At 73.3% G+C, this 55,987-nt stretch carries 50 protein-coding genes, 1 other RNA gene and 1 pseudogene (2 of these 52 only partly in view); 27 read left to right on the top strand and 25 right to left on the bottom strand.

Annotation, left to right across the window (positions count from 1 at the left end):
* The 3 genes from ABZ861_RS25535 to ABZ861_RS25525 all read left to right on the top strand — a co-directional run.
* Positions 1-820 carry the 3' portion of an MFS transporter gene (locus ABZ861_RS25535; RefSeq protein ID WP_361634284.1) on the top strand. It extends 404 nt beyond the left edge of the window, so the window shows 820 of its 1,224 coding nt (coding positions 405-1,224); its start codon lies off the left edge, out of view; its stop codon occupies positions 818-820.
* Positions 821-1,298: 478 nt separating this feature from the next.
* Positions 1,299-2,324 carry an ATP-binding cassette domain-containing protein gene (locus tag ABZ861_RS25530; protein ID WP_361634281.1) on the top strand — a complete coding sequence of 342 codons (1,026 nt, stop codon included), beginning with the start codon at positions 1,299-1,301 and terminating at the stop codon, positions 2,322-2,324.
* A complete protein-coding gene (locus tag ABZ861_RS25525) occupies positions 2,321-3,148 on the top strand; it encodes an ABC transporter permease (RefSeq protein WP_361634278.1) in 828 nt (275 codons plus the stop codon). Before ABZ861_RS25530 ends, ABZ861_RS25525 begins: the two co-directional genes overlap by 4 nt.
* A 147-nt stretch (positions 3,149-3,295) precedes the next feature.
* Here ABZ861_RS25525 and ABZ861_RS25520 read toward each other — a convergent pair whose 3' ends face one another.
* Positions 3,296-4,180, bottom strand: a complete 885-nt coding sequence (locus tag ABZ861_RS25520; RefSeq protein ID WP_361634275.1) for a LysR family transcriptional regulator — start codon at positions 4,178-4,180, stop codon at positions 3,296-3,298.
* A gap of 60 nt (positions 4,181-4,240) precedes the next feature.
* Complete coding sequence (locus tag ABZ861_RS25515) at positions 4,241-7,798, bottom strand: BTAD domain-containing putative transcriptional regulator (RefSeq protein WP_361634272.1); 3,558 nt, start codon at positions 7,796-7,798, stop codon at positions 4,241-4,243.
* A gap of 603 nt (positions 7,799-8,401) precedes the next feature.
* Between ABZ861_RS25515 and ABZ861_RS25510 the strand changes: the two genes are divergently transcribed.
* The gene (locus tag ABZ861_RS25510) at positions 8,402-9,202 is read left to right on the top strand and encodes a site-2 protease family protein (RefSeq protein WP_361634269.1); all 801 of its coding nucleotides are present in this window, start codon (positions 8,402-8,404) and stop codon (positions 9,200-9,202) included.
* Here ABZ861_RS25510 and ABZ861_RS25505 read toward each other — a convergent pair.
* From ABZ861_RS25505 to ABZ861_RS25495, 3 genes are all read right to left on the bottom strand, one after another.
* Entirely contained in the window at positions 9,192-9,452 is a 261-nt protein-coding gene (locus ABZ861_RS25505) for a hypothetical protein (protein ID WP_361634267.1), read from the bottom strand. The genes ABZ861_RS25510 and ABZ861_RS25505 overlap by 11 nt on opposite strands.
* A gap of 4 nt (positions 9,453-9,456) precedes the next feature.
* The gene (gene npdG / locus ABZ861_RS25500) at positions 9,457-10,161 is read right to left on the bottom strand and encodes an NADPH-dependent F420 reductase (protein ID WP_361634264.1); all 705 of its coding nucleotides are present in this window, start codon (positions 10,159-10,161) and stop codon (positions 9,457-9,459) included.
* Positions 10,162-10,722: 561 nt separating this feature from the next.
* Positions 10,723-10,959 carry a hypothetical protein gene (locus ABZ861_RS25495; protein WP_361634262.1) on the bottom strand — a complete coding sequence of 79 codons (237 nt, stop codon included), beginning with the start codon at positions 10,957-10,959 and terminating at the stop codon, positions 10,723-10,725.
* 58 nt (positions 10,960-11,017) lie between these two features.
* Between ABZ861_RS25495 and map the strand changes: the two genes are divergently transcribed.
* Together map and ABZ861_RS25485 are read left to right on the top strand one after the other, a co-directional pair.
* Positions 11,018-11,875 carry a type I methionyl aminopeptidase gene (map, locus tag ABZ861_RS25490; RefSeq protein ID WP_361634259.1) on the top strand — a complete coding sequence of 286 codons (858 nt, stop codon included), beginning with the start codon at positions 11,018-11,020 and terminating at the stop codon, positions 11,873-11,875.
* A gap of 197 nt (positions 11,876-12,072) precedes the next feature.
* Positions 12,073-12,720 (top strand): biliverdin-producing heme oxygenase, encoded by a 648-nt coding sequence (locus ABZ861_RS25485; RefSeq protein WP_361634256.1) that lies wholly within the window; start codon positions 12,073-12,075, stop codon positions 12,718-12,720.
* A gap of 83 nt (positions 12,721-12,803) precedes the next feature.
* Here ABZ861_RS25485 and ABZ861_RS25480 read toward each other — a convergent pair whose 3' ends face one another.
* Positions 12,804-13,448 (bottom strand): PhzF family phenazine biosynthesis protein, encoded by a 645-nt coding sequence (locus ABZ861_RS25480; protein ID WP_361634253.1) that lies wholly within the window; start codon positions 13,446-13,448, stop codon positions 12,804-12,806.
* Between the two features lie 241 nt (positions 13,449-13,689).
* On the opposite strand from ABZ861_RS25480, the gene efeO reads away from it, so the two are divergent.
* From efeO to ABZ861_RS25460, 4 genes are read left to right on the top strand one after another with little or no spacing between them, the layout of a single operon-like run.
* Positions 13,690-14,832, top strand: a complete 1,143-nt coding sequence (gene efeO, locus ABZ861_RS25475; protein WP_361634250.1) for an iron uptake system protein EfeO — start codon at positions 13,690-13,692, stop codon at positions 14,830-14,832.
* A 57-nt stretch (positions 14,833-14,889) separates the two neighbouring features.
* Entirely contained in the window at positions 14,890-16,140 is a 1,251-nt protein-coding gene (gene efeB / locus ABZ861_RS25470) for an iron uptake transporter deferrochelatase/peroxidase subunit (RefSeq protein ID WP_361634247.1), read from the top strand.
* A 4-nt stretch (positions 16,141-16,144) separates the two neighbouring features.
* Positions 16,145-17,017: an iron uptake transporter permease EfeU gene (gene efeU / locus ABZ861_RS25465; protein WP_361634245.1), complete on the top strand. Its 873-nt coding sequence runs from the start codon at positions 16,145-16,147 to the stop codon at positions 17,015-17,017.
* Positions 17,018-17,042: 25 nt separating this feature from the next.
* The gene (locus ABZ861_RS25460) at positions 17,043-17,978 is read left to right on the top strand and encodes a hypothetical protein (RefSeq protein WP_361634340.1); all 936 of its coding nucleotides are present in this window, start codon (positions 17,043-17,045) and stop codon (positions 17,976-17,978) included.
* A 280-nt stretch (positions 17,979-18,258) separates the two neighbouring features.
* Here the strand turns inward: ABZ861_RS25460 and ABZ861_RS25455 are convergent, their stop codons facing one another.
* The 6 genes and pseudogenes from ABZ861_RS25455 to ABZ861_RS25430 all read right to left on the bottom strand — a co-directional run bounded on the left by ABZ861_RS25455 (position 18,259) and on the right by ABZ861_RS25430 (position 25,734).
* Positions 18,259-18,999, bottom strand: coding sequence for a bifunctional DNA primase/polymerase (locus ABZ861_RS25455; protein ID WP_361634337.1), 741 nt, complete (start codon positions 18,997-18,999; stop codon positions 18,259-18,261).
* Between the two features lie 175 nt (positions 19,000-19,174).
* Entirely contained in the window at positions 19,175-19,789 is a 615-nt protein-coding gene (locus ABZ861_RS25450; RefSeq protein WP_361634334.1) for a TetR/AcrR family transcriptional regulator, read from the bottom strand.
* 123 nt (positions 19,790-19,912) lie between these two features.
* Complete coding sequence (locus ABZ861_RS25445; RefSeq protein WP_361634242.1) at positions 19,913-20,968, bottom strand: small ribosomal subunit Rsm22 family protein; 1,056 nt, start codon at positions 20,966-20,968, stop codon at positions 19,913-19,915.
* A gap of 151 nt (positions 20,969-21,119) precedes the next feature.
* Positions 21,120-22,301, bottom strand: coding sequence for a serine hydrolase domain-containing protein (locus tag ABZ861_RS25440; protein ID WP_361634240.1), 1,182 nt, complete (start codon positions 22,299-22,301; stop codon positions 21,120-21,122).
* Positions 22,250-23,455, bottom strand: a pseudogene (locus ABZ861_RS25435) (multidrug effflux MFS transporter); the annotation flags it as partial. The pseudogene ABZ861_RS25435 and the gene ABZ861_RS25440, both read right to left, overlap by 52 nt.
* Positions 23,456-24,519: 1,064 nt before the next feature.
* On the bottom strand, positions 24,520-25,734 hold the full coding sequence (locus tag ABZ861_RS25430) for a D-alanyl-D-alanine carboxypeptidase (RefSeq protein ID WP_361634237.1): 1,215 nt from the start codon (positions 25,732-25,734) through the stop codon (positions 24,520-24,522).
* Between the two features lie 403 nt (positions 25,735-26,137).
* Between ABZ861_RS25430 and ABZ861_RS25425 the strand changes: the two genes are divergently transcribed.
* Positions 26,138-26,683 (top strand): DoxX family membrane protein, encoded by a 546-nt coding sequence (locus ABZ861_RS25425; RefSeq protein WP_361634234.1) that lies wholly within the window; start codon positions 26,138-26,140, stop codon positions 26,681-26,683.
* Positions 26,684-27,068: 385 nt separating this feature from the next.
* On the opposite strand, the gene ABZ861_RS25420 is transcribed toward ABZ861_RS25425, so the two are convergent.
* A complete protein-coding gene (locus ABZ861_RS25420) occupies positions 27,069-27,239 on the bottom strand; it encodes a hydrophobic protein (protein ID WP_361634231.1) in 171 nt (56 codons plus the stop codon).
* A gap of 491 nt (positions 27,240-27,730) precedes the next feature.
* Here ABZ861_RS25420 and ABZ861_RS25415 point away from each other — a divergent pair, with 491 nt between their 5' ends.
* The 4 genes from ABZ861_RS25415 (at position 27,731) to ABZ861_RS25400 (ending at position 32,262) form a co-directional block, all read left to right on the top strand.
* Positions 27,731-28,525, top strand: coding sequence for a maleylpyruvate isomerase family mycothiol-dependent enzyme (locus ABZ861_RS25415; protein ID WP_361634331.1), 795 nt, complete (start codon positions 27,731-27,733; stop codon positions 28,523-28,525).
* A 436-nt stretch (positions 28,526-28,961) separates the two neighbouring features.
* Positions 28,962-29,369 carry an STAS domain-containing protein gene (locus tag ABZ861_RS25410; RefSeq protein WP_361634228.1) on the top strand — a complete coding sequence of 136 codons (408 nt, stop codon included), beginning with the start codon at positions 28,962-28,964 and terminating at the stop codon, positions 29,367-29,369.
* A complete protein-coding gene (locus ABZ861_RS25405; protein WP_361634225.1) occupies positions 29,366-31,579 on the top strand; it encodes a GAF domain-containing SpoIIE family protein phosphatase in 2,214 nt (737 codons plus the stop codon). Before ABZ861_RS25410 ends, ABZ861_RS25405 begins: the two co-directional genes overlap by 4 nt.
* A 107-nt stretch (positions 31,580-31,686) precedes the next feature.
* Positions 31,687-32,262, top strand: a complete 576-nt coding sequence (locus ABZ861_RS25400) for a 1,4-alpha-glucan branching protein (protein ID WP_361634222.1) — start codon at positions 31,687-31,689, stop codon at positions 32,260-32,262.
* A 198-nt stretch (positions 32,263-32,460) separates the two neighbouring features.
* On the opposite strand, the gene ABZ861_RS25395 is transcribed toward ABZ861_RS25400, so the two are convergent.
* The 6 genes from ABZ861_RS25395 to ABZ861_RS25370 all read right to left on the bottom strand — a co-directional run bounded on the left by ABZ861_RS25395 (position 32,461) and on the right by ABZ861_RS25370 (position 38,009).
* A complete protein-coding gene (locus ABZ861_RS25395; protein WP_361634219.1) occupies positions 32,461-32,769 on the bottom strand; it encodes a hypothetical protein in 309 nt (102 codons plus the stop codon).
* 73 nt (positions 32,770-32,842) lie between these two features.
* Entirely contained in the window at positions 32,843-34,240 is a 1,398-nt protein-coding gene (locus ABZ861_RS25390; protein WP_361634216.1) for a DUF4331 domain-containing protein, read from the bottom strand.
* A 73-nt stretch (positions 34,241-34,313) separates the two neighbouring features.
* Positions 34,314-34,637, bottom strand: coding sequence for a hypothetical protein (locus tag ABZ861_RS25385; protein WP_361634213.1), 324 nt, complete (start codon positions 34,635-34,637; stop codon positions 34,314-34,316).
* 905 nt (positions 34,638-35,542) lie between these two features.
* The gene (locus ABZ861_RS25380) at positions 35,543-36,220 is read right to left on the bottom strand and encodes a class F sortase (protein ID WP_361634210.1); all 678 of its coding nucleotides are present in this window, start codon (positions 36,218-36,220) and stop codon (positions 35,543-35,545) included.
* A 9-nt stretch (positions 36,221-36,229) separates the two neighbouring features.
* Positions 36,230-37,030, bottom strand: coding sequence for a hypothetical protein (locus ABZ861_RS25375; protein ID WP_361634207.1), 801 nt, complete (start codon positions 37,028-37,030; stop codon positions 36,230-36,232).
* A gap of 481 nt (positions 37,031-37,511) precedes the next feature.
* Positions 37,512-38,009 carry an ATP-binding protein gene (locus ABZ861_RS25370; RefSeq protein WP_361634205.1) on the bottom strand — a complete coding sequence of 166 codons (498 nt, stop codon included), beginning with the start codon at positions 38,007-38,009 and terminating at the stop codon, positions 37,512-37,514.
* A 289-nt stretch (positions 38,010-38,298) separates the two neighbouring features.
* Between ABZ861_RS25370 and ABZ861_RS25365 the strand changes: the two genes are divergently transcribed.
* Entirely contained in the window at positions 38,299-39,108 is an 810-nt protein-coding gene (locus ABZ861_RS25365) for an SDR family oxidoreductase (protein ID WP_361634202.1), read from the top strand.
* A 9-nt stretch (positions 39,109-39,117) separates the two neighbouring features.
* Here the strand turns inward: ABZ861_RS25365 and ABZ861_RS25360 are convergent, their stop codons facing one another.
* Positions 39,118-40,503, bottom strand: coding sequence for a hypothetical protein (locus ABZ861_RS25360; protein WP_361634199.1), 1,386 nt, complete (start codon positions 40,501-40,503; stop codon positions 39,118-39,120).
* A 211-nt stretch (positions 40,504-40,714) separates the two neighbouring features.
* Here ABZ861_RS25360 and ABZ861_RS25355 point away from each other — a divergent pair, with 211 nt between their 5' ends.
* The 7 genes from ABZ861_RS25355 to ABZ861_RS25325 all read left to right on the top strand — a co-directional run bounded on the left by ABZ861_RS25355 (position 40,715) and on the right by ABZ861_RS25325 (position 46,448).
* Positions 40,715-42,235 (top strand): radical SAM protein, encoded by a 1,521-nt coding sequence (locus ABZ861_RS25355; protein ID WP_361634196.1) that lies wholly within the window; start codon positions 40,715-40,717, stop codon positions 42,233-42,235.
* Between the two features lie 16 nt (positions 42,236-42,251).
* The gene (locus ABZ861_RS25350) at positions 42,252-42,929 is read left to right on the top strand and encodes a hypothetical protein (protein WP_361634193.1); all 678 of its coding nucleotides are present in this window, start codon (positions 42,252-42,254) and stop codon (positions 42,927-42,929) included.
* The gene (locus ABZ861_RS25345; protein WP_361634190.1) at positions 42,926-43,750 is read left to right on the top strand and encodes a hypothetical protein; all 825 of its coding nucleotides are present in this window, start codon (positions 42,926-42,928) and stop codon (positions 43,748-43,750) included. The genes ABZ861_RS25350 and ABZ861_RS25345 overlap by 4 nt, the downstream gene beginning before the upstream one ends.
* 17 nt (positions 43,751-43,767) lie before the next feature.
* Entirely contained in the window at positions 43,768-44,586 is an 819-nt protein-coding gene (locus ABZ861_RS25340; protein WP_361634187.1) for a PfkB family carbohydrate kinase, read from the top strand.
* Positions 44,587-44,611: 25 nt separating this feature from the next.
* Positions 44,612-45,565: a nucleoside 2-deoxyribosyltransferase gene (locus ABZ861_RS25335; protein ID WP_361634184.1), complete on the top strand. Its 954-nt coding sequence runs from the start codon at positions 44,612-44,614 to the stop codon at positions 45,563-45,565.
* On the top strand, positions 45,562-46,062 hold the full coding sequence (locus ABZ861_RS25330) for a hypothetical protein (RefSeq protein WP_361634181.1): 501 nt from the start codon (positions 45,562-45,564) through the stop codon (positions 46,060-46,062). Before ABZ861_RS25335 ends, ABZ861_RS25330 begins: the two co-directional genes overlap by 4 nt.
* A gap of 80 nt (positions 46,063-46,142) precedes the next feature.
* A complete protein-coding gene (locus ABZ861_RS25325; protein WP_361634178.1) occupies positions 46,143-46,448 on the top strand; it encodes a MazG-like family protein in 306 nt (101 codons plus the stop codon).
* A gap of 110 nt (positions 46,449-46,558) precedes the next feature.
* On the opposite strand, the gene ABZ861_RS25320 is transcribed toward ABZ861_RS25325, so the two are convergent.
* Together ABZ861_RS25320 and rnpB are read right to left on the bottom strand one after the other, a co-directional pair.
* Positions 46,559-46,852, bottom strand: a complete 294-nt coding sequence (locus ABZ861_RS25320) for a hypothetical protein (protein WP_361634328.1) — start codon at positions 46,850-46,852, stop codon at positions 46,559-46,561.
* A gap of 427 nt (positions 46,853-47,279) precedes the next feature.
* Positions 47,280-47,687: RNase P RNA component class A (gene rnpB / locus ABZ861_RS25315), an RNA gene on the bottom strand.
* Positions 47,688-48,005: 318 nt separating this feature from the next.
* Here rnpB and ABZ861_RS25310 point away from each other — a divergent pair.
* The 3 genes from ABZ861_RS25310 to eda all read left to right on the top strand — a co-directional run bounded on the left by ABZ861_RS25310 (position 48,006) and on the right by eda (position 50,904).
* On the top strand, positions 48,006-48,968 hold the full coding sequence (locus tag ABZ861_RS25310; protein ID WP_361634175.1) for an alpha/beta hydrolase: 963 nt from the start codon (positions 48,006-48,008) through the stop codon (positions 48,966-48,968).
* Between the two features lie 254 nt (positions 48,969-49,222).
* A complete protein-coding gene (yaaA, locus tag ABZ861_RS25305; protein ID WP_361634172.1) occupies positions 49,223-50,020 on the top strand; it encodes a peroxide stress protein YaaA in 798 nt (265 codons plus the stop codon).
* Positions 50,021-50,253: 233 nt separating this feature from the next.
* Complete coding sequence (eda, locus tag ABZ861_RS25300) at positions 50,254-50,904, top strand: bifunctional 4-hydroxy-2-oxoglutarate aldolase/2-dehydro-3-deoxy-phosphogluconate aldolase (RefSeq protein ID WP_361634169.1); 651 nt, start codon at positions 50,254-50,256, stop codon at positions 50,902-50,904.
* Here the strand turns inward: eda and ABZ861_RS25295 are convergent.
* From ABZ861_RS25295 to ABZ861_RS25285, 3 genes are read right to left on the bottom strand one after another with little or no spacing between them, the layout of a single operon-like run.
* On the bottom strand, positions 50,879-52,417 hold the full coding sequence (locus ABZ861_RS25295; protein WP_361634166.1) for a bifunctional RNase H/acid phosphatase: 1,539 nt from the start codon (positions 52,415-52,417) through the stop codon (positions 50,879-50,881). The genes eda and ABZ861_RS25295 overlap by 26 nt on opposite strands.
* A gap of 9 nt (positions 52,418-52,426) precedes the next feature.
* Positions 52,427-53,170, bottom strand: coding sequence for a C4-type zinc ribbon domain-containing protein (locus ABZ861_RS25290; RefSeq protein ID WP_361634325.1), 744 nt, complete (start codon positions 53,168-53,170; stop codon positions 52,427-52,429).
* Positions 53,171-53,190: 20 nt separating this feature from the next.
* The gene (locus ABZ861_RS25285; protein ID WP_361634163.1) at positions 53,191-54,090 is read right to left on the bottom strand and encodes a Nif3-like dinuclear metal center hexameric protein; all 900 of its coding nucleotides are present in this window, start codon (positions 54,088-54,090) and stop codon (positions 53,191-53,193) included.
* A gap of 418 nt (positions 54,091-54,508) precedes the next feature.
* Between ABZ861_RS25285 and ABZ861_RS25280 the strand changes: the two genes are divergently transcribed.
* A protein-coding gene (locus tag ABZ861_RS25280; protein WP_361634160.1) for a hypothetical protein crosses the window boundary here: on the top strand, positions 54,509-55,987 show its 5' portion. It continues 219 nt past the right edge of the window; 1,479 of the gene's 1,698 nt are visible here — the first part of the coding sequence; its start codon is at positions 54,509-54,511; its stop codon lies off the right edge, out of view.

Here is a 55,987-nt window from a genome sequence, read left to right as displayed (position 1 = left end):
GCTGACCGTGGCCAACGTCGCCGGGGTCCCGGTCGCCACGCTCGTGGGCCAGCACCTGGGCTGGCGGGCGGCCTTCCTCGGGGTGAGCGCGATCGGCGCGGCCGCCGTCGCCTCCCTCGCGCTGCTCGTCCCCCACGACCGCGCGCACGGCCACGCGGCCGCGACGGGACTGCGCGGCGAACTGGCCGCCCTGCGCCCGCTGCCGGTCTGGCTGGCCCTGCTGACGACGGTGGCGGGCTTCGGCGCCGTGTTCGCGGCCTACAGCTACGTCACCCCGATGCTCACCGGCGCGGCCGGGTACGCCGAGTCCAGCGTGACGCTGCTGCTGGCGCTGTTCGGCGTGGGCGCCACGGCCGGCAACCTGCTCGGCGGCCGGCTGGCCGACTGGTCGCTGCGCGGCACGCTGTTCGGCGGGCTCGCCTCGCTGGCCGCGGTGCTGCTGCTGTTCCCGCTGCTGATGCGGGCCGAGTGGAGCGCGGCCGTGGCGGTGGCGCTGCTCGGCACGGCCGCGTTCGTCACCGGCTCGCCGCTCCAGCTCATGGTCATGGAGAAGGCGTCGGCGGCGCCGTCCCTGGCGTCCTCGGCCAACCAGGCGGCGTTCAACCTGGCCAACGCGGGCGGCGCCTGGATCGGCGGCGCCTCGCTGGCCGCGGGCCTCGGCGTCACGTCCCCGGCCCTGGCGGGCGCCGCCCTGGCCGTCCTCGGCCTGGGCGTCGCCACCGCGGCCTACCTGACGGACCGCCGCCGCACCGGCGCGCCGCTCGCGGGCCGGGTCGTCGCCGCCCACGTCCCGGAGCCGACGGAGGCGCTGCACGGCTGAGCGCCGCCCGCCCTCCTCGCGCACACGTCCGCGCGCCCCCCTCGCGCACGAGTCCGCGCGCCTCGCTTGCGCAGAAGTCCGCCCGCCCCGGCCCCGCTCTGACACCGCGTCGCCGGGGCGGCGGCGTGTGAGGCCGCGGGTAGGCCGGGGCGGGGCGGGCTGCGGTCGGGGCGGACCGTGTCGGGGGCCCGTCGTGCCAGGCCCGCCGGACGTGGCGGGCGGCCCGCCGTGTCCGGGGCGTCGGACGTGCCGGGCGAGGCGGGCGAGGCCGCGGGCTGTCGGTCGCACGGCCGGGCGAGGCGGCGGACTCTCCGTCGCGCGGCCGGTCCCGTCGGCCCGCTGTCGGTCGTAGCGGTCGATCCTGTCGGCCCGCTGTCGGCCGTATCGGCCGGTTCTGTCGGTCGGCTGTCGGTCGTGCGGCCGGTTCTGTCGGCGGGCTGTCGGCGGTTTGTCGGTGGGGGGTGGGAAGGTCGTCGGCATGACGCGAATCGATGAGAACCCCCGGCGCACGGGCGACGCCGTGACCGTGCGGGGACTGGTCAAGCACTACGGCGAGACCAAAGCACTGGACGGCGTCGACCTGGACGTGCGCGAGGGCACCGTGATGGGCGTGCTCGGGCCGAACGGCGCCGGGAAGACCACCCTGGTACGGATCCTGTCCACCCTGATCGCCCCCACCGCGGGCCACGCCGTCGTCGCCGGGTACGACGTCGTACGCCAGCCCCGGCAGTTGCGCCGGGTCATCGGCCTCACCGGGCAATACGCCTCGGTGGACGAGAAGCTCCCCGGCTGGGAGAACCTGTACCTGATCGGGCGGCTGCTCGACCTGCCCCGCAAGGAAGCCCGCACCCGCGCCGACGAGCTGCTGGAGCGGTTCTCGCTCACCGAGGCCGCGCGGCGCCCGGCGTCCACGTACTCGGGCGGCATGCGGCGCCGGCTCGACCTGGCCGCCTCCATGATCGGTCGGCCCGCCGTGCTCTACCTCGACGAGCCGACCACCGGCCTGGACCCGCGCACCCGCAACGAGGTGTGGGCCGAGGTCAAGGCCATGGTCGGCGACGGCGTGACCGTCCTGCTGACCACCCAGTACATGGAGGAGGCCGAGCAACTCGCCTCCGAGCTGACCGTGGTGGACCGCGGCAAGGTCATCGCGGGCGGCCGGATCGAGGAGCTGAAGGCGCGAGTCGGCGGCCGCACCCTGCGGGTCAAGCCGGCCGACGCCGCCGAACTGCGTCCGCTCGCCGCGGTGATCGACGAGCTGGGGATCACCGGCCTGGCCGCGACGACCGTCGACGCCGAGACGAACTCCCTGCTCGTGCCGATCCTGAGCGACGAGCAGCTCACCTCCGTGATCGGCGCGGTGACCGCGCGCGGCATCACCCTCAGCTCCGTGGTCACCGAACTGCCCAGCCTGGACGAAGTCTTCCTGTCCCTCACCGGCCACCGCGCCAGCGCCCCGCAGGACGCCGTGCCCGCCGACGACCGCGAGGAGGTCGCCGTATGAGCGCCGTCACCGCCGCTCCCGCCGCTCCCGCCCTTCAGGGCGACGCCAGGATCCCGCTGCGCGGGCATCTGCGCCACACCGGCGCGCTGATCCGCCGCAACCTGCTGTGGATCCGCCAGGACCCGGAGTCGATGTTCGACGCGATCCTGTTCCCGGTGATCTTCACGCTGCTGTTCGTGTACGTCTTCGGCGGCTCGATCGGCCAGTCGCTCGGCGGCGGCCAGCAGCAGTACGTGCAGTACATCGTGCCCGGCCTGATGGCCATGATGGGCATGAACCTGGCCCAGAGCGTGGGCACCGGGTTCAACCAGGACTTCAACTCCGGTGTGATGGACCGCTTCCGGTCCCTGCCGATCGGCCGCGGCTCGGTGCTCTTCGCCAAGATCTCGGTGGAACTGCTGCGCATGCTGTTCGCGACGATGATCCTGATGGTCGTCGGCGTCCTGGTGGGCTTCGACATCCAGAACTGGCCCGGACTGTTCGCCGCCGTGGGGCTGTCCGCGGTGTTCGGCTCGGCGCTGATGTGGGTGTTCATCACCCTCGGTGTGATCATGAAGAGCGCCCAGTCGGTGCAGGCGATGGGCTTCCTGGTGCTGATGCCGCTCCAGTTCGGCTCGTCGATCTTCGCGCCGACCGGCACGATGCCCGGCTGGCTGCGGGACTTCACCGAGTACAACCCGCTGTCCTCCCTCGCCGACACCGCGCGCGCCCTCATGACGAGCGGCTCGGTCGGGCACTCCCTGTGGGTGACGCTCGGCTGGTCGGTGGGCATCACCGCGGTGATGGCGCCGATCGCGATCCACAAGTTCCGCACCAAGAGCTGACCGTGCGCCGCGCCGGGCGGGCGCCAGGCGGTGTCAGACACGACTCAGGCCGTGTCTGACACCGCCTGGCGCCCCATGCCGGTGACTTCGCCTGCGCCGACCTCTGGGGGTGAGGACGGACGAGGCTCAACGCCCCGGACGGGACGGTCAGTCGGGCAGTTCGGCGGCTCGCTGGCGCAGGGCGCGTGCCAGCGCCTTCGTGGGCGCCCCGACGGGGCCCGGCATGCGCACCAGGCTGACGCGTCGCACCTCCTCCGCGACGCCTTCGACCGGCACGAGGCGTACGCCTGGCGGGACGGCGGGCAGCAGCGCCGGCGTGGCCGTGGTGACGCCGGCGCCGGCCGCGACCAGGTGGAGCTTGGCCAGCCAGTCGCGGGCGGTGTGGCGGACCGTGGGCCGCCCCGGCAGACCGGGCCAGACGCCGAGCAGCGGCTCGTCCGCGGTGCCGGGACTGGCGATCCACGGTTCGCGCGCGATCTCCTCGGCGCTGACGCTGCCCCGTTCGGCGAACGGACTGCCTGCCGGCACCACCACCGCTAGGCGCGTCTCCAGCAGCGGCTCGACGCTCAGAGGCGGAGCGTCCGTGTCGGGCGAGCGGTGCGGCGGCCTGGAGGAGAGGAGCGCGAGATCCAGGGCGCCGGCGCGCAGCGCGCGCACCAGCGAGGGGGTGCTCCCCTCACGCGTCGTCACCTGGATGTGCGGGTGCTCCTGGCGCAGCGTCGCCAGGGCGCGGGGCACGATCACCGCTCCGGCGGTGGGGAAGAAGCCGAGCCGGACGAGGCCCCTCTCGACCCCCGCCGCTCCGCGGAGTTCGCGGTCGGCCGCTTCCAGGGCGTCCAGGGCGACGACGGCGTGCCGCAGCAGGGCACGGCCCGAGCCGGTCAGCCGGACGCCGCCGGGGCAGCGGTCGAAGAGCCGGGCGCCGGCGGCCTGTTCCAGGGCGGCGATCTGCCGGGAGACGGCCGACTGCGTGTATCCGAGCGCGTCCGCCGCGGCCGTGAAGGTGCCCCGCTCCGCCACCTCGCGCAGCACCCGCAGCCCGACCAGCGCATGACGGTCTAGAGGGCGGTCCGGAGAGCGTCGTCACACGCCCTAGACCAGGGCGGCGGCCTCCTGCGGGGTGAGGGCGCCGCCCTCCGCGTACGCCGCCTCGTACGCCTGCTCGTCCAGCACCGCCCGGATCGCCTGCTCCACCTGGTCGCGGACGTGCCGCTCCAGGGACGAGGCGATGTGGCCGGGCGGCAGCATCGCGTCCGCGGCGCCGAGGACGCGGGCGGCGTTGCGGGCCCGCTCGGCGCCGCCGGCGCCGCCTGCGCCGACGACGGCGCGGGCCGCGATGGTCAGGTACGTCGAGCGCATGTGCGGCGCGATGGCCCGGGACAGCGGGTCCTCGGCGCGTTCCAGGGCCTGGCGGGCCTTGTCGAGCGCGTCCTCGTGGCAGCCCTCGACGGCGTCCAGCCACGCCTCGGCGCCCAGGATGAACCCGTCGAAGACGACGAACCGCGAACCGCCGAACTCCTCGCGCAGCAGCCGCAGTTGCTCCCGCCCCTCGGCGACCCGCCCGCTCATGCCGAGCCAGCCCGCCAGGAACAGCCGGGCGGCCGGCATCGCCTCGCCCGCGGGGACGTCCTCCCGGGCGATCACCTCGCGCAGGATGCGCTCCCCCCGCTCCCGCTCCCCGGCCTCCAGCAGCGCGCTGCCCAGCCGGGCGTTCAGGACGGCGACCTGGGCGCGCGCGTCGAGGCGTTCGGCGTGCGCCACGGCCGCCTCGAAGTCGGCGGCGGCCTCGCGGTAACGGCCGCTGCGCTCCAGCGCCTCGCCGCGCGCGGAGAGCGCCTCGGCCACGCCCCAGGCGTCCCCGAGGCGGCGGTGGATCTCCAGCGCCTCGTCGGCGTCGCGCGCCGCGTCGCCCGCCCAGTCGGTGCGGTTGGCCAGCAGGTTGGCGCGCATCTGGAGGGCGTTGGCGAGTTCCCACTCGAACCCGGGGGCGCCGCGGCAGGTGTCCACGGCGGCGTCGACGATGACGCGGATCCGGCCGACGTCGCCGATCATCAGCACGGCGAAGAACCAGACCATGCCGGGGGTGCGGCAGATCTGCGGCATGCCGGGCTCGTAGGTCTCGGCGATGGCCCTGAGCTTCCGTTTCGCCGCCGGGCTCTCCCACGCCTCCAGCTCGGTGTCCATGCAGGCGAGGTGGGCGAGGTGGACGCCGCGCCGGGCCTCGGCCAGCACCTCGCCGGTCATCGGCGGCGGGGCCTCGGTGCACCACTGCCACACCGGGGCGGCGCGGCGGACGGGTTCGGCGAACGGGTCGGGGCCCAGCGCCATCACCTCGGCGCACCAGTTGCGCGCCTCGATGCGCAGGTCCCGCATCTGCCAGTAGGCGACCAGGGAGAGGATCAGGCAGATGCCCTCCTGCTCGTCGCGCGCGGCGACGGCGCGGCGCAGCGCGGTGCGCAGGTTCTCGTACTCCAGCTCGAAGCGGGCGATGGCCTCGCGCTGTCGCGGACCGCGCAGCAACGGGTCGCTGGTGCGCGCGAGTTCACGGTAGTGCGTCAGGTGGGCGCGCTCGGCCCGGTCGCGGTCGCCGGTCTCGTCGAGCCGTTCGCCCGCGTACTCGGCGACGGTCTCCAGCAGCCGGTAGCGCATCTCGCCGTCCGGGCCGGGGGCGGCCACCACGAGCGACTTGTCGACGAGGGAGCCCAGGGAGCCGAGGGCGTCGGCGGCGGCGGGCCCGCACACCGCCTCGGCGGCGGCGAGGTCGCAGCCGCCTGCGAAGACGGACAGCCGGCTCAGCACGGTGCGCTCGTCCGCCTCCAGCAGTTCCCAGGACCAGTCGACGACGGCCCGCAGGGTCTGCTGGCGGGGCAGCACGGTGCGGCTGCCGGAGGTGAGCAGCCGGAACCGGTCGTCGAGCCGGTCCGCGATCCGGCGCGGGGTGAGCAGCCGCAGCCGGGCCGCGGCCAGTTCGATGGCCAGCGGCAGGCCGTCCAGGCGGCGGCAGATCTCGGCGCTGGCGGCCGCCGTGTCCTCGTCCGCGTCGATCCGGAAGCCGGGCCGTACGGCGGCCCCCCGGTCGGCGAACAGCCGCAGCGCGACCGGCTCGGGCAGCGGCTCCACCGGCCGCAGCAGCTCGCCGGGCACGCCCAGCGGCTCGCGGCTGGTGGCCAGGACGGTGAGGTGCGGGCAGCGGGCGAGCAGCTCCTCGGCGAGGCGGGCGGCGGCCTCCACGACGTGCTCGCAGTTGTCGAGCAGAAGCAGCATGCGGCGCCGCGCGCAGCGCTCGACGAGCCGTTCCACGGGGTCGTCCCGGTCGGCGACGGCGGCCCGCATCTCCTCGGCGCCGGCGCCGTAGAGCACGGTCTCGCGGGCGCCGAGCGCGGTGAGCACGGCCTCGGGCACGTCGTCCGGGTCGTCGACGGGCGCGAGTTCGGCCAGCCACACCCCGTCCCGCAGCGCCGGCCGCACCGCCTCGGCGGCCTCCTGGGACAGCCGGGTCTTGCCGGCGCCGCCGGGCCCGAGCAGCGTGACCAGGCGGGCGTCCGCCAGGTCGGCTCGAAGCGCCTCGATGTCGGCCTCGCGCCCGACGAAGGAGGTGAGCCGGGCGCGCAGGTTGCTGGGCGGGCCCGGCGCGGGGGCCGCGAGGGACGCGGGGGGCGGCGCGCTGTCGGCGGCGGGTGAGGGGGCGTGCGGCCCGGGGTGGGCGGGGCGACCGTCGGCGGATGCGCCGGGGCTGCCGGAGCCGCCGGGGTAGGCGAAGTCGGCAGAGTCGGCAGAGTCGGCGGTCCCGCCAGGCCCGCGAGAGCTACTGGGGCCGCCGTGACGGCCGGTACTGCTGCCGGGACCGCCGGGGCCGGTGGAGCCGCCGGGACCGGTGGCGGCGGGGCCGGTGGCGGCGCCGGGGCCGGGTTCGTCCGTCGTCGCGGCGGTCAGCAACCGCGCGTGCAGGGCGCGCAGTTCCGGGCCGGGGTCGGAGCCGAGGCGGTCGGCGAGCAGCCGCCGTACGTCCTCGTAGGCGGCCAGCGCCTCAGCCGTGCGGCCCGCCTCGCGCAGGGCGCGCAGCCGCAGCGCCTGGAGCGACTCGTCGAGGGGGTGGGCGTCGCACAGGGCGGACAGCTCGGGCAGGGCCCGCTCGCCCTGGCCGAGGGCGAGGGCGGCGGCCAGGCGGGCGCGACGCGCTTCCAGGCGGCGGGACTCCCAGCGGGCCGCCTGGGCGGTCCGGTCGGGCAGGTCGGCGAGGGCGGGGCCGCGCCACAGGGCGAGGGCGTCGTCGAGGACCGCGGCCGCCTTCGCGGGGTCGCCGTCGTCCAGCGCGCGCCGGCCCTCGTCGGCCAGCCGCTCGAAACGGTGCAGGTCGACGTCGTCGGTCTGGGCGGTGAGCCGGTAGCCGCCGTCCGCGGAGGCGACGGCGTCGGCGCCGAGCGCCCGGCGCAGCCGCCCGACCAGTGCCTGGAGCGCGCCGGGGGCGTCGGCGGGCGGGTCGCCGTCCCACACCTCGTCGACCAGGACGGGGACCGGGACCGCGCGGCCGGGGCGCAGGGCGAGCACGGTCAGCAGGGCACGCAGCCTCGCTCCGCCCACGGGGACGGCCGTGCCGTCGGGGCGGAGTGCCTGGGTGGTGCCGAGAATGCGGTAGCGCACGGGGTCCATTGTCCCCGGGGACGCGAGCGGCCCGCCCCGGGGTTTCCCCGAGGCGGGAACGGGACCGGCGCGCGGGCCGTTTCCACGGTGTCCCAGCGGTACGTGTCCCGGCGACCGGGCGGTGCGTATTCCCGTGTCTGGCCGCACGTGTCCCAGTCCCCCGGCCGCACTGCCCCCGTGTCCCGGCGGCAGGCCCCCGGTGTACCAGCGGTACGTGTCCCAGCGCCCTGGGCGGCATGTGCCCGGCATCCCGACCACCGGTCCCGGCGCCCCAGCCGCACGTGTCCCAGTGTCCTGACGGCGTCCCCGGCGCCCCGAGACGGCGTCCCCGGCGTCCTCGGCGCCCCAGCCGCACGTATCCCAGTGTCCCGACGGCGTCCCCACCGCCCCAGCAGCAGACGCCCTCGGCAGCAGGCGCCCCGGCGTCTCGGCCGCAGACGCCCCCAGCGGCAGGCGCCCCGGCGTCCAGCCGCAGGTCCCCGGCGCCCCGGCGGCACGTTCCCCCGTGGCGCCGTTACGTTCCCCCGCTGTCCGCGCGGTACGTTCGCCTGGTGTCACCGGTACGGTCGTCTCTCCGCACCGCCCGCCTCGCGCCCCCAGGAGCCTTCGCCCATGACCACCGTCACCACCCGTCGCAGCGACCGGAGGGTCAGTCCCGTCTTCGTCGGGATCCTGGCCGTCACCGCGGTCACGGGCTGGGCCACCTGGACCGGATTCGCCGCGCAGCCGGGCGTCGCGGTGTTCCTGTTCGTGACGGCGGCCTGGATCGTCTCGCTGTGCCTGCACGAGTACGCGCACGCGCGCACCGCCCTGCACAGCGGGGACGTCACGGTCGGCGCGAAGGGCTACCTGACGCTGAACCCGCTGAAGTACACCCACGCCCTGCTGAGCGTCGTGCTCCCGGTGATCTTCGTGATCATGGGCGGGATCGGTCTGCCGGGCGGCGCGGTGTTCATCGAGCGCGGCCGGATCAGCGGCCGCTGGCGGCACAGCCTGGTCTCGGCCGCCGGACCGCTGACGAACGTGCTGTTCGCGGCGGTGTGCACGGCCCCGTTCTGGCTGGGCGCGCTGGACGGCGTGCCCGCCGACTTCCGCTTCGCCCTGGCCTTCCTGGCGCTGCTCCAGGTCACGGCGGCGATCCTGAACTTCCTGCCGGTCCCGGGCCTGGACGGGTACGGGGTCGTCGAGCCGTGGCTGTCGCCCCGGGTGAAGCAGCAGGTGGAGCCGTTCGCCCCGTTCGGCCTGCTGTTCGTGTTCGCGCTGCTGTGGGTGCCCGCGGTGAACAACGTGTTCTTCGACGCGATCGACGCGATCCTGCGGGTGCTGGGGATCGGCGACTTCGACACCTACTGCGGTCAGTCGCTGTACCGGTTCTGGGAGGGCGCCGACCAGATCTGCTCGGTCAGCCCGTGACCGAGCGGTTCCGGGCGTCCCGGCCCCGCCGGACGTAGTACCAGGTCATGTTGGACGACAAGCCCGCGAGCAGGATCCATACGATCCCCAGCCAGCTTCCCTGGACGAAGGAGACGACGGCCGCGGCGACCGCGAGGACGCAGACGGCGAGGGCGTAGCGGGCGAGGCGGGGCATGGCGCGGGGCTCCTGTCGGGGGGACACTGCTCGGACGTCTTCTCGTGCACTGCTGCTGCGACCAGTGTCCCCCATGGGGTCATACGTCTGTGATGCGGAGCCCCGCGTGCGCCTTGTAGCGGCGGTTGACCGAGATCAGGTTGGCGACCAGCGACTCCACCTGGTGGGCGCCCCGGAGCCGGCCCGCGAAGACGCCGCGCATCCCGGGGATGCGGCCGGCCAGCGCCTGCACGACGTCGGTGTCGGCGCGGGCGTCGCCGAGGACCATGACGTCGGTGTCGATCCGCTCGGTCTCCGGGTCCTGGAGCAGCACCGCGGACAGGTGGTGGAAGGCCGCGGTCACCCGCGAGTCCGGCAGCAGGGCGGCGGCCTGCTCGGCGGCGCTGCCCTCCTCGGGCGTCAGGGCGTAGGCGCCCTTCTTGTCGAAGCCGAGCGGGTTGACGCAGTCCACGACGAGCTTGCCCGCCAGTTCCTCGCGCAGCGCGGCGAGCGTCGCGCCGTGCCCCTCCCAGGGCACGGCGACGATCACCACGTCGCTGCGGCGGGCGGTCTCGGCGTTGTCCGCGCCCTCGACGCCGTGCCCGGTCTCCTCCGCCGCCGCGCGGGCGCGCTCGGCGGCCCGGGACCCGATGATCACCTTCTGCCCGGCGCGGGCGAGGCGGTAGGCGAGGCCCTTGCCCTGCGGCCCCGTCCCGCCGAGCACGCCGACGACCAGGCCGGAGACGTCGGGCAGGTCCCAGGGGTCCTTGGCGGGGGCCTTCTGTGCACTGTCGCTAGAGGTCATGAGCCGACTCTACGTCCGTGATCTCCCCCGCACCCGCCCAGGTGAGCCGCGTCACCGCCGCCCGGCGACGGCCCAGGCCCCCGCTCCCCGGCACGGGGGCCTTCGCACTGAACTCCGCGCGCAGGACTGCCCCTTGGGGCGGCACGGCCGCCGGACAGCCGGCGCCAGGACGCCCAGCTCGTGACCGCGCCACGACCGGTGCCGGCCAGAGTCGCCGCCCCCGCGCGGGCAGCACGCACAACGCACGCGGCGACGCGCACGCGGCGGGACTGGGCGGGGGCGGGGGCGACCGCCGCTGAGCGCGGCACGGCTGGCGCCGAGCGGAGCCGGGACCCCAGCACCCCGCGCACCCCGCGCGCCCCACGCCGTACGACACGCGGCGACGCGCACCCCGCAGGACCGGGCGGGGGCGGGTGCGACCGCCGCTGAGCGCGGCACGGCTGGCGCCGAGCGGAGCCGGGACCCCCAGCACCCCGCGCGCCCCACGCCGTACGACACGCGGCGACGCGCACCCCCCGCAGGACCGGGCGGGGGCGGGTGCGGCCGCCGCACCCGCCCCGCCTACTCCTCCTCGCCCGCGCCGCCGCCCGCCGGGGCGTCGTGCCAGCGGGGGTCGTTCTCCCACTGGAGGTTGCGCTCGCGGGCGGTGTCCATCGCGTGCTGGGCCTCCTGACGGGAGGCGTACGGGCCGAATCTGTCCTTGCCGGGGCAGTCGGGTCCCTCCTCCACCTTCTGGTGCTCCAGGCAGTAGAACCACTCGCCCGGCTTTCCCGCGGTCCGCTTCTTGAACAGGGCCATGACCAGCTCCTTTCGCCACCGTCATGTTCCCCCATCGCCCCCGGATAGACTCGCGGGCATGACCGGCCAGTCTCTGCTCGCCCCCGGGGAGCTGTCCCCGCCCCGTTCCGTGCCCGGAAACATCCGCCGCCCCGAGTACGTCGGCAAGCCCGCGCCGAAGCCGTACACCGGGCCCGAAGTGCAGACTCCCGAGACCGTCGAGGCGATGCGGATCGCCGGGCGGATCGCCGCGCAGGCGATGGAGGAGGCGGCCCGGCACATCGCTCCGGGCGTGACCACGGACGAACTGGACCGGGTGGCGCACGCGTTCATGTGCGACCACGGCGCCTACCCCTCCACGCTCGGCTACCGCGGGTTCCCGAAGTCGCTGTGCACCTCGGTCAACGAGGTGATCTGCCACGGCATCCCGGACTCGACGGTGCTGCGGGACGGCGACATCGTCAACCTGGACGTGACGGCGTACATCGGCGGGGTGCACGGCGACAACAACGCCACCTATCTCGTCGGCGACGTGGACGAGGAGAGCCGGCTGCTGGTCGAGCGCACCCGGGAGGCGCTGCACCGGGCGATCAAGGCGGTCCGCCCGGGACGGCAGATCAACGTCATCGGCCGGGTCATCGAGTCCTACGCCAAGCGCTTCGGCTACGGCGTGGTCCGCGACTTCACCGGCCACGGCATCAGCACGGCCTTCCACTCCGGCCTGGTCGTCCCGCACTACGACAGCCCGCACGCCACGACCGTGATCCGCCCCGGCATGACCTTCACCATCGAGCCGATGCTGACGCTGGGCGGCCACGACTACGACGTCTGGGACGACGGCTGGACGGTGGTCACCAAGGACCGCCTGCGGACCGCGCAGTTCGAGCACACCCTGGTGGCGACGGAGACGGGCGCGGAGATCCTCACGCTGCCCTGACCCGCCGCGCCCGCGCGACCCGCACGACCTGAAGGGCCCGTTCCGGCACGCCGGGGACGGGCCCTCGCGCGTCGCGGCAGCGTGACGCCCCGCCCGCTTGCCGACGCCGCGTCGGAGACGCCGCCGATCCGACGACCGCACGCCCTTGACTCAGGCGAACATTGACTTAGGCTCACCTAACCTTGAATGATCCGATCATGGACTCCTTCTCGACCCTCCTCCGCACCGCCTCGCACGCGCAGCACTCGGAGGCGGAGAACGCGACGTTCATGAGCGACCTGCTCGGTGGCCGCCTGGCCGTGGAGGCGTACGCGCGCTACACCGAGCAGCTCTGGTTCGTCTACGAGGCGCTGGAGACCGGCGCCGAGGACCTGGCCGCCGATCCGGTGGCCGGTCCCTTCGTCCGCCCGGAGCTGTTCCGGCTGCCCGCGCTGGCGCGCGACCTGGCGTACCTGCGGGGCCCCGCCTGGCGCGCGTCGCTGAGCGCGCTGCCCGCGACGCGGGAGTACGCGGACCGGGTGCGCGAGTGCCGCGCGCGGTGGCCGGCCGGCTACGTCGCCCACCACTACACCCGTTACCTGGGCGACCTGTCCGGCGGCCAGATCGTCCGCGACCGGGCCGAGCGGACCTGGGGCTTCGCCCGGCGGGGCGACGGCGTCCGCTTCTACGTCTTCGAGGAGATCGCCAACCCGGCCGCGTTCAAGCGCGAGTACCGCGCGCTGCTGGACGCGGCGCCGGCCGAGGACGCGGAGAAGCGGCGGATCGCGGCCGAGTGCCGGCGGGCCTTCGCCCTGAACACGGCGGTGCTCAGGGCGCTGGGCGAGGAGTTCTCGCTGACCGTGTGAGGCGGGCGGCCGCTCAGCGCTCCGGGACCACGCGGCCGCCTCTCATGATCAGCGCTCCAGGACCACGCGCCCGCCGCACGCGGTCAGCGCTCCAGGACCACGCGCCCGCCGACCTCCACCCAGCCCTCCGGCTGCGGGGCCGTGAGGATCTGCGACCCGGCGCCCTGCACGATGTTGAGGGCGCGGCCGAGCCGGGCGGTCAGCAGCAGGGCCGCGGCGCCGGTCGCCTCGTCCTCGTCGACGCCGTCGCCGCGTCCGGGGAAGCCGCGGGCGCGCACCCGGCCGGCCGCCTCGTCCTCCCAGGCCCAGGCGTAGATCCACGCGCCGGGCGGGGGCGGCGCGAGGTCGTCGACCTCGGCCGGGGCGGCGTACTGGCGCAGGGTGCGCGGCGGGGCCCACTCGGGGCGGGCCTCGATCCAGGTGAACTCGCCGTCCAGACGGGCCCCGACCCGCCCGGCCGGGGTGATCAGCTCGGGCACGTCGAGCAGCCAGGCGGCGCCGACGCAGGGGTGCCCGGCGAAGGGCAGGCGCACGGTGGGCGTGTAGATGTCGACGGCGCCCCGCTCGGGGTCGTCGACGAACACCGTCTCGCTGAAGCCGAGTTTCGCGGCCAGCTCCTGGCGCTCGCCGGGGCGGGGCAGCAGCGAGCCGTCGCGGACGACGCCGAGTTCGTTGCCGTAGCCGCCGTTCGCCGCGCAGAACACGCGCAGCACGTCGTAGTCGGTCACCAGGGCATTCAAACACCCGATCCGGAGACGATCACCCTTGACTTTCTCGCGGCTTTCCTTTTACCTCTCTTTGATTCTTTCGCGATCTTCACGCGATCGACCCGCCGCTCGGGCCGCCCGTGAGAGCTGAATCACTGCACCCTCCTGCACCAAGCAGGCGAGGGTCGGCTAAGTTAGGCAAGCCTCACCAATCATTGTGAGGGCCGTCACGCCGTCTCCAGCCATCTCGGGAGCCCTTGTCATGCGAGCCGTCCGACTCTCCGTCGTCACCGCCGCCGCCGCTGCGGCCGCCCTGACCTCCGTGACGGCCTGCACCGCCAAGAGCGACGCCAAGGACAGCGACGCGATCAAGGTGACCGCCGCCGACTCCACGTGCGACACCTCCGCGAAGGCCGTCCCGGCCGGTCAGGTCACGCTGAAGATCGCGAACAAGGGCTCGCGGGCGACCGAGGTGGAGATCCTCTTCCCGGACGACCGGATCGTCTCCGAGAAGGAGAACATCGGTCCGGGCACTCAGTACACGCTGACCGCCGAGGTCAAGGCCGGCGCCTACGAGATCGCCTGCCGTCCCGGCATGAAGGGCCACGGCGTCCGGCAGAAGCTCACCGTGACCGGCGCGGGCGCCTCCGCCCAGCACGACCCCGAGCTGGACAAGGCGGTCGCCGCGTACCGCCAGTACGCTCAGGACCAGGCCGACCAGACCGTGCCGCTGGCCGAGACCTTCGCCGAGGCGATCAAGGCGGGCGACCTGGAGGCCGCGAAGAAGGCGTACGCGCCCTCCCGCGTCGGCTGGGAGCGCACCGAGCCGGTCGCCGAGTCCTTCGGCGACATCGACCCGAAGACCGACACCCGCGCCGACGGCCTGGAGCAGGGCCAGAAGTGGACCGGCTGGCACCGCCTGGAGAAGGCGCTCTGGCAGGACAAGAAGATCGGCGCCGACGAGAAGACCCTCGCCGACCAGCTCGTGAGCGACCTGAAGAACTGGCAGCAGCGGGTCGGCAAGGCGCAGATCACCCCCACCTCCATGGCCAACGGCGCCAAGGAACTGCTCGACGAGGTCGCCACCGGCAAGGTCACCGGCGAGGAGGACCGCTACTCGCACACCGACCTGGTGGACTTCCAGGGCAACGTGGAGGGCGCGCAGAAAGCGTACGAACTCCTCAAGCCGGTCGCGCGGAAGAACGACGCCGCGCTGACCGGGAACCTGGACCGGCAGTTCGCGGCGCTGAACACCCTCCTGGCCAAGTACCGCACGGGCAGCGGGACCGCCGACTTCGTCTCCTACGACAAGGTCTCCAAGGACCAGCGCAAGGAGCTGTCGGACGCGGTGAACGCGCTCGCCGAGCCGCTGTCCAAGCTCGCCGCCGCCGTCGTGAAGAAGTAGCAGGGACAGCAGGAGCAGAGACAGCCAGGAGCAGAGACAGCAAGGGAGTCGACCGCCATGACAGAGGAGCCCCAAAGCGCCCCGCCCTCGCGCCGCGCGCTGCTCGGCTGGGGCGGTGCCGGGCTCGCGCTCGGCGCCGCCGCGGCCGGCGGCGCCGTGGCGGTGGCGCAGAACCAGAGCGACGCGGCGGGCGCGGGAGCGGCGGTGCCGTTCCACGGCGCCCACCAGGCGGGCATCGCCACGCCGGTGCAGGACCGGCTGCACTTCGCCGCGTTCGACGTGAAGACCGAGGACCGCGCCGCGTTCGTGCAGTTGCTCAAGGACTGGACGGCCGCCGCGCGCCGGATGACCGCCGGGAAGACGGTCGGCGACGGCGCGTACGGCGGGCTGGCCGAGGCGCCGCCGGACGACACCGGCGAGGCGCTGGGGCTCCAGCCGTCCCGGCTGACCCTCACCCTCGGCTTCGGCCCCTCCCTGTTCGACAAGTTCGGCCTGGCGGACCGGCGCCCCGCGGCCCTGGTGGACCTGCCCTCGTTCCCCGGCGACGACATGGACTCCTCCCGCACCGGCGGCGACCTGTGCGTCCAGGCGTGCGCGGACGACCCGCAGGTCGCGGTGCACGCGATCCGCAACCTGGCCCGCATCGGCTTCGGCACGGTCGCCGTGCGCTGGTCGCAGCTCGGCTTCGGCAAGACCTCCTCGACCACCCCGGGCGCCCAGACCCCGCGCAACCTCATGGGATTCAAGGACGGCACCCGCAACATCGCGGGGGACGAGACCGGCCGGCTGGGCGAGTTCGTATGGGTCGGCGACCGCGACGGCGGGAGCAAGGACGCCTGGATGAGCGGGGGTTCGTACCTCGTCGCCCGGCGGATCCGGATGAACGTCGAGACCTGGGACCGTTCCTCGCTCCAGGAGCAGGAGGACGTCTTCGGCCGGGACAAGGGCGAGGGCGCGCCGGTGGGCAAGGCCAAGGAGCGCGACGAGCCGTTCCTGAAGGCGATGAAGCCCGACGCGCACGTCCGGCTCGCCCACCCCGACTCCAACGGCGGCATCACCATCCTGCGCCGGGGCTACTCCTTCACCGACGGCACCGACGGGCTCGGCCGCCTGGACGCGGGCCTGTTCTTCCTCGCCTACCAGCGCGATCCCCGCAAGGGCTTCATCCCGCTCCAGCGCCGGCTGTCGGCGCAGGACGCGCTCAACGAGTACATCCAGCACGTCGGTTCGGCGGTCTTCGCCATCCCGCCCGGGGTGCGCGACGCGCATGACTGGTGGGGCCGCCCCCTGCTGTCCGAGGAGGCGTAGAGCTGTGTTCTCCAACTACCTGATCGGTCTGCGCGAGGGGCTGGAGGCCAGCCTCGTCGTGTGCATCCTGATCGCCTACCTGGTCAAGACCGGCCGCCGGGACGCCCTGCGGCCGATCTGGGCCGGCGTCGCCGTCGCGGTCGTCCTGGCCATGGGCTTCGGCTGTGTCCTGGAGTTCGGCTCCCAGGAGATGACGTTCCAGGCGCAGGAAGGGCTCGGCGGCTCGCTGTCGATCGTCGCGGTGGGCCTGGTGACCTGGATGGTCTTCTGGATGCGGCGCACCGCCCGGCACTTGAAGGCCGAGCTGCACGGCAGGCTGGACGCCGCCCTGGCCATGGGCACCGGCGCTCTGGTCGCCACCGCGTTCCTGGCCGTGGGCCGGGAGGGTCTGGAGACCGCGCTGTTCGTGTGGGCGTCCGTGCACGCGGCCTCCGACGGCACGCCGCGCCCGGTGATCGGCGTCGCGCTCGGCCTGGCCACCGCCGTGCTGCTGGGCTGGCTGTTCTACCGGGGCGCGCTGCGGATCAACCTGGCCAAGTTCTTCACCTGGACCGGCGGCATGCTGGTCGTGGTCGCGGCGGGCGTGCTGGCGTACGGCTTCCACGACCTCCAGGAGGCCGGCTGGCTGCCGGGGCTGACGCATCTGGCCTTCGACGTCAGCGGCGCGATCCCGCCGGACAGTTGGTACGGGACGCTGCTGAAGGGCGTGTTCAACTTCCAGCCCGACCCGACCGTCCTCCAGGTCACGGTGTGGCTGCTCTACCTCGTCCCGGTGCTCGCCGTGTTCTTCGCCCCGGTAGGGTTCGCCTCCGGGAAGGGGAAGGTGCGGAGTGCTGAAGAGCAGGGTGCGCGGTCCTCGGAGACCTCCAAGGCGTGAACGGGGCGCGCTCAGCGCGGTCTTGCTGACCGCGCTGGCGCTGACCGCGAGCGGGTGCGTGGTGGTGCACGGCGAGCGCCAGGTGCTCCCGGCCGGCACCCGGGCCCAAGCCGCCAGGGCGCTGCGGCAGTTCACCGTCGCCTACAACAAGGCCGACAAGGCGTACGACCGTTCGCTGGACGCCGGCCGCGTCACCGGTGCGCTCGGCGCGATCGACGCCGCCCGGCTGAAGGCCGGCCACGCGGTCAGTCCGGGCGGGAACCCCGCCCACACGCCCCTGAAGCTCACCGACGCGCGGTTCACGATTCCGAAGAAGGCCGGCTGGCCGCGCTGGTTCCTCGCCGACGCCCGCGGCAACAAGGGCGGCGCCGCGCGCTGGCTGCTGGTGTTCACCCGCGCCGACCTGGACCGGCCGTGGCAGGTGGCCTACCTGACGCTGGTGGCGCCGGGCGCCGTGCCGAAGTTCGCCAAAGATGAGGCTGGTTGGGCCGAGGCGGTGCCCGCGGACTCCGCGCGGCAGGCGGTCGCGCCCGGCGACCTGAGCCGGGACTACACCGCGTACCTGAAGGACGGCGACGGCCCGTTCGCCGCGGGCGCGCACACCACCGGCTGGCGCGCGCTGCGCGCCCGGCAGGCGGTGCGGCCCGGTCTGGCCACCCAGTACATCGACGAGCCGCTGTCCGGCGGCGGCTACGCCCCGCTGGCGCTGCGCACCGCCGACGGCGGCGCGCTGGTCTTCTTCGCCACCCGCCACTACCAGAAGCAGACGGCCGCCCCGGGCGCCTCGGTGCCGGTCCCGGGCAAGGACGTCCGGGCGCTGACCGAGGGCGAGATCAGGCAGTCGCTGACGATGGAGTTCGTCTCCAACGAGGCGGCCCTCGACCCCGCGCGGGGCGCGGGGAAGCGCGAGGTGACGGTACTGGGGCGGGTACAGGGCATGACGTCGGCGCGGGGCGGCTGAGCGTTCTCCGGCGGCTGGACTCGGCGTGGCGTGCGGCTGGACTCGGCATGGCGTGCGGCTGGGCTCGGTGTGGCGTGCGGCTCGGCTCGGCTCGGCTCGGCTGAGCGTTCTAAGCGGCTCGGCAGGGCTTGTCGGCTGGGCGGGGCTTGTCGGCCAGGCGCCTTTCAGCGGCTGGGCTCGACTGAGCGGCGTGGCATGGCGTGCGGCTGGGCGCCTTGCAGGGGCTCGGCTCGGATGAACGCTCTTAGCAGCTCTGCGAGGCTTGTCGGCTGGGCGGCGTTCAGGGGCTCGGGGGCCAGGACGCGCCCACCTGTCCCGGTTCCCGGTCGACATGGCGGGCGCAGGCGTCGGTGAGGGTTTCGAGCAGGCTGAGCGGGTCGGGCAGCGGATGCTCGGGGCCGCGCAGCCAGCGCACGCCGCGGTCGCCGTCGCCGGGCAGCCGGGCGGGCGGCACCAGCACGTAGGAGCCGCGGCAGTGCCAGCGCAGCCCCGGGTGCTCGTCCATGGTCTCCGGGCGACAGTCCAGCTCGCACGGCCACCACTCGTCCTCGTCCTCGGGGGTGCCGCGGGTGAGGGCGAAGAACAGCATGCGGCCGTCGTCGCTCTCGGCGACCGGCCCGGCCTCCACGCCGGCGGCGGCCAGCCGCTCCAGCGCCTCCCGGCCGGCCTGGAGGGGCACGTCCAGCACGTCGTGCGTCATGCCGGTGGCGGTGACGAAGTTCGCCTCCGGCTGGCCCCGGGCCCAGCGCTCGATCTGCGCGCGGTCGGCGGTGGACTGCGTCTGCCAGGCGAACGACACCGGGTGCCGGGCGGGGGTGGGACAGCCCACCCGGTCGCAGGAGCAGCCGTAACCGGCCGCCGGGTGCGCGGCGAGCGCGAGGGGCAGTCCCGCCTCGGCGGCGGCGAGCAGCAGGGCCTCCCGGCCGCCGCCGTCCTCGGCGGTCTCCTTCGGGCGCCGACCGCGCAGCCACTGGAGGATTCCGCCCCGCCGGCCGTCACGGCCGCCGAACTCCGCGCTCATCTGTCGCCTCTCGTCGTCGGCTCCTCGCCCGGTCCTCGCCGGCGCCGCCGCCGGTGCGGACGACTGGACGGCTGGGTCCATGGTCCCACCATCCCGCGCCCTAAATGACCGCGCCCCGGCGCCGGGCAGCCCCGGGAGGCGCCCGCCGGGGTCCCGCGGCCGTCCCGGCGCGGGGTCAGCGCGGGGCGATCCCGTACAGGGCGTAGCCGACGAGAGTGTCGGCGTAGGCGTGGGTGAGGGGGCCGGTGCGCTGGAGCCAGCGCTGGGCGAGCGGGGAGACGAACAGCTCCAGCGCGATGCGCGGGTCGACGTCGGCGCGCACGGCGCCGCTGTCCTGGGCGGCGCGCAGCCGGCGCGCGCAGAGCCGGAGCCGCGGTTCCAGCAGCCTGGCGACGAACTCCCGGCCGACCTGCTCGTTCAGCAGTCCCTCGGCGGCCAGCGCCCGCGCCGGCGCCTCGAACGCCGGGTCGAGCAGCCTGTCGACGGCAGCGCGCAGCACGGCCCGGAGGTCGGCGGCGAGGTCGCCGGTGTCGGGGATCTCATACGGCGCCTGACCGGCCTGCCCGGCCGCCTGCGCGGAGAGGTCGAGAAACGCCTCCAGGAGCACGTCCGCCTTCGACGGCCACCACCGGTAGATCGTCTGCTTGCCCACCCCGGCGCGGGCGGCGATTCCCTCGATCGTGGTTCTCGGATACCCGATCTCGGCGACGAGGGCGAGGGCGGCGGCGTAGATCGCGCTGCGGGACCGCGTACTGCGGCGGGAGGCGTCGGGGGCGGTTTTGTCGGGTATGGGGGGACGGTAGCAGGGCGCTGAGACGGCGCGTCTCGCCGTACACAGGGATGCGGGGCGACCGCGCTCCCGCGCTCCTGTGCACGCGCGCGCAGCGGGCCCGGGAGCCGCCTGCCGCGGGAGCTACGGGCGGGAGGTCCGGGCCTCTGTGGCCTCCGGGGCCTCCGGGGTCTCCGGGTCCGGGTCCGGGTCCGTGCCGGGCGGCGGCCAGGCGTCCCCCCACTCCGCGTCCCGCGCCGCCCTGTACAGGTCGCCGTGGCGCTTGGCGACGGTGCTGCGGCGCAGCAGCTCGTCCCGTTCGCACAGGTCGAGCAGGACCTGCCCCTTGCGGATCTGCGGGCGCCGCACTACACGGGCCGGGGCGGGCGCGACCGGAAGCCGGGTGGCGGCCACGTAGCTGAACTTCTCGTCCTCGTAGGCGAGGGAGCCGCCCTTGACCTGCCGGTGCAGGGAGGAGCGGCTGACCCGGGCCGCGAAGTGGCACCAGTCCGTGCCGGGCACGATGGGGCAGGAGGCGCTGTGCGGGCAGGGCGCGGCGACGTCCATCCCGGCGGCGATCAGCCGGTCGCGGGCCTCGATGACCCGGGCGTACCCGTCCGGGGTGCCGGCCTCCACGATCACGACGGACCGCGCGGCGGCCGCGGCGGAGTCGACCAGGCGGGCCCGGTCGGCCTCGGTCAGCTCGTTGAGCACGTAGGAGACGGTGACGAGGTCGGTGGGCGCCAGGGCGAGCGCGGCGCCGATCCGGGCCCGCTGCCAGCGAGCGCCGGCCAGGGCGGGGTGGACGGCGGCGATCTCCCGGCCGAGGGCGAGCGCGGGCTCGGCCCAGTCGAGCACGGTGACCGGCCGGGTCCCGGGCCAGGTGTCGGCCACGGCCCAGGTCGCGGCCCCGGTGCCGCCGCCGACGTCCACGTGGCCGCCCGGCGCCCACCCGGGCACGGCGTCGGCGAACGCGGCCAGCGCGGACCGTACGGCCTCGAAGGTGGCCGGCATCCGGTAGGCGGCGTACGCGGCCACGTCGGCGCGGTCGCGCAGGATCGGCGCGCCGGTCGGGGTGCTCCCCCGGTAGTGGCCGATCAGCCGCTCCACGGCCGCCCCGGCCTGCCGCGACCCCACTCCGTCCAGCAGCCCGGCCAGAGCGCCCCGCAGCCTCTCCCCCGCACCCGCATGCTCACTCACCACGCAATTCTCGCAGACCCCGACCGGGGGGACGGCCGCCGCCCGCCGGGTGCCGGGCGGCGGCCGCGGGATGCCGGGCGGCGCCCGGCCAGCTACGAGCGGCGCGCAGCAGGCGACGGGCGGCGCGCGCCGGTCAGGCGGCGCGCGCCGGTCAGGCGCCCCGTACCGCCCGTGCCAGCCGTGTCGCGGCGCGGGCCCGCGGGCGGCTGTCTCCCGGGCGGCGGCGCGGGTGGACCGTGTTGGCCAGGAGGACGAGGAAGGTGTCCGTCGCGCGGTCCAGGACCAGGGACGTGCCGGTGAAGCCGGTGTGGCCGGCCGCGCCCCGGCCCGCCAGCTCTCCCATGAACCACGGCTGGTCCACGGCGAACCCGAGGCCGGGCGGCGCCAGGAGCAGGTCGACGAAGTCGGGGCCGAGGATCCGGGCGGGACCGTAGGCGCCGCCCCCGAGCAGCGCGCGGCAGAAGGCCGCGAGGTCCGCCGCCGTGGAGAACAGGCCCGCGTGACCGGCCACGCCGCCCAGCGCCCAGGCGTTCTCGTCGTGCACCTCGCCGCGCAGCATCCCCCGGTCCGCCTTGGCCCACGGCCGTCGCTGGTCCTCGGTCGCCGCCGCGCCGGGGCAGGGTCCGAAGCCCGTCGACGCCATGCCCAGCGGGCGGGTGATCCCCTCGTGGATCAGCACGTCCAGGGAGCGGCCGGTGACGCGCTCCAGGACGTGCTGGAGGAGCAGCATGTTGAGGTCGGAGTAGAGAGGGGAGGCGCCGGGTGCGGTCACGGGCGGCTCCGCGCGCAGCAGCGCCAGCCGGGCGGCGTCGTCCGGGGCGTCGTAGAGCGGGAGTTCGGGGCGCAGCCCGGAGGTGTGGGTGAGCAGGTTCCGCACGGTGACGCCGTGCCGGGCGGCCGCGTGGAACTCCGGGAGGTACGCCCCCACCCGCGCGTCGATGCCCAGCGTGCCCCGCTCGATCTGCTGCACGGCGGCGACGGCTGTGCACAGCTTGGTGAGGGAGGCCACGTCGAAGGGGGTGTCCAGGGTCATCGGCGCCCGCTCCCGCGGGGGCAGTTCCACACCGCGGTCGGCGCCGGGGTCGTAGGCGGCGTACCGTGCGGCCCAGCCGGCGGCCTCGGCGACGGCGATCACCGGGCCGCGTCCGGCGACCACGACGGCGCCCGCCGCCCAGGGGCGCTCCCCGGCGGTGAGGTCGTGGACCTCGCGGACGAGGCGGCGCAGTTCGGCGGCGTCGAGTCCGGCCCTCTCCGGGGTGTCCCGGCGCAGTCTCGGTGTGCTCAGCTCTCCTCCCCCGGGTCCTCGGCCGCGGACGCGGTCCCGGGACGGCACATTCCCACGAAACAGGCCAGCGCTGCCAGGGCGGCCGCCAGTTGGACGACCGCCATGGGCACGGCGGTGCGCTCCCCGGCGACGCCGACCAGCGGGGAGGCCACCGCGCCGATCAGGAACGCGGTCGTGCCGAGCAGCGCGGACGCCGCGCCCGCGTGGCGCCGGGTGCGCATCAGCGCGAGGGCCTGGGTGTTGGGCATGGTGACGCCCATCGCGGACATCAGCACGAACAGCGCGGCGGCCACCGGGGCGAGGCCGACGCGGCCGAAGACGCCGGTGGTCATGAGCAGCAGCGCGGTCGACGCGAGGAGGATCACCGTCAGGCCGACCGCCAGCACCCGGTCCAGGCGGACCCGGCCGACCAGGACCCGGCCGTTGATCTGGCCGACGACGACCAGCCCGACCGAGTTGAGCCCGAACAGCAGGCTGAACGTCTGCGGCGAGGCGCCGTAGATCTCCTGGATCACGAACGGCGACGCCGAGACGTAGGCGAACAGCGCGGCGAAGGAGAAGCCGCCCGCCACCGTGTAGCCGGCGAAAGCGCGGTCGGCGAGCAGGTGACGCATCGAGCGCAGCGCCTGCCCCACGCCTCCCTCGTGCCGGGCTGACGGCGGCAGCGTCTCCGGGAGCCTGGTCCACACCACGGCGCCGAGCAGCACCCCCACGCCGGTGAGCAGGACGAAGACCCCGCGCCAGTCCGTGACCCGCAGGATCTGCCCGCCGATCAGCGGCGCCACGACGGGGGCGACGCCCGAGATCAGCATCAGACTGGAGAAGAAGCGGGCCATGGCCACGCCGTCGTACAGATCCCGCACGACGGCGCGGGCGATCACGATGCCCGCCGCGCCCGCGAGGCCCTGCACGAGCCGGAAGGCGAGCAGCACCTCGACGTTCGGGGCGACCGCGCACAGCGCGGTGGCCAGCACGTAGACCGCCAGTCCGGTCAGCAGCGGGCGGCGGCGGCCCCAGCGGTCGCTCATCGGGCCGACCACGAGCTGGCCGAACGCCATGCCGGCCAGGCAGGCGGTGAGCGTGAGCTGGACGGTGGCCGCCGGCGCGTGCAAGGAGCGGGTGACCGCCGGCAGCGAGGGCAGGTACATGTCCATCGAGAGCGGAGGAGTGGCGGTCAGACCGCCCAGGATCAGAGTGATCAGGAAACCGGCGGTACGGGCCTCGGAACGGGGCGGCCCGGCGACGCGGCTCCCGGGAGCGGATGCCCTGGTGACGCGAGTCTCGGGAGCGGGCGGCCCGGTGACGGGACTCTCGGGAGCGGGTGCCCCGGTGACGCTGCTGTGGGGAGCGGATGGCCCGGTGACGCGAGTCTCGGGGGCGGGCGGCCCGGTGACGGGGCTCTCGGGAGCGGGTGCTCCGGTGACGCTGCTGTGGGGAGCGGATGGCCCGGTGACGCGAGTCTCGGGGGCGGATGCCCCAGTGACGCGAGCCTCGGGAGCGCGCGGCCCGATGACGGGGCTCTCGGGAGCGGGCGGCCCGGTGCGGCGTCCCGTTCGCTGTTCGGCCTCCTTCGGCGCGTGCGGCGCCGGCGCCCCGCCCTCGGACATGTGCTCCTCCTCGTCTGCGCGCGTCGGCGCTCCCCGGCGCTCGACGCGTCGTACATGCCCGTCGGCGGCTGTCAGCGGCCGCCGGGCCGTCAGCAGCCGGGGGCGCTCTGCGGGCGCCTCTCCGGCTGGTCCGCCGCCCATGCTCTCAGCTCGCTCACCGTGCCGACGAACGGGTGAACGAGGGCGGGGTCCGGATGCGTCCGGTGCGACACGAGGGGACGCGGCCGCACGGGGAGCGGCGCCACACGGGTGAGGCGGCGGAGACGGGGTCCGCGGGGATGGCCGCCTGATCGGCATGCGGCGCCTTCTGGCCAGTCCGCGGGGTTGCCCGATCGGCCTGCGGGGCCTCAGATCGTTCTGCGAGCGGGGGCCGTCTGACCACCCTCGGGCGGAGTGGAGTTCCCGCCCGAATGGCCGCGCCCGGGGGCGAGCGGTGCCCCCGGGCGCCAGCGGGCGGCCGCGCCGCGGCGGGTGCGCACTCCGCGGTCCCGCGCGGAGTCCCCCCAACCAGCGCCGCGGAACGGCCGCCGTCCCTCCCCTGAAAGCGGTCTGCGGAAGCTCGACGCCTCAACTGTGAAGCTCTCGTGAAGGATGTGACGACTATAAGCCGCCCGTAGGCAGATCAACACGGGATGTCCATATTCCGCTTGTGCGGATCCTCAACGGCGGTGACGCCCGGCCGAGTCGGCGCGTGCCGCCGCCCGGCGCCGCAGCGCCCACGCGCCGCCCGCGAGCAGCGCGGCGGCGCCGGCCGCGCCCTCCACCAGCCGGCCGGCCGAGGACCCGGCGTCCGACGCCTGGGTCGGCCCGGCGGCGGGCGCGGCGGCCTTGCGCCCGGGACGGCCGCCGCCCGCCGGCGCCCCGCCCTCGCTCAGCGGCTCCACCAGCGCCCCCACCGCCTGCGCCGCTCGCCCGGAACTCCCCTGCGCGAAGCCCCAGTCGAGCAGGGCGGCGCTCTCCTCGTAGACGGCGTTGGCCCCGGTCGAGGGGTGCATCACGGTGACGAGCAGGGTGCGGCCCCCGCGGACGGCGGCGCCGGTGAAGGTGTTGCCGGCGTGGCTGGTGTAACCATTCTTCACTCCGATCATGCCGTCGTAGTTCCGCAGCCCCCACACCCCGGTCAGCAGGCGGTCGGTGTTCTGGATCTGGAACGTCTTCTTCCCGCCCGCCGGGAACGCGGCCGTGCGGGTGGCGCAGTAACCGCGGAAGTCGGCGTCGCGCAGCCCGTGCCGGGCGAACAGGGTCAGGTCGTACGCCGAGGACACCTGCCCCGGGTGGTCGAAGCCGTCCGGGCTGACCACGTGCGTGTCGAGGGCCTGGAGGTCCCGCGCCCTGGCCTGCATCTCGGCGACCGTCTTGGCGACGCCGCCGTTCATGTGGGCGAGCACGTGCACCGCGTCGTTGCCCGAGCGCAGGAACACGCCCTGCCACAACTGCTCGACGGTGTACGCGGTCCCGGCCTGGACGCCGACGAGGCTGGAGCCGGAGGGGATGTCGGCGAGGTCGGCCGCGGTGACCCGGCGCCGTTCGGTGCGCGGGAACTTCTTCAGCACCGTGTCCGCGAACAGCATCTTCAGCGTGGACGCGGGCGCCAGGCGCCGGTGCGCGTCGTACGAGGCCAGCACCTCGCCGGACTCCCAGTCCGCGAGCAGCCAGGAGCGCGCGGTGAGCTTCGCGGGCGGCTTGGACGCGGAGCGCACCTGCACGCCGGGGCGGCCCAGCCGGGCGCCGCCGACCGTCGCGCCGCCGACCGTCGCGAAGGCGTTCGCGGCGACGGCATCAGCGGCGGCGGCGTTCGCGGCCGGGGCGGGTCCGGCCACCGCGGCGGCCACGGGAGCGGCGGCGGCGAGACCGAGCAGGGAGCGCCGGGACAACGCGGGCCCCCCGTGTGCCGCGGGCGTCCGGGGGGTGGGTGCAGGCCGGGAGGACGAAGAGGAATCGCGCACTCCGGGACCGTACAGACCGAGGGCGCCACGACGCGCGGCGGGTCCGCGACGGAGCGCCGAATGCCGACCGAAGGAGGGATGCCGCTTCGGTCATCCCGCGCAGTGCGGGCGCCGCCCGCGCCCGTTCGGCCCCGCCACCCGAACGGCGTCCTGTACGGGCCATGCGGGTGTGCCCGGTGCGACAGTGGAGGGGCACGGGACGCGCCGCCGCTCCGGCTGCCGCACGCCCCGCCCCGGCTCCGTCGGCCGTCGGCCGTCCGCGTCCGCTGTGGTCCGCCGTCGTCCGCCGGTGTGCACATCGTCGTTCCGCCATCGTCCTGGGAGTTCCGCCATGACCTGCTACGACCGACGTGATCTGGGCCTGCTGCTGCTCCGGCTGGGCGCCGGCGGGGTGCTCGCCGCGCACGGCGCGCAGAAGCTGCTGGGCTGGTTCGGCGGGGGCGGGCTGGAGGGCACCGGCCAGTTCATGGAGTCCGTCGGCTTCCGTCCCGGGAAGGCGAGCGCGGCGATGGCCGGGCTGGCGGAGGCGGGCGGCGGGCTGCTGCTGGCCCTGGGCCTGGCGACTCCGGCCGCGGGCGCGGCGGCGGCCGGGGCGATGGCGGGGGCGGCGGCGGTCAACGTGCCGAAGGGCTTCTTCGCGCAGAGCGGCGGCTACGAGTACGCCGCCTCCCTGGGCCTGACGGCCACCGGCCTCGCGATCACCGGCCCCGGCCGCCTCTCACTGGACGCCGCTCTCGGGCACGCGGTGAACCGCGGCTGGATGGTCCCGGCGGCGTTCGCGGCCACGGCGGCGGGGACGGCCGCGGTCCTGGGCGCCCGCGCGCGGAACCTCCGCAGGGAGAGGGAGGTGCGGCAGGAGGCGCTGTTCGAGGAGTAGGAGCCGCTCCGTAAGGCGCACGTCAGTCGCGTGTCAGGCGCACACCGTGAGCGCCTCCGCGGCCTTGTCGACGTCGCCGAAGGCGGGCGACAGGGCGGTCACTCCGGTCACTTGGCGGCACGTCCATGCCCGCCCTCATGACCGCCGCCTCCCGGCCGCCGACGCGATGCACGAATTCTGTCGCTTTCCTTATATAAATGTTCGGCTCGGTCCTTTTGCTCCACACCCGCACTGCACTGCGCCGCGCCCTGCACACGGCGGACCATTTGGGTGTCTTTTCCCCTTAATGGTTTTCCCGCACGCGAGAAGGGCCCGGCCGTCACCGGCCGGGCCCTTCTCCCGCCGCTTGTCGCGCGACGGGCGTCTCACACGGAGACTTTCGCTGTTACCAGCGGTACCAACGGCCCTTACGGCCGCCGCCGCCCGCAGGCCGGACCACGAAGCCCAGCAGCCAGACGACCAGGACGATCACGGCGACCCACCACAGCGCCTTCAGCGCGAAACCCGCACCGAAGAGAACCAGGGCCAGAAGAAGAACCAGAAGCAGGGGAACCATTGTTATCAACCTCCTGGCCAACGAATGCCCTTACTTCCTTCCTGCAAGCACACAAAAGGCGAGTTATTTTCATGCGATGAAGGGAACCAGCACACTTTGCGCACGTTCCCCCCCGCCTCTCTCCCGCATCGCCCGCAGGCCGCTGGGATCGCTGGGGCCGCCAAGACCGCCAAGACCGCTCCATGACCCTTGTCCCGAGACCGCCGGGTCTGGTTTGGTACCGCGCTACGACCGCGTGATCGCGGGAGACAAGCGCAACGCGTGAGCGCGAGAGACACGAGGGACGCGTGAGCGCGGAGAACATGAGGAGAACGAGCGGCGTGGAGCGGGGAACGCAGACGAGCACCGGGGACGCCCTGCCGGAGGGGCTGGGCGCCACACGGACGAGCACCACAAACTCCTTGTCCGAGGGGCTCGGTGGCACACGGACGAGCACCACGGACTCCCTCCCCGAGGAACTCGGTGGCGCGCGGACGAGCGCCGGGGACTCCCTGCCGGAAGGGCTCGGTCAGGCGATACGGGAGACCGCTCGCGCCATCGCCGCGCTTCTGGAGGGCGTGACGGACACGACCGTTCCCGTGCCGGGGCTGGAGTGGACCGTCGGGGAGACAGCCGCCCACCTGGCCGTGGCCAACGGGCTGATGGCCGATCTCGCGTCCGGCCGGGAGCGCCGCTACGGGGACGGCACGCCGCAGAGCCTCGCGGCGGCCAACGCGCACAGTCTCGACGAGTTCCCCGAGCGCGGGGCGGAGCCGCTGGCCGCGGTGATCGTGGAGCAGGCCGACGTGTTCCTGGACGCGGCGGACCGGGCCGTGTCGGACGGGACCGCGGACCGGACGCTGCTGACCCCGCTCGGTCCCATGGACGTGACCGTTCTCGCCTCCTACCTGCTGACCCACATGCTGGGCCACGGTTACGATCTCGCCCGCGGGCTGCGCCGCCCGCACATGATCGACCAGAAGCGGGTCGGGCTGTGCCTGCCCTTCCTGAAGACGGTGATGCCGCGCGTCGCCGGTCCCGCCGCCTCCGCGCTGACGGCCCGTTACGCCCTGCGCGTCCGGGGCGGCGCGGCGTTCGGCGTGACCTTCGCCGACGGCAGGGTCGAGGTGCGCCCCGAGCCGCCGGAGCGCCCGGACTGCACCATCCTCACCGAGCCGGTCGCCTTCCTCCTCATCGCGCTGGGACGTCTGGGCCCGTGGCAGGCCATGGCGCGCGGAGGGGTGCTGGCCTGGGGCCGCAGACCCTGGCTGGCGCCCCGCTTCCCCACCCTGTTCCAGGCGCCCTGAACCCGGCCGGGAGACCCGCCGACGCCGCCGCCGCACACCCGAAGCACCGCTCGACCCCAGCACGGGGACGGTGCAACGACCATAGGCGGCCTCCGCAGGGACGGCGGCCGGGAGCGCGGCTCGGCGCCCCGGACGGCGCCGCGCTCGCGAGTCCACGGGGACAGCGGTCGCGGCGCCGTCGCCCACAGGGCGGCCCGGGTTCTCGTCGGCGGGGCCGGTCTCCCGTGCTGTGGCCGGAAAGGTTCACCGGCTCGCGACGCTCGGCACGGCGCCTCGCCGCGTCGTCGCACCGCCCGCGTCCGTCCAGTACGCGGGCAGTGCTCCGCCTTGCGGCGCACCGCACCGGACGCCGCGAGCTTTCTTCGGCAAACCTTTTCAGCCACAGCACTAGCATGAGGGGGTTGTCGGTGGGAGCTTCGCACGGAGGAAGCTGAGGGTGTTCTCGGTGGACGTCAGGCAGGACGCGCGCTGTGCGGTGTTCGCGCTGCGCGGCGAGCTGGACTTCGACAGCATGGTGCAGTTGCGGGAGGCGGGCGAGACGGAGCTGCGCGAAGGGCCGGGAGCCGGTCCCGTGGTGATCGACTGCGCCGCGCTGTCGTTCTGCGACTCCTCCGGCATCGGCGCGCTGCTGCACCTGCGCCAGCGGCTGGCCGAGCAGGGCCGGGCGCTGAGGCTGGCGGCCCTGCCGCCGAAGGTGTCCCGGCTGTTCAAGCTGACGGGTCTGGATCAGGTGCTTTCCGTGTACGCCGACGCGTCCGGGGCCGTGGCCGCGGGCACGGACGAGCGCGACGGCCCCGCCGGCGGCGACGGCCCGGCGCAGCCGAGTGAGGGGCACAGCGCATGACGCGCGTACCGGGACAGCAGCCGGCCAGAGACGCCGCGGCGGCGGACTCGCCCGGCGCCGCGGGGAGCGGGACGGAGGAGGATCTGCGGGCGCTGTTCGGGCAGTCGACGGCCGTGTTCGCGTCCCTGGCCGGTCCTGCTCACATGCTGGAGGCGGCCAACGCGGCGTTCTTCGCCGCGATCGGCGGCGTGGAGCGGGCCCGCACCGGCGTGCCGCTGGGCCGGCTGATGCCGGAGCTGGCCGCGCAGGGGTTCCTCGCGCTGCTGGACCGCGTCTACCGCACCGGCCGCCCCCACACCGGACGGGACGTCCGCGTGGTGCTGGGCGAGGGCGAGCGGGCCCGGGAGGCGTTCTTCGACCTCACCTACGAGCCGCGCCTGGACGTCGGCGGCAACGTCATGGGCGTACGCGTCCTCGGCGTGGAGACCACGCAGGTCAAGCACGCCCAGCGGCTGACCGCGGAGCACCGCGTCCTGCTGGAGCAGATCGCCCGTCAGGCCCGGCTGCCCGAGGCGCTGGAGGGCATGGCCCGCGCCATCGAGGAGCTGGCGCCCGGGGAGGTGCTGGTCTCCGTGCTGCTGGCGGACGCCGACGGCCGGCGGCTGCGCCACGGGGCGGCGCCCAGCCTGCCGGACTTCTACAACCAGGCCATCGACGGCATCGCCACGGGCGAGGGCGTCGGTTCGTGCGGCACCGCGGCGCACCGACGCGAGCGGGTGATCGTCACCGACATCGCCGCCGATCCGTTCTGGGAGGACTTCCGCGACCTGGCCGAGCGGGCCGGGGTGGCCGCCTGCTGGTCCACCCCGATCCTGGCCCGCGACGGCGCGCTGCTGGGCACCTTCGCGATGTACCACCGCCGCCCGCGCGCCCCGCAGGACGCCGACCTCGCGCTCGCCCGGGTCTTCGCCGACACCGCCGCCCTGGCCATCGAGCGGCACCGGGCGGAACAGGCGGAACAGGCCGCCGAGGCCCGGGAGAAGGCCGCCCGCGACGACCTCGCCTTCCTGCTGGACGTCAGCACCGCGCTGACCTCCGACCTGGACGCCGCCCAGACCCTGCGCCGCCTGGCCGAGTGCTGCGTCCCGAAGCTGGCGCCCCTGTGCGCGGTCGACGTCGTCGAGGCCGGCCGGGTGCGCCGGATCGCCGCCGCCGCCCCCGGTCAGGGCCAGCGGGATCTGCTCGCCTCGCACATCCCGGTCTACGACGCCGCCGACGACGCCGTCTCCCGCGTCCTGTCCTCCGGCCTGAGCGAGGTCGCCCGCCGCACGCCGACCGGGCCAGGCCCCTGGCACGACCTGGGCGTCACCGGTTACGTGTGCATCCCGCTGACGGACCGGGGCAGCGCGTTCGGCGCCGTGACCCTGCTGTCCACCGGCGAGCACGCCCTCGACGGCCACACCGTCGCCCTGGCGGAGGAACTCGCCCGCCGCGCCGCGGCCGCCGTGCGCAACGCCCGCCAGTACACCCACCGCGTCACCCTCGCCCGCGACCTCCAGGCCGGCCTGCTCCTGCCGGAGCTGCCCGAGGTGCCCGGCGCCGACGTCGCCGCCTACTACCAGCCCGCGGGCGAAGGGCTCGACATCGGCGGCGACTTCTACGACGTCTTCCCCCTGGACGACGGCCGCTGGGCCTTTCTGCTCGGCGACGTGTGCGGACGCGGCGCCGTCGCCGCCACCACCACCGCCCTGGTCCGCCACACCGCCCGCGCCGTCGCGCCCCTGCTGACCGGCCCCGAGGACGTCGTCAAGGCCGTCAACAGAGCCCTGGTCAACCGCCCCGGCGGCCACGGCAACGGGTTCGTCACCCTCGTCTACGGCCAGCTCACCCCCGCCTCCGACGGCCTGGACGTCGAACTGGTCCGCGCCGGGCACACCGTGCCCCTGCACCTCGACGCCCAGCACCGCGCCCACGCCGTGGACGCGTCCGGCTCGCTGCTGGGCATCACCCCCGACGCCCGCGTGAGACCCCACCGCCTGCGCCTGCGCCCGCACGAGAGTCTGCTGCTCTACACCGACGGCATCACCGAGTCCCGGGACGCCGACGGCGAACAGTTCGGCGAGCGCCGCCTCGCCGAGGCCCTGACCGGCACGCGGCCCCGGCCCGCCGCCCACCACGTCATCGACGCCCTCACCCAGGCCGTGCACCGCTTCACCGGCGGCCACGAGGTCGACGACGACCAGGCCGTCCTCGTCCTGACCGCCACGTGAACGCCGCACGCCTCCCGGCGCCGGGGTGAGTCCCTTGGGCCGTGTCCTGTAGGTTCGCTCGCATCCCGTTGCAGGACGGGCCCGGACCTACGCGTGACGGAGCTCGCATGGCCGCCATCCATCGCACCACGATGACCCCTGCCAAGCTGGAGCTGCTCACCGGCTGGCTGCCGAAGCAGAGCTGGTACGCGGGCGACGCGCAGACGCCGGAACTGGTCAGGGCCGGTGGGTTCCGTCTGGACGATCCCGAGGGCGCGGTCGGGATCGAGTTCATGATCGTGGTGGACACCGTGCGAGAGCCGGTGGCGTATCTGGTGCCGATGGGCTACCGCGGTGCGGCGCTGGAAGGCGTCCCCGAGGAGGCGCTGATCGGCACGTCCGAGCACGGGGTGCTCGGCGCCCGGTGGATCTACGACGGCGTCCACGACCCGGTGGTGACGGCGCAGTTGCGCGCGCTCCTGCGCGGCGAGGCGGTGGCGCAGCACCAGAGCGAGAGCGACACTCCTGACCCGACCGTCACCGTGTACGGAACCGGCCCTGACGACGGGCTCGACGTGCGGCTCAACCGTGTCCTGCGGTCGGGGGAAGCCACGCGGAGTCCGTCCGGGCGCCTTGTCGCCGGGTGGACTTGGCCGGACGGAACGGCTGCCCGAGGAGCACTCGCGACCGTCGCGCCGCGGTGAACGCGCGCGCGGACACGGTACGCGCGGGGGTCGCGGTCGGCGGTGCGGGCGTTCGTCCCGGCGAGGGGTCGTCCGAGCCTGCCGGATCAGGCTGCGCACGGCGTCGTCGTCGAGGTCGGCGACGCCATGGACTGGGCGAAGGCAGAGGACCGGGTCTCCGCGCCGTTCAGCATCTCCGTGGCGTGGCGAAGCGGCGTGTCACCAGCGGTACTCGGCGACGCTTCCTCCGGTGAGGGTGATGGTGCCGTGGGGTGTGCCGTCGTCCTTCCATACGGTGTAGTCCCCCGCGGGCAGCGGGGAGATGAGAACGCAGTGGAGGGTGCGGTCGGCGAGGTGGCGGGGGCGGACGGCGGCGTGGGTGCGCTCGCCGGGCCGGTCGACGGGGCTGACGTGGATCTCCAGGCCGTCGTGTTCGGGCTCGGTGTGGATGACGAGCGCCGCGGTGTCCTGGCCGATGTCCAGGACGACGCTGCCGCTTGTCGAGGGCTGGGACGTGTGACGGTGCATGCGGGCCTCTTCTCGTGCGGGGCGGGGCAGGGCCGCCGTCGACGGGACGGGCGGCCCTGCGGTCGGGTGCGGGTCAGGACGCCGGGTGGTGGTAGCCGTCGTAGGGGACTCCCAGGTAGGGGAAGGAGTCCAGGTAGGGGTTGGTGACGTCGGCCGGGGTGAGGCCGTCGGTCACCTTGGACGCCGCCGCGTCGGGGGTGTAGCTCTTGTCGACGAGCGGGAGGGTCGCGCCGGCCAGGGCGCGCAGTTCGACGGTGACGACGTCGTCGTAGACGCGGCGCCCGTTGGGGAAGCCGGCCGGGTCGCCGCCGACGAGGCCGAGGATGTTCGGCTTCTTGGCCGGGGGGACGGCCGTGTTGAGGCGGATCATGTCCGCCTGGGTGGAGCCGGTGTAGTTCTGGAACCCCGGGACGACGCCCTTGGGGATGCCGGTGAGCAGGATGGCGAGCAGGTCCGCGCGGGGTTTGCCGGACTTGTTGTAGGCGTCCAGGTGGGGGAAGACCCCGGGGTACAGGGTCGGCAGCAGCTTGGCCAGCTCGGGGTGGGCCACGTATGCGGCGAACCGCTTGTCGTCGGCCGGCGGCAGGGCGTTCCACTCGTCCTTGTGGCCGAGCGGCACCAGGACCTCGTTGAACAGCGGGTTGCCCAGCCGGGAGACCTGCGTGTAGGGGCCCGTTTCGAGGTCGCGGCCGTGGCCGGGCTCGATGAGGCGGGCCCGGCGGCGGCTCGCCGACGTCCAGACGCCGATGGTGGCGTGCGGGTCGGCGACGTCGCGGAAGCGCCGGCCGCTGCGGGTCAGGTCGGTGACGGGCACCTGGATGGCCAGGGAGTGGACGTTGAGTTCCTTGGTGGTGTTGACGCCGTCGGCGGGCGCGGTGAACACGCTCATGCCGAACTGGTTGTGCAGGTTCTGGAACGGGCGCAGGTCGCCGAGGTCGAACACGGCGCCCAGGTCGACGTAGAAGCCCTCCGCGCGCTGCCCGGCGAACACCTTGCGGTTCGTGCCCAGCGTGTGGACCGCCTGCTGGGCCAGTTGTTCGTAGTGGGGGGTGGACAGCGGGCCGATGTTGCACGGCGGGCAGGCGAGGCGACGGCCCAGCACCGTCCGTCGCCCGCTGCTCTCGCATCGCGTGACGGTGTACGTCTGGTGGCGGTTCCAGTTCGGCGAGTCCAGGCTGAGGATCGGGCCGGTGTTGTAGAGGAAGCTGTCGGGGTTGCGCAGTCCGGTGCTGAACTCGAACTGGTAGGTGACGTCGGCGCGGCCGTCGCCGTCGTTGTCGACGTGGATCTCGTAGAGGACGTCGTCGCCGAACTCGTAGAAGTTCGGGCCGGCCGCGGGGTTCTGCAGCGGGATGTAGTTGGCGATCAGCGTGACCGTGTCGGGTGCGTCGGGGCTGACGAACGCGTAGACGTCGGTGCTGTCGGCGACCGGGTCCTTGGAGATCTCCGGGGCTTCGCGGTGGGAGGACATCAGAACCTCATGTGATTGACGGGGCGGTGGGCGGGCGGCGCAAGCGCTTGCGTTGAGTGAGGGAGCGTCGCGGTCAGCGGGCGTGACGCAGCAGAGCCGCGGCCAACTCCTGGTCGTGGACCCGGTGATGCCGTTCGCCGTGGAAGAAGTCCAGTTCGCCCGTCGCCGCGTCGCGCACGTGCACCACCAACGGCTCGTGCGCGCCCGCGCTCTCGGCCGGCGTCTGGGGCGGCACGGCGGCCCGGCCCGGTGCGGCGGCGAGGGCCGGCGCCGCGGCGCCGACGACCACGCTCGCGGCGAGACCGGCGAGGCCGAGGTGCGTCGCGCCGCGCATGACGCCACGGCGGTCGAGACCTGAAGGTGCTTCCTGGTGGGGAACGGGCTGGGAATTGTCCATGATCACTCCTGTCGGCTGGGGCATGGCCGCGGGGAGCTGACCGCTTCGGGCGACCGGCGGGCCGGACACCGTGAAGGAAGAATCGGCGCAGGGACAGACGCGGATCACCTACAGCGGACGCTCCCACGGCCTGCGCGAAGAGACCGAAGGCGCCGAAGACGCGTCTGACGGCAGACGCGGAGGCCTGTGGCAGAAGAGGCCGACGCTTCGCCCCGAATGAAACGCCCCGTGTGACTGCCCGTCAAGCGCACACCGAGCGAACACCGTCGTTTCGACGCTCGGCAGAATCAGCGTCGTCGCAGTTCACAGGCGTCATCGGTTCAGCCGAACGAGTGGCATCCGATTTTTTTGACGGCGCGGACCAAGCCAGCACGGAATCCGCGTCGAAATACCAGCGGCAGGAAGAACGAGAGAAGGTGATCGGCGAGCACAGAGATTCAGAGCCTTGCAGGCTCATGACAGGGCGCACTCGGTGATCGCCGGATACAGGCGACCGTCACCGGGTGCATTTCCCTAACCGATCGTTTCGGCATGAGCTGAATTGCGGGTCTTGTTTGCTTTACGAGCGTGGGCGACACGGTGTCCGACTCGCCCGCCGGACTCGTTCCTGACGACCTGTGGAACGGACGGCCTCGCCCGCGGGACTGGACCATGGCCGGCGTCTCGCCGTGCCTGCACCCGGTCGTGCCCCCATCGAGTCGCGCCGCGGAGGGACCACGACGGCCGGGCTGGGACGAGGATCGGTGAAGGTCCCGGCCCAGCCCTGGTCGTCGTGTGCGGCCTTCAGCAACACGGCTGGGGCCGGAGTCCGTTCCCTGGCCTGCCTGTCGGCGCCTCGTCCTCGCCACCTGTCCGATCAGCCGCCGACACGTCGGACGCCCCTGCCAGGAACCCGAAGGTCGAGGTCAGGAGCTGAGGCGGGCGTAGACGACGACGTTGTCGCTGTAGCGGTGGTGGGCGGTGGAGTAGGCGCCGCCGCAGGTGATCAGCCGTAGGCCCGCGTAGTCGAGGTTGCGGTAGACGTCGATGCTCGGGAAGTCCGTCTTGACGTACTGCGCGACCTTGGTCACGGTGAACCGCGCCGTCCTGCCGTCCTGGCGGGACACCTCGATGCCCTGACCCGGTTTCAGCTCGGCCAGGCGGAAGAAGACCGCCTTGCGCTGGTTCCAGGTGACGTGCCCCGCGAGCACCGCCGGTCCCCGCGCACCCGGCGTGGGACCCAGGCGGAACCAGCCCGCTTTGCCGGGGTCCTTCGGCGGTTGCAGGACCTGTCCCGTGCCGAGGCCGAGGTGCTCCAGCGACGTGGACACCCCGATGGCCGGGATGGTGAGGCGCACGGGCACGGAGGCGGGCAGCACCGCGGGCGAGGCCGCGGCGGAGGCGGCCGGTGTCGGCGGCTCGGACACGGAGGTGCTGGAGGGCGCCGCCAGCCGGGGCGGAGCGGGCTGCTGCTCGCCGAGTCCGACGGCGAGCAGCAGCCCTCCCGCGACGAGCAGGGCCAGTGCCGCCCCGGCCAGCACGATGCGCCAGGGGCGCCGGTGCTGGACGGCCCCCGTGGGCTCCGGTCGCTCGTTGTCTGTCATGAGGCGGGCTCAGCGGCGCCCGGCGGCGGGCCGGCGGGTGCGCAGACAGGCCGCGCCCAGCACCGCGGCGCCGGCCACTGCCGCACCGCCTCCGACCAGCAGCCCCGGCGCCTCGATGCCGGCGGTGGAGCCGGAACCGGTCTCCACGCCGCCTACGGGCATGGAGCCCACGGCCGCGCCCATGACCATGCCGCAGTCGGTGGGCGCGGTGGCCTCCTCCGGGAGCTTGGGGTCCAGCTCGCTCTTGCCCTTGCCGAAGTCGTACTTCCCGTTGCCGTTGGGGTCGATGCCGTGCTGGACGACGTGCAGGTCCTTGATGTGGTCGGCGACGGCCTGGGAGACGGTGATGGTCCGCTCGTAGGAGAGCGTGCCGTCCTTCTTCGCCACCGGCATGCGGTCGACCGCCAGGCCGCTGGCCTTGGAGGTGTCTCCCTTGGTGGTCAGGGAGATGTTGATGTCGCCGTAGGCCGGCATGCCTTCGGCCGTCGTGACGATGCCGTCGTGGTTCTTGTCGGCGCTGGCGTCCGGGCAGTGGAAGTCGTGCCCGTCGGTGGAGCCGTGGATGTGCTGGGCGTGCGGCTGCCCGGGGACGAGGCCGGAGGCGGTGATCTTCACGGTCAGCCGGGTGCCGTCGACGGTGAGCATCGCGGTTCCGTGGGCGCCGGACTTGTTCAACTGCGCCAGGTCGACCTGGTAGGTGTGCGCGCCGGACTCGCTGGAGTGGGCGGCCGCCGGGACTGCGGCGGACAGTGCGAGCGCTGCGGGGATGGCCACGAGGGTGGTCAGACGTGCGGTGCGCTGGGCTATCACAAAGATTCCCCTTCTTCGTCGGCGCCGGCGAAGAGACTTCCGGCTGCCGAAGTCGGCACTTCGTGGACGGGGGGAATCCGGAACCGGCGGGCAGCCGGATTGGTGCCGACGTCAGTTGGTCGATGCGGCGGCAGGCGCAGACCTCTCCCGCCAGGGCGGGGGGCGTGAACTCGGGACGGCTTTCCGCAGGGTGCGCCGCCCTGCCGTTGGCCGTACCAGTGAGCCTCATGCGGCGACTCCGCTCGAAGGGAACCGTCCGGGCGATGCCGGGGCGTCGCAGCTATCTCCGCCTGCTCGTCGGCGCTCACCATCCGCACCCCGGCGAAAAGACGCTGTTCCCAGAGGGAAAGCTCCTTGCCTCGTGTGGGTGAGCGGGGGCCTTCTTCTGTCTCGTCCACAGCTCAGATACGCCCGACCCCGACCAGCACGCGGCCGATCACGTTCGGATCGACTCGCGGCGTCCTCAGCCTCCCGGGGCCGGCTATCGGAGGCCGGTCCGGAGAACGCGTCGACCTCTCGTCTCACCGACTCGGTTGGCGGGATGGAGACCGACCTCGGCCCACACCACCTTGCCGGGCATACCGTGTGCCGGATAGTGGCCCCAGCGCCTGCTCATCACGGCGACGATGAAGATGCCACGGCCGCCAGTCGCCTCGACGCCGACCTGCTTCAACACCGGCGGCCGCGTGTCGCGATCCCACACCGATACCTTCACGGCGTCGCCGAGGATCTCCAGCATGAGCTGGAAGGTCTGCGCCGTATTTCGTACGGAGGACGGGGAGGTCTCCTCCTCGCCCTCCTTGGGGTGCTGTACGGCGTTCGTGGCCAGCTCCGACACCAGGAGCTGCACGGTCTCGACGATGTCGGCGTGCACGCCCCAGCGGGACAGAACATCTGCGGTGTGCCACCGCGCCAAGCCGACGGCGTTGGGGATGTCGGCCAGCATGAGGCTGTTGCGCGGGTGTGGTGCCTGGGACACGGTGTGCCTCCCGAGTTGGGAGAGGAGCGCGGGGTGCGTTCGCTGGCTCTCGCTCGTTTCGTGGTGGGGCCGCCGAACCCGGAGTCGGCGATTGCGCATCGGCGGACGGCGTCCCGGGGTCGCGCCGTCTCCGGATCCGCGGGACCGATGCTTGGCTGATCGCCGACTGCACGGTTGTCCCCGGGCCGGGTACGTCCACAAGAGAACCGCCCCCGTGCCCCGTTAAGAAGGGTGCATGGAGGATGTCTCCGGCCACACGGGTCGGCATGGTTGGTGAAGGGCTGTACGGATGACGAGCGCAGAGCGTGACTACGAGAAGCGAGCCGCAACGGGGCGTTTCCAGGGGCGGCGAATCGTGGTGACGGGCGGTTCCAGAGGGCTGGGCGAGTACGTCGTGCGCCTGCTCCTCTCGGAGGGTGCGCAGGTGGCGACGTGCGCTCGGAAGCCCGAGCCGCTGGAGGCACTTCGCAGCTTGCTCGGTTCACCGAGCACACTGTTCACCCGGCCTCTGGACGTCACCGCGCCGGAGCTGCTGGAACGGTTCGTAGACGAGGCCGCGTCAGCGCTGGGCGGCTTGGACGGCGCCGTCGCCTGCGCCGGCGGCGCACGTGGTCGAGGAATCGCGGAGGCGACGGCTCAAGACTGGTCGACCACGTGGGAGATGAACGTCGGCCACGTGGCGCGGCTGGTAGCTGCAAGTGCCCCGCACTTGAGGAGCGCCGGTGGCGGACCGATCGTCGTGGTGGCTTCGGTCTCCGGCTGGAAGCCGGGTCCACAGGCTCAGTACGGGGCGGCGAAGGCGGCCCAGATCCACATGGTGTCCTCGTTGGCGAGGGAGCTGGGCTCGGACGGCATCCGTGTGAACGCGGTCTCACCCGGTTCGATGCTCATCCCGGGCAAGCGCTGGGATCGGATGCGCCGAGAGGATCCTTCGGCCTTCGACCGCTTCCGCGCCGAGTTCCCCGGGGGCGACCTGGTGCGTCCGGAGGAAGTGGCGGACGTCATCGCCTTCTTGCTGTCGGACGAATCCCGGGGCGTGACAGGAGTCAATCTTCCTGTCGATAAGGGGCAGAACGCGCCAACTCCCGAGGGGTACTGACGGAGCCGGTCAGGCAGCGGTGCCAAGTATGGGCCTGGCCCGGATTTCGAATTCGCGCACGATGGGCTCGCCTCGGTGAGGAGCAAGTCGCGTCCGGAAGTCGCGCAGGGCCTGGACTGACCGCTCGCTGTGAACGCCGCTCAGTAGATCCAGGGCGTTGCTGGCGGTGTCGACGGCCTCGTCCAGCCTGTCCTGCTGGAGGAACGCCGTGGCGAGTACCGAGCGGCTGATGGCCTGGCGGCGGCGCCGGTCGCTGTTTGCCTCCACCGACGCGTTGGCTAGGCGCTCTGCCTGTGCTGCCTCGCCAAGGTCACGGTGGACCAGGGCGGCCTCGGCTTCGAGATAGTGGTGGTCCAGGAAGCGGACCCACGGAGATTCTTCGGCCGGCCCCCGGCTGGTTTCCAGTCCCCTGCCAGCCGCGTGGAGCGAGGCCGTGGCCTGTCGGGTTTCGCCGAGAGCGGCGTAACCACGGGCGGCCATGGCGTGCAACCGCATGAGTCCCAGCGGGCTGCCCGACGACTTGGCGGTCGCGATGCCCGCTCGGGCGAGCGAGACGCCTTCAGTGGGGTTGCCGAGGCTGGTGGCGAGGTGGGACATGCCCGCCAGGATTTGTCCGCCGAGCACCCGGTCGCCACCCTCGGCGCACAGCCTCAGTGCTTGGATCATGTAACGCTCGGCGAGCCCGTAGTCGGCGGTGTCGTACGAGCACCAGCCAGCGGTCGCGGCCATCTTCGCGGCCGCGGTGTACAGGAGTCGGCGCTGGTGGCCGGGCATGTCGCGCTGTTGCAGCATGGGGGCGAGCTGGGTGCTCAGGTAGTGCACGATGCTCGCTCGGACTCCGCCGCCACCGAAGCGGTTGTCCATCTCGTCGAACATTTCGATCATCGACTGGACCTGCTCGACGGGCCCACCGTCGGGGACAGCGGCTAGGCGTGGAGCCTGATCGTCCTCGAGGAGCCAGAGAAGCCAATGCCGTTGAGGGTCCATGAGGGCCGACGCAACGAACGGCACGGCCCCGAGCAGGCTGCGCCGCGATATGTCAGTGGAGCCCAGCTCCGCGAGCGTGTGCAGTGTTTCACCCACGTCTTCACGGTACGTCAAGGCCCGTACGACGACGGGACGCTGGCCCTGCTCTACAAACCCGAGGTCGACCGGCGCGACGGGGCGTCCTAAGAAATCGGCCAAGGCAGCGGCGATGAACTCCGGCGCGCGATCACGAGGCGTCATACCTTGCAGCCACCGGGTCACGGACGCCTTGTCGTAACGCGTTACCACGCCTTGCAGCGCGGCCAGTTCGTTGACCTTGCGGGCAAGGGCGGCATGAGAACGACCGGCCTCCGAGATCACCGCCACGAGCGCGGCGTTGGTCTCGCCGGCCCCCCTTGCACTTCCCATGCGTAGATGATGCCTTGTCGATCACGCTCTGTCCCAGCCTTTCAACACAGAGGCATGAAAGAACAACCTCCGTACAACCGAACAACCCCGCTGCCCTCTCCTCGGGACGGGTGGCAGCGCTGAGACTGGGAGGGCTGCGGGCCGACCGCCCCTTCCAGCGAGGACGCTGCTGGAACGTCGCCGACGCCCTCAGCACCGGAGGGAGAACACCATGCAGCCAGTAGTCGTCTTGGACTGCTTCACTGTCGAGCCGAGCGGTCTCGGCGTGCCGCCGTACCTGTCGACCTACGTTCGGAACGCCTGGTCGGCACTGCGTCGGGCAAGGCCGGACGCGGACGTCCGGTACGTGACGATCGATGACGTCCGCTGGTGTCTCGCTGGAGGCAGGCCCACCGTCGAGCCGCCGCAGAGCGATCCGTTCACGTACTCGACCAGCGTCAATCGCGACTCCGCCATTCAACTCCTGCGGGATGCCGAGATCGTGGTCGTCATTGCCGGGGATGCTGTTCCGTCGGTCCATCTGCACGCTGTGAACGGGTCGTTGGAGGAGATCGCTCGCGCACTCGCCTACGCACGAGGGCGCCGGTACCTGCTCGGGCCGTTGTCCACCTATGCCCTGGCCGCTCCTGCGGAGTACGCCGGACTGTTCGACGCCGTCCACACCCATACGGTGACGTCCGGCGACCTCCTGCTCGGTAGCCACCGCCCTGCCTCTTACGGGCAGATGCAGCGCGAGCGTGACTCTTTCATCGGCCTCGTCGAGCAGATGCCCTGGCGGCCGATCGCCGAGTTGGAGCTGTACCGCGGCTGCACCCGGCGCAAGTTCTGCGACTTCTGCAATGAGCCGGCGAAGTCCCCTCTCGTCGCCTTCCGCGAGGTCGACGACGTCGTCGCCGAGGCCGCGCAGCTCTACGATGCCGGCGTCCGGAACTTCCGGCTGGGGCAGCAGACCTGCTTCTTCTCGTATCGCAACCGGGATGAAGACGCGATCCGCGCCTTGCTCGGCGGTATCCGAGAGCGCTGCCCTGAGCTGGAAGTGCTCCACATCGACAACGCGGACCCCCTCGCTGTGGCCGCGCCGGTCGGCCTGCGCATCGCCAAGCTGGTGGCGGACTACTGCACCGAGGGCAACTGCGCGCCGATGGGCATCGAGAGCTTCGACCCGGTCGTCATCGCGAGGAACACCCTCACCTGCACCCCCGAGATCCTGGTGCGGGCCGTCGAGCACGTGAACGAGGCGGGTGCCGCTCGTGGTCCCGGTGGCCTGCCGATGCTGCTCCCGGGCCTCAATCTGATCTACGGTCTGCCTGGCGAGACGCACGGCACCCACGTGGCGAATCTCCGGGGCCTGGCGGGGATCCTCGATGCCGGCCTGCTGTGTCATCGGACGAACGTCCGCCTGGCACGGGCCTTCCCTGGTACGCCGCTGGCCGCGCTCGGCGAGCTGGAGCCGCTGCCGTCGGCGGAGCACTTCTCCTCCTGGAAGGCGGACATCGACTTCACCTGGGACCAGCCGATGAAGGAGCGGGTCTACCCGACCGGGCTGCGCGTGCCCGGACTCCACTCCTACTTCATCGGCCAGGGTGGCACCTGGTGGCGACGGTTGGGCTCGTATTCGATCCAGATCGTCGAACGCGACGTGGCGGTTCCGCTCGGTACTACCGCCGACCTGGTGGTGACCGGCCATGCTCCTCGCATGATCTACGGAGAACGTGTTGCATCCGCTTCCTGACGGGACGCTCGCGACGTTGGCAGCCCTGGACGCGGCGGCGGACCGCACCGTCCGCGCAGGGCTGCTGCTGCCATGGGCCAACGTCGCCGTGGAGACCGAGTTGAGCCGTCTCGGCCTATGCCACACGGTCTTCCACCACGCGCGGCTCGTGCCCGCATCCAGGACGACGGCGATCGACGACTCATTCTGGCTCGGGCTGCGTGAAGCGTCAGGGCGCGCGCTGGACTCGTTGTCCCACGTGCCTCTCGACGCAGTGATGCTGGCGTGCACGTCAGCGGGCTTCACCGCCGGTCCGCCGCTACCGGACGGCGTGCTCACCGCCTTCGACGCCCTTCTGCGGGCTCTCACCGAGGCAGCCGTGGCGCGCGTGGTGCTGGTCACGCCATACCCCGCCCTGGTGACCGAAGCGGAGTCGGCGGCGTTGACCGAGGCCGGCGTGGAGGTCTTGGCTCATGCGAGCCTGGGTCTGTCCGACGGCTACCCAGCGATCACTCCGGATCAGATCATGTCCCTGGTGGGCCAGCTACCGCAGCAAGCCGTCGGGACTGCCGACGCGGTGGTCCTCTCGTGCACCGGATGGCACACCCTCCCGGTGATCGCTGAACTGGAGCACCGGCTCGGGAAGCCGGTGCTCTCGTCCAATCTCGCCTTGGCACTTCTGGCCACCCGAGCCCGTGCTGGAGCCTGCGCATGACGATCGAGAGAGCGAAGGCGACGCCGCTCGAAATCCGGCGCGTGCACCGGCTGGTGGCTCGCGCCGCCGCCCTCCCGGATGTTCAGGCGGCGGTGGAGGCCAATCACGACGATAACCGCTGGTGGCCGACGTCGATCGGCGATCCACGGGTACGGATGCTCGCCGCTGGCTGGTCCACCCGGGTCTCCTATCGAATGGTGGAGACGTACGCCCGAGTGATCGCCTCGGCGAACGCTCGTGGTTTCGAGAGTCTCGTTGCCGCCTCCGACGTCGAACTTGCACCACTTGTACGTCCCATCGGCCTGCCGCAGACCCGAATCGACTACCTGCGCTCCCTCGCGGAGCTTCTCCGCGGCTGGGAGAAGGAGGGGACCGACCCGACTGGAGACTCAGCAGACTGCGATGCCTTGATCCTGGACTTCGCCACGCGAGTGCGAGGCGCGTCCTACAAGGTCGCCCAGTGCGCACTGCTGACCGCCCGCGGGTATCACTGCGGCATCGTCCCGGTGGACTCTGGCATGGTCACCAGGCTCGCGCCCGCGTTGGGCCTCGTTCTTCCGGCGGGGGCCGTGGCACACGAGCGCATGAGGTACGTCCTTGAATCGACCGTGCACGCCCGCTCGGCCGACTTCCGCTCGCTGGCCACGGATAACGGGTACCAGGTGACCATCCCCGAGGGGACTGAGCCGACCTGGTTCGCGCACCTCGTCTTGATCTACTTCAAGCGCCTGTACCTGAACGGTCCCGCTCCGCAGCTCTGCCGTCGGCGACCGGTCTGCTCGAAGCTCGTCGACTGTGCACATCGCGTCCGCCGTGCTTGACGTTCTGGAGGAGCGCCGTGGAACGGCTTGACGTGATCGGCAACATCAGCCGGGACCGGACCCGCTACCCCGATCGCCGTGGTGGGTCCCGGCTCGGCGGCGCGGCTCTGTTCCTGTCCCTGGCGGCGGCAAGAGCTGGCCGCCGGGCGGCTCCGGTGTGCGTTCTCGGAGACGATCTCGCCCATCTCCCGGAGTCACCGGGTCTGAGCACGCTCGACTGGACTGCCCGCATCCAGGTCGAAGGCGTGTCCGCCGCCTTCGACTTGGAGTACGACGTGCACGGCGAGCTGGTGGGAGTAGGCACGGAGTACGGCGTGGCCGAGGGGCTGACCGAACATGCGCTCCGCCACGTGGACCAGCACCCGAGTGGCGATTACCACGTCTGCTGCCGCCGGCCTCTGGACGTGGCGGCAGTGCTCGGCCGTCTCGCCGCGTATGGGAGCGGCTTCAGCGTGGACTTCTTCCTGCCGAGCGCGGAAGACATGATCCGTGTTGCCGCCCCCTGGCTTCCGAGGGCGACCACGCTGTTCGTCAACGCCGCCGAGTACCAGCTTCTGGAGCAAGTGATCGACTGCGGTGCGCTCCCGGAGGTGGTCATCACCGACGGCCCCCGAACCGCAGTGGTTCACCGCTTCGGGCGTCAGGTCGCCTCCGCCGTACCTCCGCCGTGCCCGCCGCGCGAAGTCTCCGGTGCCGGAGACACCTTGGCCGGGACCTTTTTGGCCCGTCGATCGCAGGGCGCGACGGCCGCCCAGGCGCTGGCGGCGGCGACCTCAGCCGCAGCCCGGTACGTCGCCGCCCCATCCCTTCCGATCCCCGCGCCCCGACGCGGCTGACCTCACGACTTGGGGGCCTCTCCCGGTGTCCGTCTACGTAGCTCACCGGCTCTTCGCCGCGCACGACCGTGCTCTGGCCGCCGACCTCGCCGATCGACTCGCCGCGAAGGTCGGCCCCGATCGAGTCTTTCTGCCGTTCTGCGACACCGACGAGGAGGACCTGGTCGCCCAGGTCAAAGGCCGCCGTCTGTTCGAGCTGGACCGCGAACGCCTCGGCCGCCTCGACGCCATGGTCGCCATCCTGCATGGCCCGAGCCTTGATGACGGGGTCTGCATGGAGATCGGATACGCCGCTGCTTCGGGCGTGCCGGTCATCGTGCTCACCACAGACTTCCAGACCTACTCGCTGACCGAGGCCGGCCCTCGCCTCGAATTCCCCGACCCTCTCCTCCAAGCCGTGGCCAAGCGCATCGTGCGCGTTACCCGGCTCGGACCGCCAACTCTGCCGTCGGCCCCGCCGCAGTCCCGTTTCCCCGGCTTCCAAGCACGCAACATGGCCCAGACGAACACGGCTCTCGATGCGGCTGTCGACGCGCTGCTCGACCTCCCGGATAGCGCTCCCCGCCTGGTGGGGGCGCCTTCCGTGATCGGCGCAGCCGTCTACGTCGAGGCGTCGCCCTACACGGCATGGGGTCGAGATCACCTGGCCAAGGCATGCGTCGACGCCGGTCACACCGTGATGGTGCCCCAGCGCTTCACCGCGCCGGACCCGGTAGCAGGGGCCCTGGCCGACCTGACCGCGGTGTGCTCGGCTGCTCGGCTACTGGCCGACGTCTCCGGGGCGGAAACACCATCCGGGACCGCCCTGCTCATAGGTGCGGCTGCGGCCAGCGGCGTACGGATCGCAGCGTTCCAACCGCGCCCGACGTTCACCCACGCCCATGGCCGCGAGCCGAACTGGCGGAACCTCATGATCCAGTACGCCGCCGACGCTCACCTCGACAGCGGCGACGCCGTCCTGTCCTGGCTGGCCGCATGAACCTCGACGAGATCGTCGGCGAGTACCAGACCTTGGTCCTGGAAGGCTGCGACGGAGTCGGCAAGAGCACGCTCGGCGAACGCTTATCGACGGACCACGGCTTCGTCGTAGTGCACTCCCCGAAGACACCCGACCATCTCGACCTGGCCACCCGGTACAGGAACATCCTCGCCGGCCCCGGACGGATCCTCTTCGACCGGTGCTTCATCAGTGAACTCGTCTACGGCCCCCTTCACCGGGGCCGGTCCCGGATCAACTGGAGCCAGGCGATCGATCTGGCCGAGAACGTCATCGAGCGTTCCGGCGTGCTCATCCACCTGACCGCACCGCCGGCCGTCATCCGCCGGCGACTCCTTCAGCGCGACGGTGAGGCGGTCGGCCTGGAGGAGGTATCCGCGCTAGTGACGGGATACGACAGGGTCTTCTCCACCCTCGCTGACTACACCCGCGTGCTCACCATCGACACCACGGCTCTCGAACTCCCTTCGGCAGGGTGACGGCCTGCCGAAGCCAGCACGCCGACCCGCTGCTCCCGCTAGGCTCCCCAGGCACCTGCTGTACCGCCGCTGGAGGAGTCTTGGAGATCGGGTCCGCCCAGAAGCTCGCCTGGGAAAACAAGACCCTTAAGGGGTTCAACACCACTGACGTGGCCATGGAGTTCGGCCTCCTCACCGCCGAGGTCGGCGAAGCCTTCACCGCCTGGCGCAAGGGGCTTCCCGATCTGGGGGAGGAACTGGCCGACGTCTTCCTCTACCTGACAGCCCTGGCCGAGATGAACGGCGTGGACCTGGACTCCGAGGTCGTCCGAAAGATCGAAAAGAACACCCGGCGGACGTACGAACGGAACGAGCATGGTGCTCAGATCCGGACGAGCGACGTCTAGATCTTCCCACCGCTCGACAGCTCGCTTCAGCGACGACGGCGGGCCCCCGACACTGGTCGGGGGCCCGCCGTCGTTCAGGTCTAGATCAGCGAATCGCTCGGTTGACGCCTCTAGGCGGCAAGGCTGTGCCGCTCGCTTCCGCCGTCGCCCTGATCTCCCCCTGCCTGCGGGCGCTCCAGGCCCAGCAACTTCAACAGGTCAGCCGTCACCACCCGGTAGGCGTTGCCGAGGCGCAGCACCTTGACCGGGTACTCCCCCTGCTTGGCGAGTCCGTACCCCGTGGATCGGCCGATCATCAGCGCCCGGTTCGAGGTGTCGAGGTCGATGACGGCAGGGAGGGCAAGCAGCTCGTCGCCCGTCAGTCCTCGCGGTATCACAACGCCGGCATCGTCGCATCGGTTCATCGCGTGCGCAACGCCTTGTCCGGCGGACCGATGCGTGAAGCGGTGACCGGCGGGAGCTGCACGGTGGTCGAGCATCTGCGCGGTCACATCTCATCCGGACGGCATGGAGACGGCGGGCGGATATCTGGTAATGGGGACCTCGACGGGCTGGTCGCTGCCACGACATGCCCGTCCTCGAAGATCACGATGGGATGAGCGAGAGCGTGCTCGCCTTACGTCCAGTCTTCCCGCTGACGTCCCATCGACCCGAACTGCCCCATCAGCGTCATCCGCCATTCCGTTCCAGGGACTTCTCAGGGACTTTCAGCTCTGTCCGAGGGACTTCCGAGGGACTTTTCGCGGCCTGACAAGACAAGCCTCTGAAAGATCAGAAAGGGCCTCCGGCGCAGGTCAGAGGCCCTTTCCCAGGCGAAGCCGCAGGTAGCGGCAGACGAGTCGGGCTGTACGCCGGGTTCTGTTCCGGAAGGTCCTCGCGGGCCCTCCGGCGACGGCCATCCATCTAGGACCTGCGTTGCCGCAGGTCTCGTGCGGTCTACCCGCGGACTCGGGCGGGCAGCCCTCGAAAGTCCGCGCAGAGCGCGTTTCACCGCGCTCCTTTTGACCTTGCTCCGGGTGGGGTTTACCTAGCTGCCCAGGTCGCCCTGGGCACTGGTGGTCTCTTACACCACCGTTTCACCCTTACCGAGGACCGAGGTCCCCGGCGGTCTGCTTTCTGTGGCACTGTCCCGCGGGTCACCCCGGGTGGCCGTTAGCCACCACCCTGCCCTGTGGAGCCCGGACGTTCCTCGGGAAGCGCCCCGTAGGGGATGCTCCACGCGACCGCCCGCCCGGCTCGTCTGCCGTGCTGACCATGTTAAAGGACTGAACCGGCGACGTGCGCCATTCGCTGCCCCCGCCGCGCGGGGTACGCAGGCGCTGCCGTTGCACAGGGCGAGGGCCCTGTGCTGTGGTCAATCGAAGATCCCGACCGTGTGGGGCGGCAGAACGCGCACGCTATGTCCCAGGACCGCGGGCGCCCGCACACGCGGCCCCCGCGCCCGTCACGACCGCCGCGTCCACGCCGCCGTGCGCCTGCGTCGCATGGCGACCAAGGCTCACTTCTGTGAACCTTAGTTCCCGTAAGGCGACACACGCTCCGAGGAAAGTGAGCGCCATGCCCGTCTACGACCGCGACACCGTCCCGGACCGTGTGGAGCGGGGCACTCTGGACCCCGAGCTGGCAGCGTGGCTTCCCACCGGGCCGGTGCTCGGCGCCGACGAGAGCGTCGCCGAAGCCCGGCGCTCCCACCACGTCCTCGGCGAGTTTCCGCTGCCCGACATCGGATCGGTCGAGCACCTGGTCCTCGACGGGCCGCACGGCTCGCTGCCGGTGCGTGTGCACACGCCGACCGAGCCGGCCGGCTCACCCTGCGGCGCTCTGGTCTACATCCACGGCGGCGGTTTCACCGTAGGCACGCTGGACGAGTTCGAACTCCCGATGCGCATTCTCGCCGAGACCGCCGGGATCAAGACCTACACCGTGGACTACCGGCGCGCTCCCGAGTTCAAGTTCCCCACGCAGATCGACGAGAACGAGCATGTCGTCCGCTGGCTCTTCGACCACGCCGACGAGCAAGGAGTGGACCCGGCGAAGATCGCTCTGGGCGGCGACTCCGCGGGCGGGAACATGACCTGCGTCATCGCGCTGAGACTCCGCGACGAGAACGGCCCCCGCCTCGCCCTACAGGTTCCGCTCTTCCCCGAGGCGGCCTTCCCGGCCGACACGCCCGCGGCGAGCGAGAACCGCTCGGGGCTCTACCTGGAGTCCAACGGGATCTTCCAGATGGTCCGCAACCTCGTCAAGAACACCGACGACGTCCGCCAGCCCTACATCACCCCCCTCAACGCGGAGTCCCACGCCGACCTGCCCCCCGCGATCCTGGTGACCAACGGCTTCGACCCGCTGCGCGACGTCGGCCACGCCTACGCTCGCGAACTCGCCGCCGCCGGCAACGACCTCACCTACGTCCACCATCCCGACCTCACCCACGGCTTCCCTCAGTTCAGCCACGTCTCACGCGCCTGCCGGACGGCCACCGAAGACCTCGGCCGCATGATCAGGGAACGTATCGGCTGACCGCGTCCGGCATACCGCGCCCCGTCGGCCGAGCAGGAGGGCGCCGAGCCGGAGACGGAGTCCAGCGACGGCCAGGGGCACGCGGCCAGGCGTGAACGAGCCGGCGCAGACCGGCGCAGCACGACGGCGGCCCCGGAGGCCCGGAGGCCCGGAGGGTGCGGCAATCCCGCCCCGTTCTCCCGCCCGGCGCCGTGTCCGGGGTGTGCGCGGCGCCCCGTACGCTGGCGCGGAGCACTACCGAAGGAGACCGTGCCGTGCTTGTGCTGCTGCCTCCGTCCGAGGGCAAGGCCGCCGGGGGCCGCGGCGCCCCGCTGGACCTGGGCGCGCTGTCGCTGCCGGGGCTCACCGCGGCCCGCGCGGCCGTGCTCGACGAGCTGGTCGGGCTGTGCTCGGGCGACCCCGACCCCAGCCGGAACGACAAGGCGCGCGACGTGCTCGGACTGAGCGAGGGACTGCGCGGCGAGGTCGCCAAGAACGCCGCGCTGCGCACGTCCGGCGCCCGGCCCGCCGGGGAGACGTACACCGGCGTCCTCTACGACTCCCTGGGCCTGGCCTCGCTCGACACCGCCGCCAAGCGCCGTGCCGCGCGCTCGCTGCTGATCTTCTCCGGTCTGTGGGGCGCGGTGCGCGTGACCGACCGCATCCCCTCCTACCGGTGCTCGATGGGGGTCAGGCTGCCCGGCCTCGGCGCGCTGGCCGCGCACTGGCGCGCCCCGCTGGCGTCGGCGCTGCCGGAGGCCGCCGGGAACGGGCTGGTACTGGACCTGCGGTCGGCGGCGTACGCGGCCGCGTGGAAGCCCGTGGGCGGGCTGGCCGAGCGGACGGCGACCGTGCGCGTGCTGCACGCGCCCACCCGGAAGGTCGTCAGCCACTTCAACAAGGCGACCAAGGGCCGGATCGTGCGCAGCCTGCTGTCGGCCGGCGCCGCCCCGAAGAACCCGGCCGGACTGGTCGAGGCGCTGCGCGACCTCGGGTACGAGGTGGAGGCGCAGCCGCCCGCGCGGGCGGGACGCGGCTGGTCGCTGGACGTCCTGGTCACCGACGTGCACTGAACCGGCCTCCCTAGGGCTCCTCCAGGGCTCCCCCTAGGGCTCCTCTAGGGCTCCTCTAGGGGGCGGCCCCGCTACTCTCCTGCGCCGGAGGCGGGGGTGCGTGGGTGCGTGGGCGCGGGCGCGCGTGGGTGCGTGGGTGCGCTGAGCGCGGCCGTCTGACGTCCCGTCGCCTCCGCGTTGCAGCGCGTGCAACGTCCATTGCGCGCGCTGTGCGTGCCGGGCAGCATGGCGCCATGTCCGCCGCGCTGCCCGCCGACTCCGTGCTCGCTCTCGCCCCGGTGCTGCCCGTCGTCGTGCTGGAGGACGCCGCCGACGCCGTGCCGCTGGCCCGCGCGCTGGTGGCGGGCGGTCTGCCCGCGATCGAGATCACCCTGCGCACGGCGGCCGCGCCGGAGGCGATCCGGGCGGTAGCACACCAGGTGCCGGAGGCGGTGGTGGGCGCGGGGACGGTCACCGGTCCCGGGCAGGCGGACGCCGCTGTGGCCGCCGGGGCCCGGTTCCTGGTCAGCCCCGGGTGGACCGAGACGCTGCTGGCGGCGATGACGGCCTCGGGCGTGCCGTTCCTGCCCGGGGTGTCGACCGCGTCGGAGGTCGTGGCGCTGCTGGAGCGCGGGATACGGGAGATGAAGTTCTTCCCGGCCGAGGCGGCGGGCGGCGCCGCCTATCTCAGGTCGCTCGCCGGTCCGCTCCCCCAGGCCCGCTTCTGCCCCACCGGAGGCATCGGCCAGGACACCGCACCCGAGTATCTGGCGCTGCCCAACGTCGGTTGCGTGGGCGGGAGTTGGATGGTCCCGGCGGAGGCGCTCGCCGCCCGCGACTGGGCCCGGGTGGAACGGCTGGCCCGTGCCGCGGCGGGGCTCAGCGCAGATGCGAGGTGTCGTTGAGCAGGCGGACGCTGGCGTTGCCGTCCGCGTAGTACGCCACCGCCGACATCGACGCCGCCGACAGCTCCATGCGGAACAGGGACTCCGGCGGGGCGCCGAGGGCCAGGCGGACGAGGGTCTTGATCGGCGTGACGTGGGTGACGAGCAGGACCGTGCGGCCCGCGTAGGCGGCGACCAGCCGGTCCCGGGCCGCGCCGATCCGCTCCGCGGTCGCCGCGAAGCTCTCGCCGCCGCCGGTGGGTTCGGCCTCCGCCGAGGCCAGCCAGGCGTTCAGGTCGTCCGGGTAGCGCTCGCGCACCTCGCCGAAGGTCATGCCCTCCCAGGCGCCGAAGTCCGTCTCGCGCAGCCCGTCGTCGACCGCGACGTCCAGGCCGAGACGGTCCGCGACGATGCCCGCGGTCTCGCGGGTGCGGGCAAGCGGGGAGGAGACGACCGCCTGGATCGTGCCGAGCCCGGCGAGTGCCGCCGCCGCCTTCTCCGCCTGCTCCCGGCCCGCCTCGGACAGGGACGGATCGCTGCCGCCGCTGCCTGAGAAACGCTTCTGCGGGGTCAGCGGGGTCTCCCCGTGCCGCAGCAGCACGAAGGTCGCGGGCGCACCGAGATCCACCGGGGCCCATCCAGGACTCGCGACGGTCCGGGCGGCCCGTTCGTCGGAGCGGGCGCGTGCGTCGGCTCGGGCACGTTCATCGGTTCGGGCGCGGTCATCGGTTCGGGCCGCCGCCCGCTCGCCGGACCAGGCGCCTTCACCGGTTCGGGCCTCCCCCTCGCCGGACGGGGCGCGAGCGCCGGTTCGGGCCTCCCGCTCGCCGGTCGGGGAGGTCGGCTCATCGGATCGCGCCGCCCGCTCGCCGGTCCGGGAAGTCCGCTCCGCAGAGGGGGCCGCCCGCTCGCCGGACAGGGAGGTCGGCTCACCGGATCGGGCCGCCCTCTCCCCAGTCCGGGAAGTCCGCTCGTCAACCCCGCCCCTGGCGGCAGCCGCCGAGTCGCCCACCGGAAGGGCGCTCTCCAGCGGGGCGCCCTCCGTCAGGCCGCCCGCCGCACCCGCACCCGCACCCGCCCTAGCGTCCAGCTCCGCCGTGGACGTCGCCGCCGACCACTGCTCACCCCGCGCCCCCGCGTCCATCGCCTCGTTGGCCAGGCGGTCGGCGTGCTTGTTGCGGGCGCGCGGGATCCACTCGTAGGCGACCAGCTCGCCCGGGAACACCCGGGCCGCCTCCGCCGCGAGCGGGCGCAGGGCCGGGTGCTTGACCTGCCAGCGGCCCGACATCTGCTCGACGACGAGCTTGGAGTCCATCCGCACGCGCACCCGCGCCGCCGGGTCCAGAGCCCGCGCGGCGCGCAGGCCGGCCAGCAGGCCCTGGTACTCGGCCACGTTGTTCGTGGCGACGCCCAGGAACGCGGCGGCCTCCGCGAGAGTGTCCCCGGTCGCCGCGTCGAGCACGACCGCGCCGTAGCCCGCCGGGCCCGGGTTGCCGCGCGATCCGCCGTCGGCCTCGACGATGAACTCCCGCACGCGCGCTCCCTACAGGCCGGACTCGGAGGTGCGCACCAGGATGCGGCGGCAGTTCTCGCACCGTACGACCGTGTCGGGGGCGGCGGAGCGGATCTCGGCAAGCTCGGTGATGGCCAGTTCCTGGCGGCAGCCCTGGCAGGTGCGCTGGTACAGCTTGGCCGCACCGATGCCGCCCTGCTGCGCGCGCAGCTTGTCGTAGAGCGCGATCAGGTCGGCGGGCACGACGCCGGCGACGACCTCGCGCTCCTTGGCGACGGACGCCGCCTCGCCGTCCAGCTCCTCGCAGGCGGCGTCCCGGCGGGCGACGGCGTCGTCGGCCTTCGCCTGCACGGAGGAGACGCGCTCGGTCAGCTCGGCGACCCGCTCCTGCGCGGACTCGCGGCGCTCCATGACCTCCAGGACGACGTCCTCCAGGTCGCCCTGGCGCTTGGCGAGGGAGGTGATCTCGTGCTGGAGGCCGGCGAGGTCCTTGGGCGAGGTGACGGCGCCGGAGTCCAGGCGTTGCTGGTCGCGGGCCGCGCGGGTGCGCACCTGGTCCACGTCCTGCTCGGCCTTGGTCTGCTCGCGGGCGCAGTCGCTCTCCTCGGTCTGCGCGGCCACGAGCAGGTCGCGCATCTGCGTGAGGTCCTTGGTCAGCGACTGGATCTCGGTGTGCTCGGGCAGGGACTTCCGCCGGTGCGCGAGCTGCTGGAGGCGGACGTCGAAGGCCTGGACGTCGAGAAGTCGGATCTGGTCGGCGGGCGCGGCGTTCAGTTGGGGGCTCCTGGGGTTCGTCAGTCGTGGGCGGTGGACGCCGCGTGGGCGGTCCAGGGGTCGGTGACCGTCGTGGAGACGTGGACGCGCAGGTCCCATCCGTGCCGGTCGGAGATCTCGTCGAGCTGGGCGGCGGCCAGCTCGCACCAGGGCCATTCGGTGGCCCAGTGCGCCGCGTCGAGCAGCGCCACGGGCGTGCGGGCGCCGTCCGCCATGGGCGCCGCGGACGCCGTGTGCGCCGTAGACGCCGAGAACGCTGTGGACTCCGAGAACTCGGAGGCCGGGTGGTGGCGCAGGTCGGCGGTGAGGAAGGCGTCGACTCCGGCGGCGCGCACGGCGTCGAAGAGGCTGTCGCCGGACCCGCCGCTTACGGCGACGGTGCGCACGAGCGCCCCGGGGTCGCCCGCGACGCGGATGCCCTGCGCGGTGGCGGGCAGGCGCCGTGCGGCGCGCTCGGCGAGCTGGCGCACGGTCAGCGGGTGGTCCAGGGCGCAGATCCGGCCCAGGCCGCGGCGCCCCTGCGGATCGGCGGCGTCCGGCACGAGGGGGCGCAGGACCCGCAGGTCCAGGGCTCCGGCGAGCGCGTCGCTGACGCCGGGGTCGGCGGTGTCGGCGTTGGTGTGGGCCACGTGCAGCGCCACGTCGTTCTTGATCAGGGTGTGCACCACGCGGCCCTTGACGGTGGAGGCCGCCACGGTCGTCGTACCGCGCAGATAGAGCGGGTGGTGGGTGACGAGCAGGTCGGCCCCGAGCTTCACCGCCTCCTCGGCGACCTCCTGAACGGGGTCGACGGCGAAGAGGACCCGCGTGACCTCCTGGTCGGGGTCGCCCGCGACGGTGCCGACCGCGTCCCAGGACTCGGCACGCTCGGCGGGCCACAGGCTCTCCAGCGCGGCGATGACTTCAGACAGACGGGGCACGAGTGCAAGGCTACCTGGGTGTTCGACGCGTCTGAACCGCCGCGGGCGCCCCGGTCAGCGGACTCTGCGCGGCCGGGCCGCGGTCCGGACGCGGACCGGATGCAGTCCGGATGCAGTCCGGGCGTGATCCGTGAATGATCCCCGTACGGGATCCGTCTTCGATCCGAGGCGCGGCCCGAACACGGATCGCACGAGCCGAGCACAAACGTTCCTCTTCTTTCCGGTGAATCGCTCCCGGGCCACCCGTATGTGTGAAGCCTCCGCCCGCTGGCCCCCGCCAGTGCGTGCGAAAACTAGCGTCCTCACCGGAGGTGACCGAACGATGTCAGTCAGTGCCTCTCCGGGGCCTTCGGCGTCGAATGAGCAGAGCGGGCGGGAAGGCTCTCCGCCGCCGTCAGCGGGCGGCGAGGATCCCGCCGTGTCGGGGCCGGGCTGCGCAATCACGGCGGACGGCGGCTACGCGGCCCGGCTCGTCGGCGCGGGCGGCGCCTGGTTCCCGGAGCGCTGGACGCTGGACGGCCCCGAGCCGTACGCGGTGCCGCTGCCCGGCGAGCGGCCCGAGGCGCCGGGCAGCGAGGTGCAGCCGCTGAGCGACGGCCGGGTCCTGATCCGGCGCCTGGTGGACGGCAGGCACACGTTCTCGCTGCTGTACCCGACCGGTCCGGGCACCGGCGAGCTGCCGCTGGGCGCGGTCGAGTGCCCGGACGGCACCCGCCTGCGGCTGCTGCCCCCCGCCCCCGGCGGAGACCGGGCCTACGCCCTCGCCGCCGGGTCGCGCTCGTCGGCGGTGTGGCTGGTCGCGGGCGGCCCGTACGGCCCGGAGCTGCTGGCCGAGGTGCCGGGCCACTGCTCGGGCGGCGTCTGGCTGGACCGCGCCGGGCGGCTGCTGGCCCTGGACCGGCGCACCGGCGGCCCCACCAAGACGGTCGCGGTGGATCTGGAGGACGGCGGCCGGGTGACGCCGCTGCTCCAGATCACGCCCGCCAGCGACGACCGGCTGCTGATCGCCGACCCCGACAGCGGCCTGCTGCTGATCGCCTCGGACGCGCCCTCGCCCGGCCGGGAGCGGCTCGGCTGGGGCGTGCTCGGCAGTACGCTGCCGGTCCGCTTCCCCGAGTGCCTGCTGCCGTCCGACGGGACGCTGACACCGTTCGCGATCCAGCCGGGGCAGGTGCTCACGCCGGAGCAGTGCGCGGTGGCGCTGCGCTGCGCGGGGCCGTCCGGCGACCGGATCGGCGTATGGCGGCCCTGCGAGCGCCGGGTGCTGTTGCTGCGCCCGCCCGAGGGGTGGCTGACGGGCGCCGGGCTGTGGACGGAGGACGGCGTGCTCCGGCTGCCGTACGCGACGGAGGTCATGCCCTGCGGTGTGGCCGGCTGGGCGGCGTCCGGGGGGGAGACGGAGACGGCGCCGTTGCCCTCGCCCCCGCTGTCGGCGGGGCCCGCGGAGGCGCTGCCTGGGGAGGCTCTGCCTGCGGAGGCCACGCCCGGGGAGGCCCTGCCTGGGGAGGCACCGCCTACGGAGGTCCCTCCCGCGTATCCCGAGACGACGCCCTCCGTCTCCGTACCGCCCGCCGAGGCGCCTCCCACGGAGGGTGGCGCGCCGTCCTCGGACTCCGTGCCGCCCGGGGCGCCTGGCGCGGCGCCCGCCGTCGCCCGTGTCGCCCCGCCCCGGTGGGTACGGGTGCCCCTGCCGGCGTCCCCGCCGCCCGCGCCGTCCCGGCCGCCGGGAGGCGACGGCGCGCCGGGCCCGGCGCCCGCGGCGTGGCCCGCGCCCCCGGGGGGGGCGGGGGGGGCGCCCGGGGGGGGGGGGGGGGCCGGGGGCGGCGCCCCCGGCCGCGCCGGGCGCCGCGCCCCCGCCCCCCCCCCCCCCCCCCCCCCCCCCCCCCCCCCCCCCCCG

It is taken from the genome of Streptomyces sp. NPDC046985 (assembly GCF_040644415.1).
Taxonomy (GTDB): domain Bacteria; phylum Actinomycetota; class Actinomycetes; order Streptomycetales; family Streptomycetaceae; genus Streptomyces.
This window is presented reverse-complemented; position numbering and strand designations above follow the sequence as displayed.

Bases quoted from the DNA above. Each gene is read 5' to 3' on its own strand.
- ABZ861_RS25530 (WP_361634281.1), top strand. From the start codon at position 1,299: ATGACGCGAATCGATGAGAACCCCCGGCGCACGGGCGACGCCGTGACC.
- ABZ861_RS25525 (WP_361634278.1), top strand. From the start codon at position 2,321: ATGAGCGCCGTCACCGCCGCTCCCGCCGCTCCCGCCCTTCAGGGCGAC.
- ABZ861_RS25515 (WP_361634272.1), bottom strand. From the start codon at position 7,798: ATGGACCCCGTGCGCTACCGCATTCTCGGCACCACCCAGGCACTCCGC.
- ABZ861_RS25510 (WP_361634269.1), top strand. From the start codon at position 8,402: ATGACCACCGTCACCACCCGTCGCAGCGACCGGAGGGTCAGTCCCGTC.
- ABZ861_RS25505 (WP_361634267.1), bottom strand. From the start codon at position 9,452: ATGGGGGACACTGGTCGCAGCAGCAGTGCACGAGAAGACGTCCGAGCA.
- npdG (WP_361634264.1), bottom strand. From the start codon at position 10,161: ATGACCTCTAGCGACAGTGCACAGAAGGCCCCCGCCAAGGACCCCTGG.
- ABZ861_RS25495 (WP_361634262.1), bottom strand. From the start codon at position 10,959: ATGGCCCTGTTCAAGAAGCGGACCGCGGGAAAGCCGGGCGAGTGGTTC.
- map (WP_361634259.1), top strand. From the start codon at position 11,018: ATGACCGGCCAGTCTCTGCTCGCCCCCGGGGAGCTGTCCCCGCCCCGT.
- ABZ861_RS25485 (WP_361634256.1), top strand. From the start codon at position 12,073: ATGGACTCCTTCTCGACCCTCCTCCGCACCGCCTCGCACGCGCAGCAC.
- efeO (WP_361634250.1), top strand. From the start codon at position 13,690: ATGCGAGCCGTCCGACTCTCCGTCGTCACCGCCGCCGCCGCTGCGGCC.
- efeB (WP_361634247.1), top strand. From the start codon at position 14,890: ATGACAGAGGAGCCCCAAAGCGCCCCGCCCTCGCGCCGCGCGCTGCTC.
- ABZ861_RS25455 (WP_361634337.1), bottom strand. From the start codon at position 18,999: ATGAGCGCGGAGTTCGGCGGCCGTGACGGCCGGCGGGGCGGAATCCTC.
- ABZ861_RS25425 (WP_361634234.1), top strand. From the start codon at position 26,138: ATGACCTGCTACGACCGACGTGATCTGGGCCTGCTGCTGCTCCGGCTG.
- ABZ861_RS25420 (WP_361634231.1), bottom strand. From the start codon at position 27,239: ATGGTTCCCCTGCTTCTGGTTCTTCTTCTGGCCCTGGTTCTCTTCGGT.
- ABZ861_RS25405 (WP_361634225.1), top strand. From the start codon at position 29,366: ATGACGCGCGTACCGGGACAGCAGCCGGCCAGAGACGCCGCGGCGGCG.
- ABZ861_RS25400 (WP_361634222.1), top strand. From the start codon at position 31,687: ATGGCCGCCATCCATCGCACCACGATGACCCCTGCCAAGCTGGAGCTG.
- ABZ861_RS25395 (WP_361634219.1), bottom strand. From the start codon at position 32,769: ATGCACCGTCACACGTCCCAGCCCTCGACAAGCGGCAGCGTCGTCCTG.
- ABZ861_RS25390 (WP_361634216.1), bottom strand. From the start codon at position 34,240: ATGTCCTCCCACCGCGAAGCCCCGGAGATCTCCAAGGACCCGGTCGCC.
- ABZ861_RS25385 (WP_361634213.1), bottom strand. From the start codon at position 34,637: ATGGACAATTCCCAGCCCGTTCCCCACCAGGAAGCACCTTCAGGTCTC.
- ABZ861_RS25380 (WP_361634210.1), bottom strand. From the start codon at position 36,220: ATGACAGACAACGAGCGACCGGAGCCCACGGGGGCCGTCCAGCACCGG.
- ABZ861_RS25365 (WP_361634202.1), top strand. From the start codon at position 38,299: ATGACGAGCGCAGAGCGTGACTACGAGAAGCGAGCCGCAACGGGGCGT.
- ABZ861_RS25360 (WP_361634199.1), bottom strand. From the start codon at position 40,503: ATGGGAAGTGCAAGGGGGGCCGGCGAGACCAACGCCGCGCTCGTGGCG.
- ABZ861_RS25355 (WP_361634196.1), top strand. From the start codon at position 40,715: ATGCAGCCAGTAGTCGTCTTGGACTGCTTCACTGTCGAGCCGAGCGGT.
- ABZ861_RS25345 (WP_361634190.1), top strand. From the start codon at position 42,926: ATGACGATCGAGAGAGCGAAGGCGACGCCGCTCGAAATCCGGCGCGTG.
- ABZ861_RS25330 (WP_361634181.1), top strand. From the start codon at position 45,562: ATGAACCTCGACGAGATCGTCGGCGAGTACCAGACCTTGGTCCTGGAA.
- ABZ861_RS25320 (WP_361634328.1), bottom strand. From the start codon at position 46,852: ATGAACCGATGCGACGATGCCGGCGTTGTGATACCGCGAGGACTGACG.
- ABZ861_RS25310 (WP_361634175.1), top strand. From the start codon at position 48,006: ATGCCCGTCTACGACCGCGACACCGTCCCGGACCGTGTGGAGCGGGGC.
- eda (WP_361634169.1), top strand. From the start codon at position 50,254: ATGTCCGCCGCGCTGCCCGCCGACTCCGTGCTCGCTCTCGCCCCGGTG.